Genomic DNA, 56,622 nt, shown 5'->3' on the forward strand with positions numbered 1-56,622 from the left:
GCCGCGCCGGTGCCTCGCGTAGTACGCCGCCACCTCACCGTTGAAGTCCGCCCTCACCTCGCCAGCCTGCCCGCGACACCAGACGCGACGCCAACCATTCTGCCCTCGGCAGAGACCGCCCCACCCTCGAACCATCCAGACGAGATCTTGGAAATTTTCCGTTTCGCGCTAACGGAAAATGTCCAAGATCTCGCATTCGCGTTTCAGCTGTCGGGACAGGAGAAGCCGCTCGGCCGGTCTATCCACGTCGCACTCGTATACGGGCCCTGTGTTCGGTGTCAGCCGGCCGAGGAACGGGTTACCGGCAGGTCGAAGTAGGCGTCCGGCCAGGGTTCGTCGCGGTAGCGGAAGTGCCACCACTCCCGGTCGTAGCCGACGAAGCCAGCGTCGGTCATCAGCTGCCGCAACTGCCGCCGGTTTTCCCGGGCGGCGGGAGCGATGCCCTGGGCGTCGATGTGCGACAGCGGGTCGAAGCAGTCGAAGCCGGTACCCATGTCGACGCTGTTGTCAGCGTGACGTCGAGCGGCGCAGGCCGCCATTGGCTGTGCCGGGCGAGATGGAGCTTGCTCGACTGCCGATAGGTCGACAAGCGTGACGTCGACGGTGCTGCCGCGGCTGTGCGAGCTGGGAGCACCGAGGTAGCCGCGGTCGACGAGTTCCGCCTTGGGCACCCGAGGGTAGAACGCGGCCTTCGTGAGGTCCTGGTCCGGCTGTCCGGCCCAGTGCAGGAAGTCGTCGGTGGCCCGCTGCGGGCGGTAGCAGTCGTACACCTTGAGGCTGCGGCTGGCGGCGATCGCCGTGTCCTGCACCCGGCGCAGCGCCTCGGCGGCGCGGGCGGTGAGCAGGCACAGCGGTTCCCGGTAGCCGTCGACGCGGCGGCCGACGAAGTTGTCTGCGGTGGCGTACCGGATGTCGGTGAGAATGCGATCGTCGACATCGGACAGCACGACGAAACCCGGCGACACCGATGGCGACGGTGGTGATGGTTTCGGCTCTGGTTCGTCGCCCCGTCCGCAGCCACCGGTCACCAGCGCCAGCGTCGCCGTCAGACCGAGGGCGAGGGTGCGCGGCGAGGTCACCTCACCGCCGGCCGGTGCGCGGCGCGGCGGTGCGGTGCCGCCCGCGACGGCGGCCAACCAGACCGCCCGCGAGCAGCGTCATCCCGATGGCGAGGCCGATCAGGGAGGCCGACCGCAGGCGACCGGCCAGGGTCGCCGCCTGCGAGGTCTCCGCGCCGGACGCGCCGCCGGGCAACGCCTGCGGGGGTACGGCGGCCGGTGGCGCCGAGCCGGTGGCCGCGCCCGGGCTCACCAGCACCCCCACCGAGGCCGCCGAAGGCAGCTCGAATCCCCAGTCGAGCAGGGCCGCGCCCTGTTGCCAGCCCCGCTTGTCGATCACGTCCGCGCCCAGCAACGTCACCACGAGCCGCCGTCCGTTCCGCTCGGCGATGCCGACGTAGGTGTGCCGGGCCAGATCGGTGTAGCCGGTCTTGCCGCCGAGGGCGCCGGGATAGTGGTAGAGCAGCTGGTTGTCGTTGTCGATGGTGAAGCCCTTGGCGCGTTGCCTCGGCTGGGCCGGGACGGTCGCCTCCCGGGTGGCCACGTAGCGCCGGAAACGTGCGTCGTCGAAGCAGGCCCGGGTGATCAGAGCCAGGTCGTACGCACTGGTGAACTGCCCGGGACCGTCCAGCCCGGAGGGGGTCGCCGCGTGCGTCTGGTACGCGCCGAGCCGTTTCGCCTGCTCGTTCATCGCCCGTACCCCGCCGGCCATGCCGTCCGCCCCGCCACCGAGGCGGGCCAGCGCGTTCGCCACCTCGTTCCCCGAGCGCAGCAGCAACCCGAGCCAGAGCGTCTCCACCCGGTACCGGCCGCCCGCCACCAGCCCCACCGCGGAACTTCCCGGTTCGATGTCGAGGTCACCGGCGGTGATGGTGACGACGTCGGCCGGATCGAGTCTCGGCAGCATGGTCGCGGCCAACAGCAGCTTCTGCACGCTGGCCGGGGTGGCGTACTCGTGCGGACCGCAGCCACCCAGCACGTCGCCGGTGTCCAGATCCGCCACCAGCCACGAGGTGGCGGCCACCTTCGGCGGCTTCGGCACGCCCGCCGGCACGACCAGACCGGAGGTGGCCAGCCGGGGACCGCCGACGGCCCGCTGCACCGGGTCCGGTGACGGCGCCGCCGCAGGTGTGGGGCCGGGAGCGGGCGGCGCTGGACGCGGACACCGCACCGGCGCCGCCGCCTGGGCGTCGGCGACCGGTACCAGTGGCGTCGTCAGCAGCGCGGCAGCCACCGCCACCGTAAGTGCGGAAACTCTCACAATCAGCGACACTATCGGGTGAATTCCGACCAGTCTCGCAAATCGACCACCACTGCGGCCCGGATCTTGGACCCGGGCAGCCCTCATGAGGGCGGTTTCGCACCAAGATCTGTTCGGCGCGGGCGTCGGGCGGCGAGGATTGCCAGGGCGATCGCGAGCGCTCCGACGGCGAGCGCCACGAACGTGCCCGCGCCCGGCCCGCCGGTGGCCGAGGCGGTGCCCGCCGCCTGGGCGGAGGCGGTGCCGACCCGCGGCTGGTCGAGCGGCGGTGCCACCTCGACCGGCCCGGTCACCGTAGGTGACGGTGCGGCATCCAGCTCTCCCGGCTCGACCAGCCGGCCGACGCTGGTCCGCCGGGGCAGCGCGAAGCCCCAGTCGAGCAGCGCGGCACCCTGCTCCCAGCCGCGTTGCGGCCGGGGCTCGGCGCCGAGCAGCGTGACGACCAGTCGGCGACCGTCCCGCTCGGCCGCGCCGACATAGGTGTGCCGCGCGTAATCGGTGAAGCCGGTCTTGCCGCCGAGAGCACCGGCATAGCGGTACACCAGTTGGTTCTCGTTCTGGATCTCGAAGCCCCTGCCCCGCACCGCCTTCTGCGCCGGGATGCGGGCGCGCTCCGTGAGCGCGTACCGCCGGAAGGTCGGATCGGCGAAGCAGACCCGGGCGATCAGGGCCAGGTCGTACGCGCTGGTGAACTGGCCGGGGGCGTCCAGCCCGGACGGGGTGACCGCGTGGGTCTGGTACGCGCCGAGCAGTCTGGCCTGCTCGTTCATGGCCCGCACCCCGCCGGTCACGCCCTCGGCGCCGCCGCCGAGGCGGGCCAACGCGTTCGCCGCCTCGTTGCCGGACTGCAGCAGCAGCCCCAGCCAGAGTGTCTCCACCCGGTAGCGACCGCCCGGCAGCAGCCCGACCGCCGAGCTGCCCGGTGCGATGTCCAGGTCTTCCCTGGTGACCGTGACGACCTGCGCCGGATCGAGCTTCGGCAGCATGGTCGCGGCGAGCAGCAGCTTCTGCACACTGGCCGGGGTGGCGTACTCGTGTGGACCGCAGCCACCCAGCACCTCGCCGGTGTCCAGATCCGCCACCAGCCACGAGGTCGCCGTCACCCTCGGCGGGGTCGGCATTCCCGGCGGCACCACCAGACCGGGAGTGTCCAACGCGGCTCCGCCGACCACCCGGTGCGCCGCGACGGATGGCGGTGGTGTCGGCCTCGGCGACCGGGCCACCTTCGGTGCCACCGCCTTCGGACAGGGCACGGTCGTCGGGGCCGACGTCGCGGGCGCCGACGGGGGTAGCGGTGGCGCGGCGGCGGCCGGCCGAGCGACCGAGGTGGACGATCCGGAACCGTCAGTGGTCACCGCAGCACCGGGAGTCACCGCCGTGGCCAGGGCGGCGACGGCGGCGCAACCGGTGGCCAGGTCCCGGACTCTCATGAACACGCAGACTAACGGCAGGATCGTCGGTGTCGCCCACCCCCGCCCGGCCGGCTCGGGTCGGACGTTGGCCGCGATCGTCGCCGCAGATCGTTGAACCGATCGCGCCCACCCCCCGTATCCACGACCGAACACATGAAACGCCCGGACCTGCGGCGGGAGCGCTCCCGCGCGGCTCGGTCCGATGTCACCCGCGAGGGTCCTCGGCATGCGGGGCGGGGCCGGCCGCCGCCGCCGAGCGTCTTTCCGGGCACCCCTTTGCGCACCAGCCGACGGGCCGACCCGTCGGGCGGTCAATCATGAGGAGAGAAGCATGGTCAGGCGTACGCAGCAGCACCGTAAGCACGCTGCCTTGAAGCTCGGTGGCGTCGGTGTGCTGGCGGTGGTGCTCCTGGGCGGTGGTCTGACGCTGGCCTCCGCCGACGACGCGGCCGAGCCGCAGACGGCGAACTGCCCGACGGTACGGGACAAGCTGTCCAACGTGCCCGCCGCCGCCGTCGCCGGAGTGGAGCAGGAACTGGCCAACCTCGACAAGCAGATCGCCGAGGCGAACGTCCGCCTCGCCCAGCAGGCCGCCAACCCCCAGGGCGGCCCCGCCTTCATCCAGAACGCCATCCTCGGGCCGCTGGCCAGCAAGCGGACCGCCGCCCTCGATCGCATCGGCATCAACATCTCCCGTGTCGGTGGTCAACGCCCCGACCTCGCCAGCCTCGCCACCTGCGGCCTGAACGCCGCAGGGGTGCCCAGCGCCGTCAACGCCAACGCGGGCAACGGCAACGCCGGAAACGCCGGAAACGGCAACGCCGGAAGTGGCAACGCGGGCAACGCCAACGCGGGCAACGGCAACGCCGGAAATGGCAACGCGGGCAACGGGAATGCGGGGGCCGGCGTGGCACAGCGGGTGAACTGCCCGACGGTGGCCGACCGGCTGCCGGCGGTGCCGGCTCAGGCCGCCGCGGAGGTACGGCGGGAACTCGCCAACCTGGAGAGCCAGATCGCCGACGCCAACGCCCGCCTCGCCCGGCAGGCGGCCAACCCTCAGGGCGGCCCGAACTTCGTGCGCAACGCCATCATCGGCCCGCTGGAGGACCGGCGCGTCGCGGCGATCAACCGCATCGCCACCGCGATCGGTCGGGTCGACGGCAACCGGCCCGCCGATCTGGTCAACCTGGCCAGGCCCTGCTCGGCGCGCTGACGACCTGATCGAATCGGGAGGAGCCAGCGTGGTGACACGAGTGGTCCGCCCTCGAACACCACATTGACCGAGCCTCCGCGGAAAGATCGCCTTCAGGCGGTGATGTCACTCAGACCGGAACATGTCGTCGTGACATCACCGCCTTCGGTCCAGGTGCCTGGCCGAGCGGTGTCAGCCGGCCAGCTGGCACAGATAGTCGTGCAGGATCGCCGAGGCGGCCAGCCGCCGCCGGCTGCGACGGTGCAGTTCCTGCTCGCGGCGGGCCAGCTCGGCCCGAACCCGCTGCGAGCTCCCGGTGGTCCGCATCTCGTCGAGCACCGCCGTGATGATCTCGAACGGGTACGCGCCCCGGCGCAGCAACGCCACCACCTGGGCGGCACGCTGCTCGGCCTCGTCGTACACCCGGTAGCCGGTGCCCGCCTCGCGGACCGGGCGCAGCAGGCCGCGCGCCTCCCACAGACGCAGTTGTGAGGTGCGGACCCCGACCAGATCGGCGACGACCCCGACGCGTACCGCCCGGCGGGGTACGGCGGTGGGCCGGCGTGGACTACCGACCACCGTCTCGAACGCGCCGAGCACCATCCGGATCTCGGCCCGTTCGCGGTCCAACTCGGCGTGTCCGGCGTCCAGCGACGCCAGCGCCGTCGGCAGGTCACCCCGGTGGACCGCCGTCATGATCTCCCGGGTACGCGTCCAGCCGTGCCCGTCGGCCACCGACCGGGCCACCGCCAGGGCCCGCGCGTGCGCGTCGGTGAAGATCCGGTAGCCGCTCGGGGTGCGCTCGACCGGAGGCAGCACGCCGAGGTCGACGTAGTTGCGGACCTGCTGTACGGAGACACCCGCCGTCGCGGCGAGATCCACCGCACGCAACCGTCCACTGCCCCGACGATCCACCACCGCCTCAGTCTAGCCTCCCATGTCGTTTGAGACTTCTCGTCATCTATCGGGCTGACCAGTGCCCAGTTTGCCGAGAAAGTCTCCACAAGCACTTGAATGAGACAATTGAACCCGGCCAGGCCATCGGAAGCCAGTTCCCGGGCGGGAGTCCGTCCACGATCTCGCGAAGGGTTCGCATGCAGCAGTCAGCAGGGTCCGCCGCCGACAGTCACGACGTCATCGAGGTACGCGGGGCGCGGGAGAACAACCTCGACGCCGTCTCGGTCGACATCCCCAAGCGCCGGCTCACCGTCTTCACCGGCGTGTCCGGTTCCGGCAAGTCCTCACTGGTCTTCGGCACCATCGCCGCCGAGTCCCAGCGGCTGATCAACGAGACCTACAGCGCCTTCCTCCAGTCGTTCATGCCCAACCTCTCCCGGCCCGACGTGGACTCGCTACGCAATCTCACCCCGGCCATCGTGGTCGACCAGGAGCGGATGGGCGCCAACTCGCGCTCCACCGTCGGCACCGCCACCGACGCGTACGCGATGCTGCGCATCGTGTTCAGCCGGCTGGGTGACCCGCACGTCGGCGGGGCCGGCGCCTTCAGCTTCAACCTGGCCGAGGGGATGTGCCCCACCTGTGAGGGCCTGGGCCGGGTCTCCGATCTCGACGTCAACGAACTGGTCGACGTGGAGAAGTCGCTCAACGACGGTGCGATCACCGTGCCGAACTTCGCCGTCGACACGTGGTACTGGCAGACCATCGTCGGCTCCGGCCTGTTCGACCCGGACGTCAAGCTCCAGGACTTCACGCCGCAGCAGTGGCAGGACCTCCTGCACAAGCCCGCCACGAAGATCAAGGTGGGCGGCACGAACCTGACCTACGAGGGTCTGTTCGTCAAGGTGCGCCGGCTCTACCTCGCCAAGGACCGGGAGTCCATGCAGCCGCACATCCGGGCCTTCGTCGACCGGGCGGTCACCTTCACCACCTGCGCCGACTGCGGAGGAACCCGGCTGAACGCGGCGGCGCTGTCCTCCCGCATCGCCGGCCGCAACATCGCCGAGTGCGCCGCGATGCAGATCAGCGACCTGGCCGGGTTCATCCGCCGCATCGACGACCCGTCGGTCGCCCCGTTGACCGGCAACCTTCGGGAGTTGCTGGACTCGCTGGTCGAGATCGGTCTGGGATATCTCAGCCTCGACCGGGAGTCGGCCACCCTCTCCGGTGGTGAGGCGCAGCGGGTCAAGATGGTCCGGCACCTCGGTTCCAGCCTCTCCGACATCACGTACGTGTTCGACGAACCCACTGTCGGCCTGCACCCGCACGACATCGCCCGGATGAACGACCTGCTGCTACGGCTGCGGGACAAGGGCAACACGGTGCTCGTGGTCGAGCACAAGCCGGAGACCATCGCGGTTGCCGACCATGTGGTCGATCTCGGTCCCGGTGCCGGTGCCGCCGGTGGCCGGATCTGCTACACCGGGGACGTGCCCGGCCTGCGCCGCTCCGACACGCTCACCGGTCGGCACCTGGACCACCGGGTACGGCTCCGGGAACCGGTCCGTACGCCTCGCGGGCACCTCGCGATCCGGCACGCCGATCTGCACAACCTGCGCGACGTCAGCGTGGACATCCCGCTCGGTGTGTTGACCGTGGTCACCGGCGTGGCCGGCTCCGGCAAGAGCTCCCTGGTGCACGGCTCACTGCACGGCCGCGACGGTGTGGTCGTCGTGGACCAGGCCCCGATCCGTGGCTCCCGGCGCAGCAACCCGGCCACCTACACCGGCCTGCTCGACCCGGTACGCACCGCCTTCGCCAAGGCCAACGGGGTCAAGGCCGCCCTGTTCAGCGCCAACTCCGAGGGCGCCTGCCCCACCTGCAAGGGCATCGGGCTGGTCTACACCGACCTGGCGATGATGGCCGGCGTCGCCTCCGTCTGCGAGCAGTGCGAGGGTCGCCGCTTCACCGACGAGGTGCTCACCTACCGGCTGCGCGGGCGCACCATCAGCGAGGTGCTCGGCATGTCGGTGGCCGAGGCCCGGGACTTCTTCCCCGGCGGACCGGCCCGGACCATCCTGGACCGGATGGCCGGCGTCGGGCTGAGTTACCTCACCCTCGGCCAGCCACTGACCACCCTCTCCGGCGGCGAGCGACAACGGCTCAAGCTGGCCATCCACATGGCCGACAAGGCCGGCACCTACGTGCTGGACGAGCCGACCACCGGACTGCACCTGGCCGACGTCGACCAGCTGCTCGCGCTGCTCGACCGGCTCGTCGACGCCGGCAACACGGTGATCGTCATCGAGCACCACCAGGCGGTGATGGCACACGCGGACTGGCTGATCGACCTCGGACCGGGTGCCGGTCACGACGGCGGTCGGATCGTGTTCACCGGCACCCCCGCCGACCTGGTGGCGCGCGGCGACACGCTCACCGCCCGCCACCTGCGGGACTACGTGGCCGGCTGAACGCCGCCGGAGCCGGTGGCGCCCGCCGACCGGCTCCGGCCCCCCGTCGCCCGACCGGGGTGCTCCTGCCGCGTCGACGCCGCGGAGCTACGCATCCCGCCGGCCCCACCACCACACCGCCGGTCGGGCTCGTCAGACCGCGGACAGCCGGCGCAGCCAGCGCCGTTGCCAGGGTGTCTCCACCGCGTCCGGCCGGTAGGCGGCGCGTACCCAGTCGACCGCGTCCTCGGCGGGCAACCCGTCGAGGACGGCCAGCGCCGCCAAGGCGGTGCCGGTCCGTCCCGTGCCACCCCGGCAGGCCACCTCCACCCGCTGGCCGGCGTACCCGCGACGCAGCGCCTCACCGAGCGCGTCCAGCGCGTCCGCCCGATCCAGCGGAACCCCGAAGTCCGGCCACCGGACCCGCCGGTACGCCCAACCGGGCACCGGCCCGGCAGCGAGCAGCAGGCTGAAGTCGGCCGGTGTCGCCGGGTCACCGATCCGGCGGCCCCGCATCCGGACCCCGCCGGGCAGTTCCACCACACCGGCCCCGTCCGCCCAGTCCGATCCGCGCACCACACCTCCTCGCCGGCAAACCGCGACGTCCGGCGACGCTGCGGCGTGTCGTCCGCACCGGGGCTGGCCGGAATCAGCGCCGGGGTTCCCGGTCGGTCCGTTCGTGGCCGTCCGACCAGACGCTGCGGTAGATGGTGCCCCGCCCGTCGGGATCCGGCACCCCGGTGGGCGTCGAGTCGGTCAGGCCGGCGCCGCTGTCGTTCGGCAGCAGTCCGCCGGCTCGACGCGAGCGGCGCAACCGGGTGACGACGAACCAGACGACACCCAACGCCGTGGCGGCGATGACCACGTTCTGCAGGATGCCGGCGTACCCCTCGACCAGGTGCCAGTTGTCGCCCAGCAGGTAACCGGCCATCACGAAGGTGGTGTTCCAGATCAGGCTGCCCAGCGTGGTGTAGACCGCGAAGGTGAGCAGCGGCATGCGTTCCACCCCGGCCGGAATGGAGATCATGCTCCGGAAGATCGGGATCATCCGTCCGAAGAAGACGGCCTTGACGCCGTGCCGCAGGAACCACTCCTCGGTCCGGTCGATGTCGCTGAGCTTCACCAGCGGCAGCCGCGCCGCGATGGCCCGCGTCCGCTCCCGGCCCAGCGCGGCGCCGACCCAGTAGAGCGCGAGGGCGCCGAGCAGCGAACCGAGTGTCGTCCAGAAGATGGCCCCGATGACGTTCATCCGCCCCTGCGCCGCGACGAACCCGGCGAGCGGCAGGATCACCTCGCTGGGAATCGGCGGGAACAGGTTCTCCAGCGCCACGGCCAGCCCCGCACCCGGGCCACCGAGCCGCTCCACCAGGTCGGTGACGAAACCGACCAGGCCGTCCTCGGGTGGTGCGGACTGGCCGACGACCGAGGGCGAGGCGTACCGGACATGCGTCATGTCCTACACGCTACGAACCGCACCTGAGAGTCGGCGCACCGGCGTCGACTTTCCGGAACTAGGCTGCGCGCATGCCCCGCCCTCCGCTGACCGTCGCCGTCGCCCAGCCCCCGTGCGTGTCGTACGACGTGGCGACGAACGTGGCGGCGCACGCCGCGATCGTCCGTGCCGCCGCGACCAGGGTGGTCGTCTTTCCGGAGCTGTCGCTCACCGGCTACGAACTCGACGCCGCGCCGGTCGACCCGGCGGATCCGCGGCTCGCGCCGCTGGTCGCCGCGTGTACGGCGGCAGGGACGGTAGCGCTGGTCGGCGCGCCGGTGGCCGGGGAGCACATCGCCACCCTCGCCGTGGACGGCACCGGGGTCCAGGTGGCGTACCGCAAGATGTGGCTCGGGGACGTCGAGGCCCGCCGCTTCCGCCCCGGACCGGCACCGGTCGTGCTGGACGTCGACGGCTGGCGGATCGGCCTGGCGATCTGCAAGGACACCGGGGTCGTGGCGCACGCGGAACAAACCTGCGCTGCCGGCGTCGACGTGTACGCCGCCTCGATCGTCGACGCCGCCGCCCAGGCGCACGTGCCGGATCAGCGGGCGCTGCGGATCAGCACCACCCACCGGGTCGCGGTCGCGGTCGCCAGCTTCGCCGGCGCCACCGGCGGCGGCTACACCGAGACGGCCGGACGATCGGCGATCTGGTCGTCGGACGGCTCGGTCCTCGCCCGCGCCGGGACCGCGCCGGGTGAGTTCGTCCAGGCGACCCTGACCTGACCGTCCGCACCGACCGGCTGCTGGCCGGTGCCGGACCGTTCAGCCCTGCGGCAGGGTTTGCTCGAACCGGTCCAGCACGTCGTCGACCCGATCGGCCAAGTCGGCGGGAAGCCGACCGCGGTCCACCTCGTCGTCGAGCCGTTCGCGCAGATCCTCCAGTCGCTTCTGCTGGTCCTTCGACCGGCTCCCGACCAGTTCGGTCAGCTCCTTACGCAACCGGTCGGCGGCCTTCCGCTCGATCTCGCCGGTGAGCTGCGCCTCGGTGAGCAGCGCGATGAGTTCGACCGCCGCCCCCCGCAGGCTCGCCGGCTCCGGTGGATCGGCCGGCGAGGTCTCGGCGGGTCGTGGTGCGGCCGGCGCGGCGGAGGTCGGCCGATCGGCCGAGGGTGTGGTGGGGGTGGCCGTCGGCTGCCCGTCGCCCCGGTCGCCGAGGACGAGCGCCGCGCCCAGGCCCAGCAGCAGGACAAGTGCGAACGTGACGAGCGCACCGGTGGGCGGGCCGGTGGGTCCGCGCCGGCCCGGCGGCCGTCCGGGTGCCGGCCGGCCGCGGGCCCGCAGTGGTCCACGGGACGCGGATCGTGGCGCGATGCCGGACACGACGGCCGGGCGGTCCGCCGGCTCGATCAAGGTCGGCGGATGGTGGCGCACCGGCCGGGTGGTTTCCTGCGGCTGCTGCCCGCCGCCGCTGACGACCGGCCCGTCGACCGTGGCCGGTGCCGCCGGACCGGAGGCGGCGGCACGCAACCGGGTGGCCAGTCGTCCGGCCGTGGGACGTCGTTCCGGATCAGGGTCGAGGCAGGCCAGCACCAGCTGGGCGAGATCCGCCGGCAGGCCCGGCACCCGTGGGAGTGCCACGGCCGGCCGGTCGGCATGCACCCGGACCGCGTCCGACCAGCTACGCACGGGCAGCGGCACGTCACCGGTGAGGGCGCGGTACAGCAGCGCGCCGAGGGCGTACACGTCGCTGGCCGGATGGGGCGGGGCGTTGCCCAACCTCTCCGGCGCCAGGTACGCGGGCGTACCCATCAGGGCGCCGCCGGCCGGTCGCCCACCGGGCGTGGGCGCCCCGGCGAGTGCGGCGATGCCGAAGTCGAGCACCTTGGCACCGTCGTCGGTGAGCATGACGTTGCCCGGCTTGACGTCGCAGTGCACCACGCCGAGGCGGTGCGCGGCAGCCAGCGCGCTGGCCACCTCGGCGGCCATCCGCAGGGCCGGCCGCCAGGGCAGCGGGCCGTCGGCCAGCCGGTCGGCGAGATTCCGCCCGTCGACCAGCTCCATCACCAGGTACGGCACGACGCTGCCGTCGGTCAGAGCCGCCTCGCCGTAGTCGTACACCTGGGTCACGTGCGGGTGAGCCAGGCGTGCCGCCGCACGGGCCTCCCGCCGGAGGGTGGCCCGCAGGTCCGGGTCGACGGCGAACGTCCCGGCGAGGACCTTCACCGCGACCGACCGGCCCAGGACCTCGTCGTCGGCGCGCCACACCTCGGACATTCCGCCGAGGCCGACGCGGTCGTGCAGCACGTAGCGGTCGTGCAACCGCAGGCTGGGGGTGAACGGCGACATGGGCCTCCAGTCTGCCTGCTGCACCGCCCGGCGCACCACCCGTCCTACGTACGGCAGGCGGGCGGGGCGGGCACCGGACGAGGCTGGATCTTCTCGGCGAGCCGGCGCAGCGCCCCGGCGGCGAACCGGCGGGTGACCACCAGCCGCTCCGGCCGGGGTACGTCGGGTCGGACCGGCGCGTCCGGGCGGGCGGACAGGACATGGCGGGTCACCGCGTCGACGGCCATGACGAAGCCGGTGGACTGTTCCATGGTCAACTCCTCGGCAGCGGTCCGGAGCTGCTCCGGACGACGAGCGTGGTGGGCAGCAGGATCTGGCCCGCGGCGGTGTCCACGGGCGGGTCGAGCAGCAGCGTGGCGGCGCTTCGGCCCTTCGCCTCGCCGGGTTGGCTGATGGTGGTCAGGCCGGCCGGGGCGGCCTCGGCGATGTCGTCGAAGCCGGTCACCGAGACACCCCGTCCCCACTCGCCGTCGGCCCGCAGGACGTCGAGTGCGCCGAGGGCGAGCACGTCGGAGCAGGCCAGCACCGCGGTGGGCGGCTCGGGCAGGTGCGTCAGCGCGCTGACCGCGGCGGCGCCCGCGGCTCGGGTGTTGTCGGTCGCGGTGAGCACGGTCAGGTCAGGCCAGGCGACCCCGGCCGCCGCGAAGGCGTCGGCGAAGCCAGCCAGTCGGTCCCGGGTGGTGGGATGCGGCACGTCGGCCACGTCGTCGACCAGCAGCGGCCCGGCAGGCGCGTCGGGCAGCACGTCGTGGCCGAGCAGGGCGACCTTCCGGTGGCCGAGGGCGGTCAGGTGCGTCGCGGCGGACCGGGCGGCGGACCGTTCGTCGATGCCCACCCAGAGGTCACCCGCCCGGGGACGCGAGGAGGTGGTGACGAAGGGCAGGCCACGGCCACGGATCGCGTCGAGAATGCCCTCCTCGTCGCCGGCGCAGTAGACGCAGAACCCGTCGACGGCGGCGTTCTCCACCGCCGTGCGCGCGCCGACGGCGTCGTCGGGCAGGGGTATCAGCAGCAGGTTGCTGTCGTAGCGCTCGGCCGCCTCGGCCACCCCGGTGAGGAACCGGACGGCGAAGGGGTCGGTGAACGCGTACGACAGCCGGGAGGTGAACAGCACCCCGATCGCGCCCACGAAGCCCCGCCGCAGCGACCGGGCGGTGGGGTCGGGCCCCGGGTAGCCCATCTCCCGCGCGGTCCCCAAAATGCGCTGACGCAGCTGTGCTGAGAGTTGGTCAGGACGGCAGTAGGCGTTGGAGACGGTGCTGCGCGAGACACCGACGGCCTCAGCCACGGCCCGCAAGGTCGGCTTCATCTCCCCACCCCCCTGCCCTCTGGATCGATCCAGCAACTGGATCGATCCAGACGCTACCCCCCACCCCCACCCCCGTCAATCCCCCACCACCCCGACCCCCAGGTTGATCATGAAGTTGTTGCTGTGGAAAGCGCTTGCCGTGGCGATACCTTCATGATCAACGCTTGGGTCCGCGCGCAACGCAGCGCACCCCCGGGCGGGCGGTGCGCGCGGGGGGTGGGGTGCGGGGTGGGGGTGTTAGCGGGGGGTGAGGTCGGCGATCATTCGTTCCAGGATCTCCGGGGTGCGCTCCGGTGGCTCGGCCTCGACGCAGAGCCGCTCCATGGCCACCGCGTAGAAGTCGAGATCCTCGCGCTTGTCCAGGTAGATGGCACTGGTCAACTGTTCGATGTACACGATGTCGGGCAGGTCCTGGTCACCGAAGCGCAGGATGGTGAAGGCGCCACCGGCGGCGGCGTGCCCACCGGCGGCGAACGGGATCACCTGCAGCCGGACGTTCGGCGTACGCGTCGCCTCGAGCAGCGCCTCCAGTTGACCGCGCATCACCTGCGGGCCACCGATCGGCCGGCGCAGCGCCGCCTCGTCGACGACCGCCCACAGGCGCGGTGGGCGGGGCCGGGCCAACAGTTCCTGGCGGCGCATCCGCAGATCCACCCGACGGTCGATCTCCTCGGGACCGGCCGTGCCGTGACCGAGCAGCACCACGGCGCGGGCGTACTCCCGGGTCTGCAACAGGCCCGGGACGAACTGGACCTCGTAGCTGCGGATGAGCGCGGCCGCGGCCTCCAGCCCGAGGTACGACTGGAACCACGACGGCAGGACGTCGCCGTACCGGTGCCACCAGCCCGGGTTGTTCGCGTCGCGGGCCAGTTTGAGCAGCGCGGCGCGCTCCTGCTCGGCGGTGACGCCGTAGAGCGTGAGCAGGTCGGCGACGTCGCGTTCCTTGAACCCGACCCGACCCAGCTCCATCCGACTGATCTTCGATTCGGAGGATCGGATCTCCCAGCCGGCGCTCTCCCGGGAGACACCCCGCGACTCCCGCAGGCGTCGAAGTTGAGCACCCAGCAGCATCCGCAGCACGGTCGGGCCGGCCGCCGGACCCTCCTCGGCGGAAACCATGGTCACCTACCGTCCTCCGCATGCCGTCAGTGGTCGAACCGGTGGACCGACTCGACCGACGTGTAAGCATGCCATGAACCGTCAGTGAGGTGAACCGCCCATCCCGTGCGGGACGAATCCCGTCGATGGGATGTGGGGTCAGCCGATCAGATGATCGAAGTCACCGTCCCGGGCGCCGAGCACGAACGCGGCGATCTCGTCCACCGTGTAGATCAGCGCGGGTCCGTCCGGGTGCCGGGAGTTGCGCAGGGCTATTCCCGCACCGCCGGGCAGCTCCGCCAGCTCGACACAGTTTCCACTGGGATTGCTGCGCCGGCTCTTCTGCCAGGCGAGGGGAGGCAAGTGGTCAACGGGTACACCGTTTGGCGGCTGCTGCATGAGGGGCTTCTGTTCTCTCCGATTGGCGCCGGTGCCGTGGGAGGAGCGGTAGCGGCTTGAGGGGCGGCGTCGGCTCGTTATGCACGTGCATCTGCTATTGCATCTGCAATGGACACCGGGGATGATAACGCACGTGCGTGCCGCCTACCTGCGCACGCTCTGTCCCGCGAACCTGACGACCATCAGGGGAAACGAGGTGTCTGGCAGCGTCCGCCACCAGGTGTCGGGCGTGTGTCGCGGAGAAGGGAGATGGTGGTGCCGGATCCGCTGACCGTCGCGTCCGGCATCTGCGCCGCAGGAGCGCTGCTCTCCTCCTGGCAGTTGGGACGCCGGGCCGTGCGGGCCGAGGCGGAGATCGGACGTCTCCAGGCCGAACTCACCGCGGAACGGCACGCCGCCAGCCACGACCCGCTGACCGGCCTACCGAACCGACGGGCCTTCTACCGCCTCGCCGCGACGCTGCTCACCGACCGCTCCGGCTGCCATCTGATCGCCGTGGTCCTCGATCTCGACGACTTCAAGCAGATCAACGACCGGTACGGGCACGCCGCGGGAGATCAGGTACTGGTCAGCGTCGCCCAGCGACTGGCCACTTTCGCCGGTGACAACCTGGTGGCCCGCCTCGGCGGTGACGAGTTCGCCGGACTGCTGGCCAGCCCGACCCTCGACCGGCGGTGGATCGACCACGCCACCCGGCGGCTGTACGACATGCTCGCCGCGCCGATCCCGATGGGTGCCGTCACCCTCCGGGTGACCGCCTCGGTCGGTCTGGCACCCGTGCTGGACAGCCAGCTCACCGAGGCGCTCAACCGCGCCGACGCGGCGATGTACGAGGCCAAGGCGCTCGGCAGCGGCCGACCGGGCCGGGCGCTGCGCGACACCGCGTACCTCGCCGAGTGCTGACATCAACCCGCACCACGCGTCGCCGCCCCTCAGGTGGGTACTCCGCCGTAACCAGGCTGGTACGGCGGAGGGAAGATCATGGCAGACATTCGGGCGTTGATCCTCAACTGCACCCTGAAACGCTCCCCCACCCGGTCCAGCTCCGAGGTGCTGGGCCGAGAGGTGCTCGACGCCCTCGGCGAGCAGGGGGTCACCGGCGAGCTGATCCGGGTCGTGGACCACGACGTCCGCTTCGGTGTCTCCACCGACGAGGGCGATGGCGACGCCTGGCCGCAGATCCGGGCGAAACTGCTGGCCGCGCAGATCTTCGTGATCGCCACACCGATCTGGCTCGGGCAACCGTCGAGCGTCTGCAAGATGGTCCTGGAACGCCTCGACGCCGAGCTCAGCGAGACCGACGACCAGGGGCGGCTGCTGACCTACGGCAAGGTGGCCGCGGTGGCGGTCGTCGGCAACGAGGACGGTGCCCACCACACGATCGGGCAGGTGCAGCAGGCACTCAACGAGGTCGGCTTCACCTGCGCGGCGGCCGGCGCGACGTACTGGGTCGGCGAGGCACTGCACAAGACCGACTACATCGACGCGCGTCCGAAGCCGGACACCACCGGCCGGGCGACGAAGGCGTTGGCGCTCAACAGCGCCCACCTGGCGCGGCTGCTCGCCGAACAGCCGTACCCGCCGCCGGACGCCCGCGACGCCGCGGTCGAGCCGGCCCAGCGGTCCGGCTGAGGCCACCGGCCCGACCCGGTCCAGCAGGCCGGCCGGGGCTGCGGACCGGGCGAGCCGGACGGTCAGCGCCAGCCGTACCCGGCGCGCAGGGCCTGGCCCACCCGATCGAACCGGGCCCGGTCCAGCACCGCGCCCTCCCGCCGGATGCTGTCCTCCCGCATGGTCAGCACCCGGTCCAGGCGCACCCAGCTCGGCCGCCGGTCACGGTCCCAGTCGCCCGGCCCGAGGGCCAGCCAGTGCCGGTCGCCATGGCGGTCCTGCTGGCTGGAGAGCATCAGCCCGAACAGGGTCCGGCTGTGCCGGCCCACCACCAGCACCGGCCGGTCCTTGCCCTGCCGGGGGTCGTCCTCGTAGGGCACCCAGGTCCAGACGATCTCCCCCGGGTCGGCCTGTCCGTCTGGCTCCGGGGCGTACGACAACTCGCGGCGCTGCAACGCGCTGACCTGACGCCGTCGCGCGAGCTTCGCCGGGGTGGGCCCGGCCGCGCGCGGCCTCGGGATCACCGCACCGACACGGGACGCCACACTCCTGAACAGACCTGCCACGGCGGCAGCCTATCCGCTGTCACCGGTGCCCCGGCCGGCAGGGACCGTGCGCTTCCTGGCCCCAGAACGGGGCTGCCTCACCCGACGACCGGGTCGGTACCACCGTCGGCGGTGGCCAGTCGCGCCACCATCTCCTGGAACTCGCCGACGGTCACCGTCTCGCGCAGGGTGGCGAAGACGGCCGCCGCCCCGGCAGCCGCCGTGCTCTCGTCGACTCCGGCCCGCTCGCCGACCCGGCGCAGGAAGTCCGCGGGCCCGCCCGGCGCCAGCGCGTCGGTCAACTCGGTCGGTAGGTACCCGGTCGGGTCGGGCGGCTGCGCGCCGGTCATCCGCTCCACGACGGTATCCAGAACCGCCCGCGCGACGTCGGCCGCGGGTTCGGGCGCCAGCCCGGAGCGACGTGACACCGCGGCGACGAACAGCGGAAACCGCACGGCGCCCTCCTGTCGTCGGCGCCGTGCTGGATACCCCCGCCGGCACTGGGCAAACGCCCGTCCGGCGCGGCCGGGGGCCGCCCGGCCCGGGTCGGACCCGTACGGTGCCCGGGCGGGCCCGTCGGGGACCGACCACGAGCGAGGCCGGCGGGACGAGCGCCGCCCGGAGGTCTCTCGGCCGACGGCGCGGCTCGCCGGCACACGTCGCGCCCCCGTTCGCCACCACGTGTGCCGGCCCGAAAGACCACGCTGGCAACCCTCCGGGCCGGTCAGTCGGCCGCCGGGTTGCCAGGCGAATGTCATCGTACGCGGACAGTAAGGAGTCCTGTCAATGCTGGATTCCGGATCCAGTCGTTGTGTAAATATGGTGTTCCGCCGTTCGAGGAGCCTCCATGCCTGAGGAGCCGGACCACCTCGGCGAGACCTTCGCCGAGCGTCTCGACTGGCTGTTCCGCACCACCCCGGATCCGACCGGCAAGCCGTACAGCGTCCGCCGCGTCGCCGTCGAACTGACCCGGCGCGGCTGCCGGATATCGCACACCCACCTCAACAACCTGCGCCAGGGCCGGGCACCGGACCCACGACGGTCCGTGGTGGAGGCGATAGCCGCCTTCTTCGGTCGTCCGCCCTCGTTCTTCACCGGTCGGCCGGCCGACCGGGGGCCGCTCGACGACGACCTCGTCCTCCTGCTGGCCGACCCGTACGTCCGGCAGGTGGCCCGACGGCTGGTCGACGCCCGCCTGTCGCCGGAGGGCCACGCCGTCGTGGTGGCGGTGATCGAGCAGGTCCGCCGGCTGGAGGTCGCCGCCGGCAGTCGGCGCCGCGACACCGCGCGCCTGACCGGAAGCTGAGCGTCGCCGCCACTCACGCGTCGGAGCACGCCACCGGGCCCTCGGCCGCGCGGTCGCCGGTGCCGCGCCCGGTCCGCCGATCGGCGCCCTGCTCCTCGCGTCGCTCCGCTGGGTCGACCGGCGGACCCGCACGGGTGTCCGCCTCCGAGGCCGGCAGCCGCGCCTCCCGCCAGCGCGCGGCGCGTGCCCGGTCCATCGTGTAGCACAGCTCCCGGGGCGCCTCCGGCCGCCCGGGCACCCGATCGAACGGGAATCCTCGGCCGGCGTAGTCGTAGTGGGCCTTCAACAGCCGGGTCAGCCCCGCCATCGCACCAACGATCTTCTTGCGCGGCCGACCGGTCGTCTCGGCCAGCTCCCCCACCGTGAACAGCCGCTCCGGCTCGGAGGCGAGCGCGTCGAGCACCGCGGCGACCGTCCGGTGGGTGGCGCTGCGCCCCTGGCTGAGCCGGCGCAGGTCCGCCACCGTCCAGTCCGACTCGGGCGGACGGGACACCGGGTCGACCCGCCGTCGGGGCACCGGCGCCACCCGCTGGCGCGCGTCGAGGTCGGCCAGCAACCGGGCCACGTGCGGGACGTACGCCAGCGGGACCGCCACCAGGACCATCCCCTCGGTAGGCGTCCCCGGCACACCCGCCGACGGCAGGTAGGGCGGCAGCGCCGGCACGTTCACGACGTGGACGGCGTTGCCGTGGCCTGGGCGGGCACGAACCGGTAGCCCAGGCCGCGTACGGTCACGATCATCGGTGCCCGGTCCCCGTCCAGCGCCAACCGTCGACGCAGTCGCTTGATGTGCACTGTCAGGGTGTTCGAGGTGTCGTCGGAGATGCCTCCCCAGACGGCGGCGAGCAGTTGCTCGCGGGTGACCGTCCGTTCCGCGTGGCTCATGAAGAAGTACAACAGGCGGAACTCCTTCAACGGCAGGGCCACCGTCCGGCCGTCCAGGCTCACCTCGAACGTCGCCGGGTCCACCCGCAGCCCACCCAGCTCGATCGGCGGATCGAGGGCGCCGGAGGTCTCCGGACGGATGGCCCGCAGGATGGGTAGCACCTCCTCGGCCCGGTAGGGACGCCGGACACAGGCCGTGGCACCGGCCTTGAGCGCGGCGGCGGCCACCCCACCGTCCTCGTCGCCCACCCCGACCACCGTGGGGATGCCAGCCCGGCCGGCGAGCAGGCGCACCAGCTCGGTGCAGCTCATCGTGGACAGACCGGCGGCGACCACGGCCGCGTCCGGTTGCAGCGCCCCGGCGGCCAGCAGCGCCTCGGCGGCGTGCGCGAAGTGGTGGCCGCGTACCCGGTGGTCGGCCAGCTGGGCGACCAACGCGGCACCGACGCTCTCCTCGTCGTCCACCACGAGCAGCACGAAACGCCCGTCGGATCGATGGTCACCCCTGGTGGCCTCGACGAGATTGTTCATCGCACACCGGCTCCGGTTCAGTTCAGGCCCACCGCGACACCCTCGGGCGCGCCGGGCGATCCCCCGCACTACAGGTCGACGACGGTCGGCCGGACACGGCTGGGCGTCACGACGAGCCAGCCGGGCCCGGTGGGTCACCCTTGACCAACGGCGACCCACCGTCGACCGTCGCGTTCGGCCTCAGCCGAAGCGACCGGTGATGTAGTCCTCCGTACGCTTGTCGGCGGGGTTGGTGAACAGCTTGCCGGTCTGGCTGAACTCGACAAGCCGCCCGTGCCGCTCCTGCGCCTCGTCCACCTCGGCGGTGAAGAACGCGGTGTAGTGGCTGACCCGGGCCGCCTGCTGCATGTTGTGGGTGACGATGACGATGGTGTAGTCGTTCGTCAGCTCGAAGATCAGGTCCTCGATCTTCGCCGTGGCGATCGGGTCGAGGGCCGAGCAGGGCTCGTCCATCAGGATCACCTCGGGCTTGACGGCGATCGTCCGGGCGATGCAGAGCCGCTGCTGCTGGCCGCCGGAGAGCGCCAGGGCGCTCTTGCGCAGCTTGTCCTTGACCTCGTCCCAGAGCGCGGCCTTGGTCAGCGCCTCCTCGACGTGGTCGTCGAGCCGGCCCTTGATGCCGTTGATCCGCAGCCCGTACGCGACGTTGTCGTAGATGGACTTGGGGAACGGGTTGGGCTTCTGGAACACCATGCCGATGCGGCGGCGCACCTGGATCGGGTCGATGTCCTTGGCGTACAGGTCCTGGCCGTGGAACAGGACGTCGCCGCTGACCCGGGCACCCGGGATCGGGTCGTTCATCCGGTTGAGCGCCCGCAGCACGGTGGACTTGCCGCAGCCGGACGGCCCGATCATCGCGGTGACCTGGTTCTGCTGGATCGGCATCGTGGTGCCGCGCACCGCCTCGTAGCTGCCGTAGTAGACGCTCACGTCGCGCAACTGCATCACCGACGAGTTGGCGGAGTCCGCACCGGAGACGGTGGTGCCGGGAGCGTGCACCGCCACGGACGGGCGGGTGGTGAGGTTGGTGTCGTTGCTGGCCATGTCAGCGCTCCTTGATGGCGAACCGGCTGGAGATGAATCGGGCGATGATCGTGAAGCCGAGCACGATCACGATGAGCGTCAGCGCCGCACCCCAGGCCCGGTTCTGGGCGGCCTCGAACGGCTGGCTGGCGTTGCGGAAGATCTGTGCCGGCAGTGCCGTGTTGGAACCGTCGAAGAGGTTCCAGTTCGGCGAGAAGACGATGCCGGTCACGATGATGATCGGGGCGGTCTCGCCGGCCGCGCGGGCGACGGCCAGCAGCGAACCGCTGGTGATCCCGGAGATCGCCGCCGGCAGCACCACGGTCAGCGTGGTCTTCCACTTGCGGGCACCGAGCGCCATGCTGGCCTGCCGAAGCTCGTCGGGGACCAGCCGGAGCATCTCCTCGCTGCTGCGGATGACCACCGGCAACATCAGGCAGGCCAGCGCCAACGCGCCGGCGAAACCGGTCTGCTCGCCGACCAGCAGCACCCAGGAGATGTAGATGAACAGCCCCATCACGATCGACGGCACGCCGGTCATCACGTCGGCCATCAACCGGATGATCCGGGCCAGCGGCCGCTGCTTGCCGTACTCGTTGAGGTAGATCGCGCCGAAGACGCCGAGCGGGATCGCCATCAGGGCGGCCATCCCGGTGATGAGCAGCGTGCCGACGATCGCCGGGCCCATGCCCCCGCCGTCGCGGCGGTAGGAGTTGGGGATGTCCTCGTTCAGGAACGACAGGCTCATCACCCCACCGCCCTTGGCGATGACGGTGTAGGTCACCAGCGCCAGCGGGATCACGGCGAGCAGCACGGCGACCCAGATGGCCGCCGTGGCGAGATGGTTGGTGAACCGGCGGCGGCCGGAGAGCGCGGCCCGGGTCAGGTCGGGCCCACCGGCGGCCGGGCGGGCGGCGGGTGGTGCGGTGAGAGTCACGCGACGCTTCCCTTCATCCGGGCCTCGGCCCGACGGACGACCACCTGGGCGAGCAGGTTGACCAGCACCGTCATCGCGAACAGCACCACGCCGAGACCGATCAGCGCGGCGGTGAACGTGCCGGTGGACTCGCCGAACTGCTGCACGATCACGGCGGCCATCGAGTTGCCGGGGGCGAACAGGTTGGCGGTGATGTTTGTGGCACCGCCGATGACCAGGGCGACCGCGATCGTCTCGCCCATCGCCCGGCCCAGGCCGAGCATCACCGCGCCGACCACCCCACCGAAGCTGTGCGGGAAGACCGCGCCCCGGATCATCTCCCAACGGGTGGCGCCCAGGGCGAGGGCGGCGTCCTTGTCGGCGCGCGGCACCGTGCTGAACACCTCGCGGGTGATCGACGTGATGATCGGCGTGACCATGATCGCCAGGATCAGGCCGGCGGTCATGAAGTTGCGGCCGCTGGCCACCGGCCCGAAGAGCCGACCGAGCAGCGGAATGCCGCCGAGGAGGTCGTGCATCCACTGGTAGATCGGGACCAGGGCGGGTGCGACGACCAGGATGCCCCAGAGGCCGAAGACCACCGACGGTACGGCGGCCAGCAGGTCGATCACGGTCACCGCCGGGCCGCGCAACCGGCGCGGCGCCAGCTCGGTCAGGAACAGCGCGATGCCGACCGAGACCGGCACCGCGAACAGCAGCGCGATGAGCGACGAGACCGCGGTGCCGTACGCGAACGACAGCGCGCCGAAGATGGCGTCGCCGGTGGCCGGGTTCGGGTCCCAGACCCGTTCGGTGATGAAGCGCAGGCCCATCGCGTCGAACGCGGGCCAGGCCTCCCGGACCGTGGTGATCAGGATCAGCCCGAGGATGGCCAGCACCAGCAGTCCGGTGCCGAGCGTCCACCAGGAGAAGACGCGGTCGCCGAGGGCGCTGCTGCCGCGCTGGGTCAACGTCGGCTTGGCGGCGGGGGGATTGTTCGTCAAGGTCATCTTCACTCCAGCTCAGGTACCCCGCTAGGGACGGGATCGACGTGATCCCGTCCCCAGCTGGAACGCCCTAGCGATCTTGATTGTGATCAGCCCTGGATCTTCTCGACCTGGGCCAGCGCCTTCTCCTTGAGCGAGGCCGGCAGCGGTGCGAAGTCGACCTCCTCGGCCAGTTCCTGGCCGTCGTTGAGCAGGTAGGTGAGGAAGCCCTTGACCAGCGCGGCCTTGTTCGCGTCGTCGTAGGAGGTCTTGACGATGATGAAGGTCGGCGCGGTGATCGGGTACGCGGCGGCACCGGCGGCGTTGAGCGGGTTGTAGCTCAGGTCCTCGGCGATCTCGGCACCCTCCAGGCCGGCGGTGGTGCCCTCCAGCGACGGCTCGACGAACTGGCCGTCCTTGTTCTTGATGGCGGCGTACTTCAGACCGGTGGCCTTCGCGTCGCTCAGGTCGACGTACCCGACGGCGCCGTTGGTCTGCTTGACGATCTGGGCGACACCGGTGTTCTTCTCGCCACCCTGGGTGCTGGCCGGCCAGGCCACCGTGTCACCGCTGCCCAGCTTCCAGGTGCCCGCGGCGGCGGCGTCGAGGTACTTGGTGAAGTTGCTGGTGGTGCCGGAGCCGTCCGAGCGGTGCGCCACCACGATCGGGGTGCTGGGCAGCTCGACACCCGGGTTGTCGGCCTTGACGGCCGCGTCGTCCCAGGTCTTGATGTCGGTCTGGAAGATCTTGGCGAGCGTCTCCGGGCTGAGCTGGAGCTTGTCGACGCCCTCGAGGTTGTAGGAAACCGTGATCGGCGCCGCCACCGTCGGCACGTACATGAACGAGCCGGCGGCCACGCCGTCGGTGTCCTTCACCAGGCTGTCGGTGCCGGCGAAGTCGACCAGACCCTCACCGAACTGCTTCTTGCCGGTGCCAGAGCCGGTCGCGTTGTAGGTGACCGTCACGTCGGGGGCCTCGGCCTTGAAGGCTTCGACGACCTCTTGGTAGTAAGCGTCCGGGAAGCTGGCGCCGGAAGCCTTCAACTCGCCGGACAGGTCGGCGTAGGCGCTGTCGCCGCCGCTGCCGCCCGGCTCCGAGCTGTTGTCGTTGCTACCACAGCCGGTAAGCGCGAGCGCGGCAAGCGCGACGCCGACAAGGACGCGCCGCGAAAGCACGTTGCGGTTCACCAGGTAAGCCTCTCTATCGGGGTGCATCAGCCCGTCCGGGCCGTACGCGGATCAAGTTAGGAGGCGCAGGTAGCCGGACTCCCGGACCCAGGTGAACGAAAAATGAACTTGCCGGCTCGGTGGTGGCCAACTGGGAGCCGGGATGTGACGTTGCGGGCGCGCCGTACCGGATGTCCGGAATTCGCGGGCCTCGGCTACTGACCTCTGCCGGCCTCGTCAGAGGCGGATGGTGCCGGTCACCAGGTACACGACCTGCCGGGCGACGTTCACCGCGTGGTCGGCGTAGCGCTCGTAGTAGCGGCCGAGCAGGGCTAGGTCGATCGCGGACTCCACCCCGTACGGCCAGCCGGAGACCAGCAGCGACAGCAGGCGTTCCTGGGCGGCGTCGACCTCGTCGTCGTCCAGCCCGAGCTGCATCGCGTCGAGCCGGTCCCGGGTGGCCAGCACGACCGCGCTCTTGTCCGCAACCCGTGCCGCCGCCTCGGCCAGCGCCGTCATCACCGGCATCGCCGGCTCCGGCACCACCCCGACCGGATGCCGGCGCAGCGCGACCTTCGCGACGTGCACCGCCAGGTCACCCATCCGCTCCAGGGCACCGGCGATCCGCAGCGCGCACACCACCAGGCGCAGATCCGAGGCCACCGGCTGGTGCCGCACCAGCACCTCGGGAATCATCGCCTCCACCTCGGCCCGCCGGGCGTCCAGCACCGCGTCCTCGGCGAGCACGGTCTCGGCGGCGCCCCGATCCACCTCCAGCAGGGCGGTGCTGGCCCGCCGGATCGCCGCGCTGGCGTCCCGGCTCATCACCGCCAGCACCCCGGTCAGCCGGTCGAGCTGCTCGTCGTAGCTGTCCCGGCTCATCGCGTGTCCCTTCCGTCCAGCCGGGTCACCCGTTTCGGCGGCACCCGGAACCGGCGCGGCGGCCGGCCGACCCTGGACAGCAACCTACCCGCCCCCGGGCGACGCCACCTCCCACGGCACCCGGAAGGCGGCACCGGACGGGTCACGCCGCACAGGTCAGTCGGCCAGCACGTCCAGCAGCAGGGCGGCCGTCCAACTGAACGCCGGTGAGCCCAGGCCGGCACCGGTGTCCGGGTGGAAGTACTCGTGGCAACCGGCCGCCGAGACCAGGTCGATCATCGAGGTGCGCAGTCCGGCCGCCAGCCGGTCGTGTCCGTGCCGCAGCAGTCCACGCCGGACCAGCCAGGTGATGTTCGCCCAGCTCGGGCCGCGCCAGTAGCGCAGCGGCTCGAAGTCGCCGGCGGTGCGGTCGTGGCTCGGCAGCGGCCGGGCCATCCCGGCGGCGAGACCGAAGCGGGCCGAGCGGGCCTCGGCGAGCACCGCCTCGACCTGCCGCACCGGCAGGTCGGGCAGGATCAACGGGGTCAGGCCGAGCACCGTTCGGGCCGGCGTCAGCCGGCCGGTACGCAGGTCACGCGGGTGGAAGGTGCCGCTGCCCGGGTCGTACAGGCGGGCCACCACGGCCTCGGTGATGGCGACCGCCCGTTCCCGGTGCGGGCCCGGGTCGACGCCGATCACCTCGGCGATCCCGGCGAGCGCCGACTCCGAGGCACCCATGGCCGCGTTGAACAGCGGACATTCCACCAGGAACGGATGTCGGTCGGCCAGGCCGTCGTCACGGTAGCCGTCGGCACGGTACGCGGTGACGATGGTGACGTACCGCGCGTAGTCCAGGTCGGTGGGCCGGTGCGCGGGATCGGCGTGCACGGTGTCGCGCCGCCGGTACGCGCGCATCACCGCCGCCTCCGCCGCCACCGCCGACATCGGCTCGTCCCAGGCGGGGCTGTTGTCCAGTCCGGACTCCCACGGGTGCACGATGCTGGCCAGCCCGGCACCACCGACGTCGCGGCAGCTGGCCAGGTACCGCTGCTGCGCCACCAGGTGCGGATAGAGCCGACGCAACGCCGCCCGGCTCTCCTGCGTCGGCACCCGACGGTAGGCGTGCCAGGCGGCCAGCGCGTGCACGGGCGGCTGCACCAGGCCGGACGTGGCCACCGGCGGCGTCCCCTCGACGGCCGCCGACGACCAGAATCCCGGCCCGGGAAAGTAGGCGCCGCCGGACACGGCCGGGTTGAACACGATGTGCGGCACCCGGCCGTCGCGCCACTGGGCACGGAACAGACTGGTCAGCTCCGACCAGGCGCGCTCGGGACGGACCCGCGCCCAGCCGATCGCGATGAACGCGGAATCCCAGCTCCACTGGTGCGGGTACAGGGTGCGGGACGGCACCGTGTGTCCGCCCGCCCAGTTGCCGTCGAGGGTGTCGCGGGCCAACGCCCACAGCAGGCCGTCTTCGCCTGCGGCATCAGCACTGGCAGCCGGTCCCGGTCCGGCCGACGGAGCAGTTCGGTTCACCATGAGTCACAACATGGTAGCGGTGCGCCCGACGCTACGCTAGGACGACCGCAGCGCAGGTCGCGGTACATGGGGGTGAATCAGGACGGCGAGACGACGAGGCGAGGGTGCCCGATGAGACAGCCACGATCCGGTCCAGCGGATACGCAGAGTGAGAGCTACACCCAGCGGCTGCGGCGACTCAGCGGAGCGCGCTGGAAGCGGTGGCTTGACGTGCAGGCGCCCTACCGGTGGAACCTGCGGCGGCTGAAGTTGGGTCGGACCCTCGACGTCGGCTCGGGCCTCGGCCGCAACCTGGTCAACCTCGGACCGGGCGCGGTCGGGGTGGACCACAACCCCACCTCGGTGGCCCACTCCCGGGCCTTGGGGCTGGAGGCGTACACCGCCGCGGAATTCTTCCGGTCCAAGTACGCCCGGCCGGACACGTTCGACTCACTACTCGCCGCGCACCTGCTCGAACACCTGCCGGTTGAGCAGGCACGCGAGGTGGTCGCCGGCTACCTGCCGTTCGTCCGTTCGGGTGGCCGGGCGGTGTTCATCACCCCACAGGAGCGGGGCTACCGCAGCGACGCCTCGCACGTCCGCTTCGTGGGCTTCGACGAGACGGCGCAGACCTGCCGGGATCTCGGTCTGACCGTGCTGCGCCAATATTCCTTCCCGTTCCACCGCGCCGCCGGCACGGTGTTCACCTACAACGAGTTCGTCACCGTCGCCAGGCTTCCGTGAGCCTGCCCAGTTACGGTGCAGACATGACCAACAGGACCCGATGGGCCACCGACACCGGTCCCGAGCACTCCCAGTGGTACGTCAACCGGTTCCGGCAGTTGGCGGCCGAAGGGGCGGATCTGGCCGGTGAGGCCCGGCTGCTCGACACGCTGGTGCCGCCGGCGTCCCGGATCCTCGACGCCGGCTGCGGCACCGGTCGGGTCGGCGCCGAGCTGGCCGCACGCGGCCACACCGTGGTCGGGGTGGACGCGGACCCGGTCCTGATCGACGCCGCCCGCGCCGACCACCCCGCGCCCCGCTGGCTCGTCGCCGATCTCGCCGAACTTGATCTCGCGACGGCCGGTGCGGGCGAGCCGTTCGACGCGGCGGTGCTGGCCGGCAACGTGATGGCGTTCGTCGCCGCCGGCACCGAACGCCAGGTGCTCAGCCGGGTCGCCGCACACCTACGCCCGGACGGCGTGGTCGCGGTCGGATTCGGCACCGACCGGGGGTATCCGCTCACCGATTTCGACGCCGACGCGGTCGGCGCCGGACTGCGCCTGGAACACCGCTTCGCCACCTGGGACCTGCGTCCGTGGCGCGACGACGCGGACTTCGCCGTCACCATCCTGCGCCGTCCGACCTGACCCCCTCAGGGACGCCCGAACCGGCTGATATTGACGTGGAAGCGTCCCGAGGCTCACCGTAGCCTGGACCGATGCCCCCACAGCTCCCCCACGCCGAGCCGGGCACGCCGGACACGAGGGGGCCGCTGCGGTACATCTGGTGGCTGGTCCGCTGCCAGCCGTGGCGGGTGTTGCGCGGCGGTCTGATCGGCACGGCCTGGATGCTCGGGCTGTCGCTGCGGCCGTACCTCGTCGCCCGCGCCATCGACGACGGGCTACGCGCCGCCGACCACCGGACGCTGCTGTGGTGGGTGGCCGCGATCGTCGTCGCCGGGATAGGGCTGGCGTACCTGGGCATCATGCGGCACCGCACGATGACGTTCGTCCGGGAGGACGCCTCGGCCCGGTCCGCCGCCGTCCTGCTGCGCCACCTCTCCCGGATCGGCGCCGTGCTGCCCCGCAGGCTCGCCGCCGGTGATGTCGCCACGGTGGGCGGTGCCGACATCACCAACACCTCGGCGGTGCTGACGATGACCGGGCCGGGCGTCGGAGCGGTCCTCGCGTACGTCTTCGTCGCTTTTCTCCTGTGGTCGGTGTCGCCGTCGCTCGCGGTGTTCGTGCTGCTCGGCGTGCCGACGGTGGTTTTGCTCGTCGCTCCGCTGCTGCGCCGCCTCGAACGGGTCGAGTCGGTCTACCGCCACCAGCAGGGCCTGCTCACCACCCGCGCCGCCGACATCGTGGCCGGGCTACGCGTGCTCGCCGGAGTCGGCGGTCGAGGGCTGTTCGCCCGCCGGTACGCGGCCCGCTCGCAGCGGCTGCTGGCCGAGGGGTACCGGGTGGGTGCGGTGAACAGTTGGATCGAGTCGCTGACGATCGTCGTACCGGGGGTGTTCCTGGCCGCCGTGGTGTGGCTGGCGGCCCGGATGGCCTCGGCCGGTGACATCACCATCGGGCAGATGGTGGCCGTCTACGGGTACGTGGCGGTCCTCATCGTGCCGGTGTGGTTCCTGCTCGAAGGCGGTCACCAGGTGATCCGCGGGCGGGTCGCCGCCCGCCGGATCGTCGCGCTGCTCAACCTGCGGCCGGACGCCGCCGGCCCGACGTCGCCGGGTGGCGGGACACGTCAGGCACCGGAGCGCCCCGCCGACCTGCACGATCCCGCGTCCGGGCTGACCGTACCCGCCGGAGCGCTGCTGGCCGTCGCCGCCGACGACCCGGCCGAGGCCAGCGCGTTGGCCGACCGGCTCGGGCGGTTCGTCGCCCGCGACGTGACCTGGGGTGGGGTACCGCTGACCAGCATCGCGCTGGACGAGGTGCGGGCCCGGATCCTCGTCGCCGACCACGACTCCTATCTCTTCGCCGGCACGCTGCGCGAGATCCTGCGCGTCCGGGCGGATCTCGGCGACGCCGAGCTGCGCGCGGCGCTGCGTACGGCGTCGGCGGAGGATCTTCTCGACGCCCACCCGGACGGGCTGGAGATGCCGGTCGGTACCCGGGCCCGGACGCTCTCCGGCGGCCAGCGGCAACGGGTACGCCTGGCCCGCGCCCTGCTCGCCGAGCCGGACGTGCTGATTCTCATCGACCCGACCTCCGCTGTGGACGCGCACACCGAGGCGCGCATCGGGCAGCGGCTCCGGGCGGCGCGGGCCGGACGCACCACCGTCGTGTTGACCACCTCGCCACTGCTGCTCGGTCGCGCCGACCTGGTCGCGCACCTGCGCGACGGCCGGATCGTCGCCGTCGGCGCCCACGTCGATCTGCTCGAACAGGATCCGAGCTACCGGGCCCTGGTTTCCCGGGACAGCGAACCCGCCGACGTGGACGGATCACTGCGGTGAGCGGACTGCCCGTCGCGGACCGTCAGGTCGTCCGCCGCGCCGCGCTGAACCTCATCGCCGCGGACCGCCGCGCGGTCGCCGTCGTCCTGGTTCTGCACGGTGCCGCCGCGATCGCCGGACTCGCCCCGCCGTGGCTGCTGGGCCGGATCGTCGACGAGGTCACGGCCGGTTCCGGCGCCGCCGCGGTGGACCGGCTGGCCCTCGCGATCGGCGGCTGCGCGCTGGCTCACGGGCTGCTCGCCCGCTACGCCCAGTACGTCGGCCACCGGTTCGGTGAGCGGTCCGTCGCCCGGCTCCGTGAGGGATTCGTCACGCGGGCGCTGGACCTGCCCATCTCCGTCATCGAACGGGCCGGCACCGGCGAACTCGCCACCCGCAGCTCGGTGGACGTGACGACCGTCGGGACGACCGTGCGGGACGTGATGCCGGTCATGGTCATCGCCGCGACGCAGCTGTCGCTGCTCTTCGGCGCGATCTTCCTGCTGCATCCGCTGCTCGGCCTGGTCGCCCTGACCGGCCTGCCGACCATCGTCGCGGTCACCCGCTGGTATCTGCGGCGGGCAAGGCCGGCCTACCTGGCCGAGGGGGCCGCGACCGCCGAGTTGACCGAGGCGCTGACCACCACCGCGGAGGGCGCCCGCACCGTCGAGGCGCTCCGCCTCGGTGCCGACCGCATCGGGTACGGCAGGCAGCGCATCGGCCAGGTGTGGGCCACCCGCCGAGCGACCCTGGCCCTGCGATCCGTCTTCTTTCCGGTGGTGGAGGCGAGCTACGCGCTGCCGATCGCGGTGGTCCTGCTGTTCGGAGGCTTCCTGCTGGACCGTGGCATGGTGACACTCGGCGAGGTGGTCGCGGCGGCGCTCTACCTGCAACAGGCGATCGAGCCGCTGGACCGGCTGCTGCTCTGGATGGAACAGGCCCAACGCGGGCTCGCCTCGTTCGCCCGGGTACTCGGTGTCGGTCAGCAAAGTGAGCCCGCCGCCACCCCGGTCGCCACCGGACCACCGCGACCGCGGGTTCCGGCGTCCGCCCGCCCCGGTCGGCTGGTCGTACGCGGCGCCCGGTTCTCGTACGCCGACGGCCCCGACGTGCTGCACAGGATCGACCTGGTGGTCAACCCTGGCGAACGCCTCGCCATCGTGGGCCCTTCGGGCGCGGGAAAGTCCACTCTCGCCCGGCTGCTCGCCGGGATCGACGAGCCACGAGAGGGCGTGGTCAGCCTCGACGGCGTCCCGGTCACGCACCTCGACCCGGCCGAGCGGCGTCGCCGGATCGCCCTGGTCACCCAGGAGCATCACGTCTTCATCGGTACGCTGCGCGACAACCTCGCCTTCGCCGCGCCGGACGCGTCCGACGAGCAGATGCGCGCCGCCCTGGGCGCGGTGAGCGCCGACTGGTACGCCGGCCTGCCCGACGGACTCGACACGCAACTCGGCGACGGTGCCCGCGACCTCGGTGCCGCCGACGCCCAACAGCTCGCGCTGGCGCGCCTGGTGCTCGCCGACCCGCACACCCTGATCCTCGACGAGGCTACGGCCGCGCTCGACCCGACGACCGCCCGACGCACCGAGCGAGCCCTCGCCGCCGTGGTCAACGGGCGTACCGTCATCGCCATCGCGCACCGGCTCAACACCGCGCACGACGCCGACCGGGTGGCCGTGCTGGAGGACGGCCGGATCACCGAACTCGGCAGCCACGACGAGCTCGTCCGCACCGGTGGCGCCTACGCCGCGCTCTGGCACTCCTGGCACGGCTGAGCCCGTCCCGCACGGCCGCAGGGGGCTGCGGAGGACTATTCATGTTGGATAGTGTCTGCCTCGTTACGAAACGTGACTGACCAGCGACCCGTACGGTGGACCGGAAGGACGGCATGGCCAGCATCGAGCAAGTGAAGGCCGAGCTCGCCCAGGCAGCCGAGCAGTGCAACGCGACGACGAACCAGATCCGGTCCGCCATCGACGGGACCGAACAGGTGATCTCTCGGCTGCGCGCGGTCGCGGCCGGCACCGGTCATCCCGCCATCGCGGAGGCGATCAATCGGGCTGAGCAGAGCAAGCAGCGACTGGTCGAGGCGGCGACGGTGCTCCAGGGCAGCACGCAGGCGGCCCGGCAGTACATCAGCTTGCTCGGGTGACCCGTGAGCATCGGCGAGGTCAAGGCCGCACTCGATGAGGCGCACCACCTGCTCGACCAGGGCAAGGCCACGATCGAAGGGGTCCGCGCGGCCCTGGACGAGGTATCCGGGCTGGTGCTCGCCACCCTGCACGACAGCCGACGGGCCGAGGCGGAACAGGCCCGCAAGGCGATCGCTGACGCCATCCGCGAGGTGACGTTGACCCTGCGAGTCATAACCGCGGCCCAGGAGAACGGCAGCGCGTACCGGAAGCTGCTGGGGTGAGCGGCCCGCTCGCTCAGGTCATCGCCCAGCTCCGATCCGCGGTCGACCAACTGGACGGCCTCGCGGTGCAGGCGACCCGCGCCGCCACGGATGTCGCCGGGGCGAACACCCGATACGCGATGGCCGGCAAGGGCTCCGACCATCCGACCCTCCGCGCGGCGGTGAGCCACAGCCGCAACGGTGTGGACAAGGCGCACCGACTCGCCCGGCTGAGCAGCGAGGCCGCCCGGAATGTCACCGCGTACCTGAACGCCATCGCCCCGGGCTCGATGCCGCAAGCAACCACCGCCCCGTCGGGGCCACCCTCCGGCGAGGACCTCGTGTCCGACAGCGACCGCCGCGACCTGGATCGCGCGAAGCTGAGAGGGTTCATCAATCGGCCCGCGCGGAGAGCCGATGACGTACAGGATCACGTGACGACGGCCGCCGATACCATCGAGAAGTCGATCAGCGTGTTACGTGATCGAAGCGGCCCCCACGGGACACACTCGACCGGAACGGCAACCCCAACTGTGTCGCCCGGTCCGGCTCGGCCAAAGATCGATGCTGCGGAGGCAGCGGGAAACATCGCGGTGCTCGGCATCCTCCTGGGTGTAGCGGTACATCGGACCGCGACGGTGATCGGCGAACGATTAGTGAGGTTCAGAAGACGTGGACGTAAACCCGTTGACCGACCTGATTCGGGCTCTGGCCAGGGCTGACTGGGACGCAGCTGACGCTGTGGTGGCGGGCATCAGGCAGCACGGTTTGCCCGGCGGCCTCCGGGTGATCGAAGCCGCGTTCGCCATCGCGGTCCACCGACACCTAGGCGCCGATGCCACCCCGTCTGACGTAGCCGCTTTCGTGTCATCTGCTCGCGCCCAGTACCAGCAGGGCGACACTCCACCTGCGCTTGAGATTGAGGGCGTCATCCGGGCTGCTGTCGGTGAACCAGAGCTGATCGAGAATATGGCTCCAGACGAAGTGCTTGGTGTGGAAATCTTCGTCTTGGGGCAGATACTCCTGGAGTCGGACTTGACCCCGGCCGAGCTGGATGAGTTCGTAGCCGAGGCCGAGCAGCTCGCTGCCGATTACTCGTCGTAGCTGGATGTCGCCTGAGCAGACGCCAGCAAGATGCGTGGCGGGGTCACGCGGAGACGAGTTCCCTGGCGTCCAGACAGAAGCGACGGACGGCGGGGGTACGACGGTAGGGAGCGAGGGCGCCGACCAGATTGCGTACGTGTTTGGTGCACCGGGCGGAGGTGACCTGACCGGTGAGCGTCCGGACGGCCTGCTCGCCCAGAGCAAGTGCCTTGTCGAGGTCAGGTTGCGGCTGTCGCACGTAGGTGGTGGCGAGCAGAGCGTTGCGCAGGGCGGCCTCCCGGCTGTACTCGCTGCTCTGTAGCCGCAGCGCTGCTCGCAGGTGCTCTCGTGCGCGGGACCAGTGTTCGAGCTTGACATAGCAGTATCCGGCCTGGGCGTGAGCCTGCGCCTCGTTGATCCAGTAGGACCAGTCCGGGTCGCCGTACTCCGACGGGCTGTCCGCCAACCGGTCGAAGGCGCTGTCGAGCGCCCGACGGGTGTCGGTCACCGACTGATTGTTGGCGTACGCCTCCGCAGCCCTCAGGTCGAGAATCGTCGACACCTTCGGGCTCGATTCCGGATAACTCGCTCGCGCGGTCTCGGCGAGAGTGACGGCCTGACGGAGTTGACCGAGGTCTTTGGCCTGGCAGGACATGAACCCGAGGATGTTTGCTCCGAGGCCGCGGTCGCCGGCCGTATGGGCCTGGTAAAGCCCGGCGATCCAAAATCGCTGGGCCTGGCTGTGATGGCCACCGTCGAACGAGAGCCAACCAGCAAGCCGCAGCAGTTCCCCAGCGGTGGAGTGGAGGCGTCGGCCCACGCTGTCGGTGTAGCTGCGGTCGCGCAGCACATCGACCACCGTGCTCAGATGCTGGCGGACCATGCCGAGGGTCTGGCCGCTGCCGAGGTGATCGTCCATGCGACGGAGGCTGGCGGTCACCGTGTCCAGGTGGTCGACAACCTCGCCGGAGATCGGTCGGCCTCTGGACGACGCCACTGCTCGCGGAGGCTGGGAGATCAGCCACTCGTGCGCGGGTGAGGTCAGTGCGGAACCGAGCAGAGTGAGAAACATCCGTCGGTGCATCATCCCCTCAGGTTCGTTCACCACCTCGGCGGCCCGCAAGGCCCCGGCCGGGGACCACGGCAGTTCCAGACCGGCCGAAGCGGGTACCGCCTCGAAACCGTCGTCGGGCCAACCCAGCTCATCGCGAGTGATCGTCCGGTGCAACTGCTCGGACAGCAGGGCGGCGATCAGCGAGGGCCAGGGGTTACGGGGTGCGTCGCCCTTCTTCCACTTGTACGGAGTCTTGACATGCAACCGCTCCGTGCGGCCATGCCGTTCGGCGCACTCATTCAGACGTCGGGCGAGTTGTTCAGGCTGCCAGCCCACCTCGGCCAGCAGCCGGGTGATCGTCTCTCCGCTGGATACCACGGCCCACCCCTCACCTGCGACGGTCGTCACACGGAGAGTAATGGAGAGGTGTGGGCGAAAGCGCCCTCGCCACCGGTCCGCACCGGTAGGCACCACGCGCACCTCCTCACATGGCTGTCGCGACCGGCTGAACTGACCACATGAGATTGGCGATGATGGTGCTCTGTGGCGTACTGCTGGGGTTTCTCGCCGGGCTGTTCGCGTTCCAGGTGAAGGCGCGGTGGTGTCCGCGCTGCGGAGCGTCCACGGATGCCATCGGTCCGGCGGCGCGACGATGACCGGCGGTGGCCGGCAGGAGCTGCCGATCGGGCGGCGCATCGCGCAGCTACGGGTCCGCCGTGGGATGAGTCAGCAGGTCTTCGCCGACCGGATCGGCAAGTCGAAAAGCTGGGTCGACAAGGTCGAACGGGGTGCCCGCCGGCTCGACCGGCTGTCGGTGATCGAGACGGTCGCCGGGGCGCTCGGGGTCGCCACCGGCGTGCTGGTCGGCCGGGACGGCCCGCGGCCGACGGTCACCGAGATGAGCGTCGCCGTGGAACGGGTGCGCGAAGCCCTGGCCCGGTACGAACCGGCCACCGCCGGCGTCACCTCGGCGGGCCTTGACCGGCAGTTCGGGTACGCGCTCGCGGCGTACCGGCACGCCCAGTATCCCCAGCTGCTGCGGATCCTGCCCGACCTGCTCGCCGACGCGCGACACGCCTCCGGCGTCGGCATGCCGGTGTCCGCCGGCGACCTGCTGGTACGGGTGTACCGGTTGGCCGCGCAGGTCCTGGTCAAACTCGGTGAACCCGACCTGGCCTGGCTCGCCGCCGACCGCGCGATGACCGCTGCCGGGGACGACGCACGGCGTACCGCGATCGCGGTGGTCGGCCTGGCGCAGGCGCTGCGTGCCGCGCGGCGCGGCCGCCTGGCGCTGGCCGTCACCCGTACCGCCCTACATCGGCTCGACCCGACGCCCTCCCCCACCAGCCCACCGGAAGACGTCGCCCGCGCCGGCATCCTGCTCGTCGAAGCCGCCCTCTCCGCCGCCACCTGCGGCGACGCCACCACCGCCGGCACCCTCACCGACCAGGCCGCCCGCCTCGCACACCGGCACGGCCGCCATGGTGGGTTCGGGCCGACTGTGGTTGACCTCGCCCGCGCCCTGATCGCCACCGGCCTCGGTGACAACGGCCTCGCCATCGCCACCCACACATTCGCCGTCAGCACCGATGCCTGGCATCGGCTGCCCGCCGAACACCGCGCCGGTCACCTGATCGACATCACCCGAGCCCACCTTGCCCTTGGCGACCCTCAGGCGGCTGGACGCGCCCTGATCGCCGCCGACCGCATCGCCCCCGCTGAGACCCGCGTGCGGCCCGCCGGACGCGCCGCGCTCACCGCCGTGCTACGCGCGGGCAGCTCCCCAGCCGACGTCACCCGGCTCGCCACGCTGGTCGGCCTGACCCGACAGCCGTGACCCGCCAGGAAATCGACCGGCCCGACGAAGGAGGCATGGTGCACGAACAGCCATACAGCGATCTCATCCGGGCCATGGCCCGGGCCGACTGGGACACCGCCGAGGCACTGTGCGACGAGATCCGCCGCAGCGGCAATGCCGGCACCCCCTACGTCATCGGAGCCGCGTTCGCCCTAGCCGTCAACCGGTGTTTCGCGCCCGATGCGACACCCACCGACGTCGCCGCCTGGGTGTCGACAGTCCGCGCCCGTTACCAGGACGGAGACACCCCGCCGGCCCTCGAAACGGAAGGTCTCATCCGCGCTGCGCTCGGCGAAGCGGAGCTGGTCGACACCATGCGCGCCGAAACCGTGCTCGACGCCGAGATCTTCGTCCTCATCCACATACTCCTCGACAAGAACCTGACCGACGCCGAACTGGACGAGTTCCTCGCCGAGGCGGAGGAAGTCGCGGCCGAGTACCAGTAGGCAGCCGCCAGCCTGGGAGGCAGCACCCTGGAACCTCGCCGTGGGAGCATCATCGGCATGATTGTCTGGATCAACGGTGCCTTCGGCGTCGGCAAGACGACCACGGCGGGCCTGCTCGTGGAGCGTCTCCCGGATGCCAAGGTGTTCGACCCCGAGTACGTCGGTTACCTGCTTACCCAGTTCGTCGACTCACCGACCGGGGACTTCCAGGATCTTCCACTGTGGCGTCACCTCGTCGTCGAGACGATGAGCGGCCTCGCCCGGGAATATCCGCACCCCTGGATCGCGCCGATGAGCCTTATCAATCCCGCGTACCGGGAGCAGATTCTCGACGGTATCCGTGCAGACGGCGTCGAGTTGCACGAGGTCGTGCTCACGCTGCCCGAGGAGCAGTTGCGCGCCCGCATCGATGCCGACCAGGTGGATGTCGCCGCCCGGCAGTGGCGACACGATCATGTTGCCCGGGCGCTCACCACCTTCGCCGCCGTGACCGGCGCTCAGCTCGTCGACGCGTCCCAGCCGCCCGACCAGGTGGCCGACGCCATCACCATGAGCATCCGGTCAGTGCCCAGGCGCTGACCCCGCTTCGGCTACCGACGCAGATTTCGCAGTGGGTACATCTGTTGTCGCTCCGGCGACAACAGATGTACCCACCTCGGTTCGACGGTCACGCGGAGGGATCGGCGGGGCCGGTCGACCGGTCAACGGGCGACGTCGTAGACCAGCTTCTGGATGCCGTTGGCGTAGGACTCGCTCTCGACCAGCTTGAGGTTCTGCTTGTCCCGGTCGGTGTCGCTGAACAGCCGCTTGCCCGCGCCGAGCAGCACCGGGAAGACCAGCAGGTGGTAACGGTCGATCAGGCCGGCGTCGGAGAGGTTGCGGTTCAGCGTGGCGCTGCCGTGGATGCTGATCGGCCCGCCCTCGGTCTGCTTGAGGGCGGCGACGTCGTCGAGCGACCGGAGGATGACGATCTCCCCCCAGTTGGTCACCAGATCCTGCTCCTTGAGGCTGGTCGACACGACGTACTTCGGCATCGCGTTGTAGCCGGCGAACTCTTCGGTCATCTTCGGCCACACCGGCGCGAACGCCTGGTAGCTGACCCGGCCCATCATCATCGCGGTGGCCTCGTCCTGCTCCCGGCCCTTGATCTCGTAGGCGGCCTCGTCGAACTCGATGTCGTTGAAGGTCCAGCCCGAGTTGCGGTAGCCCGGTTCTCCACCGGGTGCCTCGACGACGCCGTCGAGCGAGACGAACGCGGTGGCGATGAGGGTACGCATCAGGTTGCTCCTTGCTGGTTGTCTGACGTGCTGTCGTCAGTGCGACGAGCGGGCGTCGCCGGATTCGACAGCCCACGCCGAGAAATGTCCTATCACTTTCGCGGCGCGCGTCCGAGCACCTCAGGCGGGGGCGGCGCGGCGGCGGGCCGCGTCCGGATCGAGCGGCGCACCGGCCGGTACGAGGCTGACCACCCCCGCGGGCAGCCGGACGGGTCGGACGTCCGCGTAGCCGAGCATGCCGGTCACCTCGGGGCCGGTGAGCGCGTACCGCCGACCGAGATCGGTCACCACGGAGATCGCGCCGCCGCTGGCGCCCGGTGCGGCGACCGATTCGACGAGCGCGCCCCGACCCGGCTCCACGAACACGTGGTCGGCGGTCGTCGGCTCGGTCGACCGGTCCGGTGCCCGGGCCGGCACGGGCAGTGCCACCCCCAGCCGCAGCTCGACCGACCCGCTGTCATCGCCGACCCGCGCGCAGACCGTCGACGGGTTCGGCGTGGTCAGCCGGGGCGGGGCCGCCGGTGGCGCGTCGGGCCCGACGGGTACGAGGTCGGGCAGTTGCGGCAGGGCGGCGAACCGGCCGAGGCTGATCTGCTCCGGCTCCCGCTGACCGGTCCGCGCGAGCAGCAGACCGGCCTGTAGCTCGGTGATGCCGGCGAGCCCGTCGCGGAGCACCACCGCGTACTGCCGGCCGCCGCCGGAGTTGCGGACCACCAGCACGTCACCGACCCGGGCCCCGGTCACCCGGGCGGACTGCCGGCCCAGGCCCGGCGGGCTCAGCGGAGTCAGATCGGGACCGGCAGGCACCGAGTTGAGCAGGGCGGCGGCCACCGGGACGGACCGGGAGCGGGTGGTGGCGAGCGCGGCCAGCACCCGCTCGGTGTCCCGGATCAGGTGTCGACGCTGCTGCCAGAGCAGGTGCAGCCCGCCGTCGGCGTCACGCAGCAGCAGTGCGTCCCGGCCCAGCGGTCGGCCGCCGGTACCGCCGGCACCCACCAGCAGCACCGACCGGGTTGCCGCTTCGGGCCCGGTCGGTGACACCGAGCAGACCGTCCACCCGGCGGTGGCCAGCCGGCCCGCCGGAGGCAGCGAGTCGGGTGCGTCGCGGATGCCCAACGGCAGCCCTCTCGGCACCCCGTCGATCGACCGGCGGGACACCAGTACGGTCTTCGGCCGCTGCGCGCCGATGATGAGCAGCGCGGAGGCGTAGTTGAGCACCGGGTGCAGCCGCTCCTCCCGGTAGACGAACCGGGCGCCCGACTCCCTCTCGACGATCACCACGCCCGCGTCGCGCCAGGTCCCACCGCCGCCGGTGAACAGGCCGTACAGGGCCGTGGCACCCAGCCCGACAGCCGCCACCAGGACGCTCGCCAGCGCGGCTCCGGCGAGCCGGCGCGTCGGGGACAGCGCCGGATCGCCGTCCCGGGTCACCAACGCGGCCACCGTCCGCGCCACGGCGAACTGGTACGAGTGCAGCTGGTCCTGCCGCGACGGCAACGTTTCCCCCTCCGGCGAGACGATCGGCGCACAGGATATGCGCTGCGTCGATGTCCCGGGGACCGGGCGTCACGCGACGGATGGTCGCTCACCGGTCGGTAGCATTCCGGCGGTGAGCGTACGTTTCGAGGAACTGGCCTGGCGGGCGACACCGATCGGCGAGATCAGTCTGCGCCGACGTCGCGATCCTCGGCTCGACCTGGACGTGTACGAGGTCAAGCTCGACGACGAGTTTCTGATGTCGAGCCTGTTCACCGCCGGGGAGATCGAGCTGGCCCGGTTGGGGTTGGCGGCGCTGGCCGGCGACCGCCTCGACGTGGTCGTCGGTGGGTTGGGGCTGGGCTACACCGCCCGCACCGCGCTGGCGGACGACCGGGTCGCCGCCCTGTTGGTGGTGGAGGCGGTCGAGGACGTCATCGACTGGCACCGGCGCGGCCTGCTGCCCTTCGCCGCCGGACTGGCCACGGACCCGCGTACCCGGCTGGTGCGGGCCGACTTCTTCGCCCAGGTGGCCGGTCCGCACGGCCTCGACCCCGACGACGCGGGGCGTCGCTTCCACGCGGTGCTGCTGGACGTCGACCACTCCCCCCGCCACCCGCTGCACCCGAGCCACGCCGCCTTCTACCGGCCGGACGGGTTGCGCCGGCTGACGCGGCTGCTGCATCCCGGCGGGGTGTTCGCCCTCTGGTCGGACGACCCACCGGACCCGGACTTCGAGGCCACCCTGGCCGCGGTCTTCCCCACCCACCGCAGCCACGTGGTGCGGTTCGCCAACCCGCTGACCGGCGGCGAGTCGGCCAACACCGTCTATCTGGGGCAGCTGCCCGGCTGAGCCGGGGCGGGTACCCACGCGGACGGCATGATCCGGGTGGGAGCGGGTAGCCGGTCCGGCAACCGCGCCCGGACCGGCCGGGCGGCCGGGTGGGAGGTGGAGATGCGTGCCCTGCTCTGGGTCGTCGGCGTGGTCGCCGGGGTGCTGGTCCTACTGGGGCTGCTCCTCGAAGCGGTCCGTTGGCTGGTGATCATCGGCGTCATCGCGCTCGCCGCGGTGATCGTGCTGGCCTTCGTGCGGGGCCGCCGGTCCGCCCACAACTACCCCAACCGCCGCTGAGTGCCTCTCGTCCCGGCCGCGGCGGTCAACTCGTCGTCGTAGCGGGCGAGGGCTCGTCCGTCGGCGGAGTACGCGATCAGCCGGCCGTGGGCCATGGTGGCCGAACGGAATGAGAACGTCCGCACACCGGGATAGGCGGCCAGCAGCGGGATGGTCCGGGGTGGGCCGCCCGGGGCGGAGTGGTAGTCCAGCCGCGCCACCTGGTCGGAGACCACACCGTTGACGCGCACCTTGGTCTTCTCGCTGCGGGTGCCGAAGGTGACCGGGGCGCCGGTGCCGTAGCGGGCGCACTCCACCTGCCCCCGGCAGACGAAGAAGTACCGCGGATTGACCACGTCCGGCAGGCCGTACGCCTTGAAGGTGGGGTCGGCTCCGGCGGGCAACGGCTGCACGGCGAAGAACGCCAGTGCCCCGAGGGACGCGACGGCCACCCGCAGCCAGCCTCGCCGGAGAGACCGAGCGGGCTGGGTGCGGTTGGCGGTCAGCGCGACCGCGCCGAATCCCGCCACACAGAGCGCGACCGCGCCCACGGCGCGGGCGTTCTCGAAGAGGAACTGCACGCCGGGTCGCATCGACACCGGAGCCAGCACCGCACCCAGCGACAGCACCATGCTGGCCAGCAGCAGGGCGCCGGCGACCTTCCGGGTCACGCCGACGGAACCCACCAGCAGCATCGCGGCCAGCACCGTCCAGACCTGGTGATGGGTCCAGGAGACCGGCGACGCGGCCACGGTGGCGCAGCCGACCAGCACCGCCGCGTGCCCCGGACGCCCCAGCCGGGACAGCCCCCGCGCCCGCAGCACCGCCAGGGCGCAGATGACGAGCACCAGGGCGAACCAGACCAGCGGCAGGGCTCCCGGGTCCAGGCCGAGACGAAGCAACATCCCGTGCACCGACTGGTTGCCCAAGGACGCCAGGTTGCCGATCCGGGAGGTCTGGGTGACCGTGCCCGCCCAGTAGGTCAGGCTCTCGGCGGGCAGGATGGCCAGGGCGAGCGCCCCACAAGCGACGAAGGCGCCCAGCGCTCGGCCGGCGTCGCGGTACCGGCCGCAGACCAGGAAGTAGAGCACGAACAGCAGCGGGGTCAGTTTGATCGCCGCCGCCACGCCGACCAGCAGGCCGCGCGTCCGCGACGGTGGTGCCATCCCGTCGAGCAGCGCCATCAGCACGATGAAGATGCTCACCTGACCGAAGCGCAGGTTGCTCTGCACGGGAGCGGCGACCATCAGCACCACCGCGACCGCCGCGATGCTGACCGCCGCCGACGTCGTCGCCCGGCCCTCGGTCGCACCGGGCAACGGTATGGCGGTGCGGCCGGCGGCGAGCGCGCGACCGACCGGGACGGCGAGGGCGATCACGGCGGCGCAGGTCGCCGCCAGCCAGAACGCTTCGACCACACCCAGCGGCACGGTCGTGATCGGCCAGAGCACGAGCGCCGCGAAGGGCGGGTAGGTGAACGGCCCCCCGTTCGGCGCCACGTACCCGTAGAGCGGTCGCCCGGCGCGCAGGTCGGTCAACGCTCCGTGATAGATGTGCAGGTCGGACAGGCGGTCCGGGCGTCGCAGCACCAGGGCGACGGAGACCAGCGCCGCGACCGCGAATCCGACCCACAGCAGCGCCGCTCGACGATCCCGCATGCACAGAGAATAGATCTCCCCGGACCGCTGGGCGTGCGGCCGTTCGCCGCTCGGCGCGGCTCCGCCACCGCTCAGCGCGGCTGCCGCGCCACGCCTTGTGACGCCCACCCGCCGACGAAGACAATCATCGATGTTCTGAGAGCCGGACGAGGTAGGGCACCGGGCAGCCCTCGATCGGAACACCACCATGTCCCCTTCCGTCCGGAGGACCCGTTCCATGAGAAGAGCGTTCCGACTGTGGTCTGCCGTCCTGGCGACCATCGTCCTGACCGCGTTCGCCGCGCTGTCGCTGCCGACATCGGCCTCGGCCGCGACGCTGACCGAGGTGACGAACTTCGGCACCAACCCGAGCAACCTGCGGATGTACCTCTACGTACCGGACCGGGTCGCGCCACGGCCGGGTCTGCTGGTGGTGGTCCACTACTGCACCGGCAGCGGGCCCGCGATGTACTCGGGCACCCAGTACGCCCGCCTGGCCGACCAGTACGGCTACATCGTGATCTACCCGTCGGTGACCCGCAGCAGCCAGTGCTTCGACGTCTACTCGCAGCAGGCGTTGCGGCGCGGTGGCGGCAGCGACCCGGTCGGCATCATGTCGATGGTGGACCACGTCCGGAACCGCTATCCGGTGGACCCGGCCCGGATCGCCGCGACGGGCACCTCGTCCGGCGCGATGATGACGAACGTCCTGCTCGGGCTCTACCCGGACGTGTTCCGCGCCGGTGCGGCGTTCGCCGGCGTGCCGTTCGGCTGCTTCGCGACCACCGGCGGCTCGGAATGGAACAGCGAGTGCGCCAACGGGCAGATCAACCGCACTCCGCAGCAGTGGGGGGACCTGGTGCGCAACGCCTACCCCGGCTACACCGGACCCCGGCCGCGGATGCAGATCTGGCACGGCACCAACGACGAGATCCTGCGCTACCCCAACTTCGGCGAGCAGATCGAGCAGTGGACCAACCTGCACGGGCTGAGCCAGACCCCGACCTTCACCGACAGTCCGCAGTCCGGCTACACCCGGACCCGGTACGGCGGTTCCGGCGGTACCGCACCGGTCGAGGCGATCAGCATGCAGGGCGTGTCGCACAACCTGCCGGTCGACGCCGCGCAGGCCATCCGGTTCCTCGGACTCGACACCGCGTCCCCCACCCCGACGCCGACGCTCACTCCCACCCCAACCCCCACCCCCACCCCCACTCCCACGCCGACGCCGACGCCGACGCCGACGGTCACTCCCACGCCGACGCCGACGCCCACCACGCCGCCGCCAGGCACGGGCTGCCGGGTCGGGTACGCGGTGAACGCCTGGAACACTGGGCTGACCACGTCGGTGACCATCACCAACACCGGCGTCACGGCGGTCAACGGCTGGAACCTGTCGTTCACCCTGCCCGGCGGGCAGACCATCACGAACGGCTGGAACGCGACCTACTCGCCGACGTCCGGGGCGGTGACCGCCCGCAACGTCTCCTACAACGGGACCATCGCCCCCAACGGCTCGGTCACCATCGGCTTCCAGGCCAACCACAGCGGCAACACCGCCAGCCCGTCCTCGTTCACCCTCAACGGCACCACCTGCGCGGTCGGCTGACCGTCGCACCCGGCCCGGTGTCCGTACGGCTACCGCCGTACGGACACCGGCGTCGCCACCGCCCGTTTGGCTTGAGGCAAACCGGAAGATATATTCCTGTCGATATCAGGAAAGCGCTTGCTCTGCGTCGTTCACCACTCCGGCACGCGCTCCGCCACCACACCCGTCCCCGGAGGAACCCGCATGCTGTTCAGGACAGGAAGACGAACCCCTCGGCGCTGGCTGGTCGTCGTCAGCACGATGGCGCTGCTCGGCGTCGGCGTGCTGGTGGCCCCGCCGAGCGCCCAGGCCGCGACGGTCGACCCCAACGCCACCTATGTGTTCGTCAACCGGCACAGCGGCAAGGCGATGGACGTGTGGAACTGGTCCACCGCCGACAACGCCCCGGTCAACCAGTACGCCCGCAACGACGCCGCCGTCCAGCAGTGGCGGTTCGTCGACGTGGGGAGCGGCTACTACCAGGTCCGCTCCGTACACAGCGGCAAGGTCCTCGAACTGCCGAACGCCACCGACGGTGTCCAACTCGTGCAGAACACCGCGGCCAGCGGCAACACCCGCCAGCACTTCCGACTCGCCGACTCCGCCGGCGGGTACGTCCGGTTCGTCAACCGGCACTCCAACAAGGTCCTCGACGTGTGGGGCTGGTCCACCGCCGACGGCGGCATGATCTCCCAGTACCAGGACCACGACGGCGCCAACCAGCAGTGGCAGCTGGTCACCCTGGGCGGCGGAAACGGCACCGGGTGCGGCAGCGGCTCGTTCCAGGCCGAGGCGGTGCTCAACGGCGGCACCTGGACCGCCCGCAACGGCGGCAGCACCGTCTACTCCGGCAGCAGCATGCAGGCCGCCGTGCAGGCGGCGGTGAACAGTCTCAGCGCCGGCCGGACCAGCAAGCAGCGGGTGGTGGTACGCGGCTCCGGCTCGATCAGCGCCGGCTCGCGCATCTCCCTGCCCAGCTACACGACGATCGACGTCTGCGGCACGATAAACGTGACCGGTTCCGGCTCCGGTGACCAGGCGCCGATCTACTCGCGCGGCACCACCCAGGTCGAGGTGCAGAACCTCACCGTCACCGGCACGCCGCTCTACGGCATCTTCATGCGCAACGTGACGAACGTGATCCTCGGCCAGATCGACCTGCGCGTCTCCAGCGGGCTGGGGGTACGGATCGACAACCGGGGCGACACCAGCCAGTGGACGCGCAACGTGCGCATCGACAACGTGTACGTCTCCGGCACCAGCACGCACGGCGTGGAGACGTACGGCGTGGACGGGCTGACCGTCGGCACCGTGACCGCCCGTAACGTCGGCGGTTCCGGCCTGCTGCTCAACGAGACCATCAACGCCACCGTGACCACGGTCGACGCGGAGAACGCCGGCACCGGCACCGGCTACGCGGCGTTCCGCACCGCCAACCGCGCCGGCCGGATCGGCTCCGGCTACCCGATCAACATCCGGGTCGGCACCGTACGGGCACGCGGCGGCGGCCGGGGCATCTTCTGCGTCTCCGAATCCGGCGGCGTGGCGGTCAACCGGGTCGACATCGCCAACACCGGCAACAACGCGATCCTGATCGAGAACTGCTACGGCGTGGACATCGCGGCCGGCGGCGGCACCATCAGCGGCGGCGGAGAGGTCCGGCTGGCGGCGCGGACGGAGTTCCCCGGCAACCGGGACATCACCCTGCGGAACTTCACCCTGGTCAACAGCCGGATCCTGGAGAGCCCCTGCACGACCAACCTGACCATCAGCAACGTCAACCTCAGCAATTCGAGCATCAGCCGCTGCTGACCGTGCCGGGGCCGCCCGGATGTCCCCGGGCGGCCCCGGCCACGTCGGCCCGGCAGGCAACCACCCGGCGCGCGGGTAGGCCGGGAACGTCCGGCGACCGAACGGCACCCTCGGGCACCCCGGCCGGCGCCGGTTGACAGATCATGGGGGCGATCCCAGACTGGCTCGCGTCGATCCGTCGGCCGCCGGTGAGGAGCCTGGATGAAGATCGCCGATGCCCGGGTCATCGTCACCTGTCCCGGCCGCAACTTCGTCACGTTGAAGATCGTGACGGACGACGGAGTGACCGGGGTCGGCGACGCCACGCTCGCCGGCCGGGAACTCGCGGTCGCGAGCTACCTGACCGAGCACGTCGTGCCGCTGTTGATCGGCCGGGAGGCCGACCGGATCGAGGACACCTGGCAGTACCTGTACCGGGGGGCGTACTGGCGACGTGGCCCGGTGACGATGAGCGCCATCGCGGCGGTGGACACCGCGCTCTGGGACATCAAGGGCAAGGTGGCCGGGCTGCCCGTCTACCAACTGCTGGGCGGCCGCAGTCGCGACGGGGTCGCCGTCTACGGCCACGCGAACGCGCCCACCGTGGACGGGCTCCTCGCCGAGCTGGCCCGCCACCTCGATCTCGGGTACCGCGCCATCCGGGTGCAGTGCGGCGTGCCCGGGCTGACCGACACCTACGGGGTGGGACAGGACAAGCCGGCGGGCACGGCCGTCCCGGCCGAGACCGTGTGGAGCAGCGAACGGTATCTCCACCACGTGCCGTCGGTCTTCGCCCAGGTTCGCAGCGAGTTCGGGCCGGAGGTGAAGTTGCTGCACGACGTGCACCACCGGCTCACTCCGATCGAGGCCGCGCGGCTGGGCAAGTCCCTGGAGCTGTACGCGCTGACCTGGCTGGAGGATCCGGTGCCGGCGGAGTTGCAGGAGGGCTACCGGCTGATCCGTCAGCACACCACCACGCCGATCGCCGTCGGCGAGGTGTTCAACACCGTCTGGGACTGCCAGCAGCTCATCACCGAGCAGCTCATCGACTACGTACGGGCCACCGTCGTGCACGCGGGAGGCATCACTCACCTGCGCCGCATCTTCGACCTCGCCCACCTGTACCACGTACGCAGCGGGTCGCACGGCACCACCACCATGTCCCCGGTGTGCCTGGCCGCGGCCCTGCACCTCGACGTCAGCATCCCCAACTTCGGTCTGCAGGAGTACCTGCCGTACACCGAGGCGACCGACGCGGTCTTCCCGCACTCGTACCGCTTCGCCGACGGCTGCCTGCACCCGTCGGAGGAGCCGGGGCTCGGCGTCGACATCGACGAGGAGTCGGCCGCGCGGCACCCGTACCGGCCGGCTTCACTGCCGGTCAACCGGTTGGAGGACGGCACCCTGCACAACTGGTGACGTGGCGCTCGGCCTGCACCGCTGAGCCAGGCGGCACCCGGCGCGCCCGGGCCCGGCGCGGACAGGTCCGCGCCGGGCCCGGGTGTGGTGCTGACGGATCAGCTCCCGGAGCAGGCGAGGCTACCGGATGGCCCGGTGCCGGTGCCCTGGAAGCCGAAGCTGGCGGTGCCGCCGGCGGCGACGTTGCCGTTGTAGCTGACGTTGCGGAACGTCACATTGCCACTGGTGCCGCTGGGGTTGGCGTTCCAGGTGTTGGTCAACGAGCTGCCGCCCGGAAGTCCGATGGTCACCGCCCAGCCGTTCAAACTGCTGGAACCCGCGGTGACCCGGATCTGAGCGACGAAGCCACCGTTCCACTGGTCCAGCGACGCCACCGATGCGGTGCATCCGGATCCACCGGGCGGCGGGCTGCTCGGCGGGGGGCTGCTCGGCGGCGGGCTGCTCGGCGGCGGAGTCGTGGTCGGCGGCGGGGTGGTGGGCGGCGGGGTGGTCCCGCCCGCGTTCAGGGCTTCGAGCGTCGCGTTGTACGCCTGCTTCTTGTTCCCGTTGTTGTCGAACAGCAGCGGGGTGCCGTACGAGCGCCACGAGTCGCTGTCCCGGATGCCCCACACGGTGATGCCGTTGCACCGCGGGACCGCGAGGCAGTCCTGGACCACCCGACGGTACGTGTCCGCCTGCTGGGTGCCGGAGCCTTCGATGTCCAGCTCGGTGATCTGCACGTCCACGCCGAGCGCGGCGAAGCTGGACAGCGTGGTGCGGTAGTTGCTGTTGTACGCCGACTGCGCGTTGAAGTGGGACTGGAACCCGACGCAGTCGATCGGCACGCCGCGCTGCTTGAAGTCCTGCACCATCCGGTAGACGGCCTGGGTCTTGGCCCAGGTCCAGTTGTCGGTGTTGTAGTCGTTGTAGCAGAGCTTGGCGCCCGGGTCGGCGGCCCGCGCGGCCCGGAACGCGGCCTCGATCCAGTCGTTGCCGGTGCGCTGCAGGTTCGAGTCCCGCCGCGCGCCGTTGTTGCCGTCGTCGAACGCCTCGTTCACCACGTCCCACGAGTCGATCTTGCCGCGGTAGTAGGTCGCGACCTGCGTGACGTGGTTGAGCATCGCGTTGCGCAGCGCGGTGCCCGACATGTTCTGCATCCAGCCGGGCTGCTGCGAGTGCCAGGCCAGGGTGTGGCCCCGCACCTTCCAGCCCCGGGACAGGGCGTGGTTGACGATCCGATCGGCGTTGGTGTAGGTGAATCGACCCTGCTGCGGCTCGAGCGCGTCGATCTTCATCTCGTTCTCGGCCGTGACCGAGTTGAACTCGCGGTTGAGAATGCCGACATAGGTCGAGTCGGACAGCTTGTTCGCCGCCACCGCGGCACCGAAGTACCGCCCGGACTGGGCCGCGGCCGCACCGAGGGTGGACTCGGCGGCCTGGGCGCTGGAGGTCGCCACCACCACGCTGGTGGCGACGAGGGCGAGACCGACTGCGGCCGAGACCAGCGCGGCGCGCGGTCGCAGTCGGGTTGCCGGCCGCCCGCTGGCGCGGGCGTGGGCGTTGTTCATGGCGTGAGCCTTTCGACGAAGCCGTGCTGATGAATAGCCGGCCCCGACTACTGCCCAGCACGATGGCTCTCCGTCGCCGACGCGGTCGCCCGGATGCCGCGTCGGCCGGTGCACTCAGCCCGCCATCGTGAGTAGATCGAGGCTGTTGTATCGAAAACCTTATCGAAACAGCTCCGAAAGCTCAACGCGCCCCGGAACTCTTTGACCGTTCGTCCCGGTCGCTATCCGAAACCGCTGCCGTCGGCGCGCCACAGGTGGAGGTGTCACGCCGGTGAGATCTGGGCCCCCGAAACTTTCGGCCTGGCCAACCGGTCCGCGGTGGCACCGAGCGTATCGGTCAGCCAGCGCAGCTGCCGCCGGGTGTGGGTGGCCTCCCCGTGCTCGTGTCCGTTGAACGGATAGACATGCATCACGCGCTCGGGCCGCGGGCCGAACGCGGTGGCGCCGTAGTGGTTGTAGGCGGCGAACCCGGTGCTCGGGGGGCACACCATGTCCCGCAGCCCGATGCCGAAGTGGACCGGCGCGTGGGCCCGACGGGCGAAGCTGACCCCGTCGACGTAGGACAACGTGCGACGTACCGCCGGCTCCGCGTCGCGGTTGACCGCGAGGTAGTTGGCGATCTCGCCGTACGCCCCCACCTCGGTGATCTCGAGGGCCCGCTGCGGGTGACAGAGGAACGGCGCGGTGGTGAGCACCGCGGCCAGTTCGACGTCGAGCCCGGCGACGGCAAGGGCCAGTCCGCCGCCCTGGCTGTTGCCCGCCGCCACCACGCCGTGCGGGTCGACCCCCGGAAGGGCGCGCGCCGCCTCGACCGCGCGCGCCGCGTCGGTGATGAGCCGGCGGTAGTAGTAGCCCTCCCGGGTCATGATGCCGCGGGTCAGCGGCGACGGCCCCCCGGGTGCCTCGCCGTGCGGGTCCGGGGTGTCCCCCGCGCCGTACCGGCCGGACTGCCCCCGGGCGTCCATGAGCAGGTGGGCGTAGCCGGCGGCCGGCCAGATCAGGCGTTCGTGCGGCAGCCCCCGGCCACGCCCGTAGCCGACGTACTCCACGATCACCGGCAGCGCCTCGTCCACCCCGGCCGGGCGGTTGTACCAGGCCCGTACCGGGTCGCCGCCGAACCCGGCGAAGGTGACGTCCCAGCTGTCCACCAGGCGCAGGTCCGTCGGCTCAGGCCGCACGTCGAGCAGCACCGGCGACTGCGCCGCCGCGTCGAGGGTCGAGCGCCAGAACTCGTCGAAGTCGGCGGGCTCGGCCACGGCCGGCGCGTACTGCCGTAACTGGTCCAGTGGAAGGTCGAACAGGGGCATGGCTCCTCGCAGCGGGCTCGGTCACGAATGCGGTGGCGGTGCGGTGCTTTCCCGGATCACCAGCTCGGCGACCAGGTCTATCCGGCTGGTGGGCAGGGCGTTGCCGCGGGCGAGATCGAGCAGCATCTGGGCGGCGGTGCCGGCCATGTCGCGCAGAGGCTGGTTGACCGTGGTCAGGGCCGGACCGACCCAGGCCGAGAGCGGAAGGTTGTCGTAGCCGACCACCGACACGTCACCCGGCACGTCCAGGCCGAGCTGCCGAGCCGCCCGCAACACCCCGAGCGCCTGCAGGTCGGAGCCGGCGAAGATCGCCGACGGCCGGTCCGACCGGCTGAGCAACTCGATGCCGTGGGTGTAGCCGGCGTCGAGGTGGAAGTTGCCGTGCCGGATCAGGGTGGCATCGATCGGAACGCCGAGTTCCTCGTGGGCGCAACGGAAGCCGGCGGTGCGGGCCCGGGCGCAGAGCACGTCGCGCGGACCGGAGATGACCGCGATCCGGCGGTGCCCGAGATCCAACAGGTGCCGGGTGGCGATCAGCCCGCCGTTCCAGTTGTTGGAGCCGACGGTGGGCACGGAGGCCACGCTGGCGCTGTCGGTGTCGATGACGACCACGGGGATCGACTGGCGCTGCAACTGTTGCCGCTGCGGATCGGTGAGGTTGCACATCACCAGCAGCACTCCCAGGGGACGCCGGGCGACCACCGCGTCGACCCAGGACTGCGGCGGTCGGCGGGCGGCACTGAGCTGCGACAACATCACGTTCACCCCGGTCAGGGCGGCTACCGCCTCCACCCCCCTGATGATCTCCAGAGCCCAGTCGGAGCCGAACTCGTGGAAGACCAGGTCGATCTGGCCCTCGCCGGGGGCGCGGCGGGCGCGTCGACGGTAGCGGTGTCGCTGCAGGCTGGCCTCGACCCGCGCGCGGGTCACGGCGGCGACGTCCGACCGTCCGTTGAGGACCTTGGAGACCGTCGCCGAGGAGACACCGACCTCCCGGGCGATGGTCGCGATGGTGGCGGAGCCCAGCGCTGCCGACGACCGCTTCTCTGCCATCCGATCCTCTGCAACGAATCCGAAAATTTCGGAGACTGTAACACGCCGCGAGCCACCAGAGGGTGACCCGAGTCGATGCCAGCCACTCGCGGCGATGAATTCCGGCAATCGCTTACCAGCACGACAGGTGTGGTCTGGCCAGTCTTTCCGCAACCCTTGACACACCCTGTTGACGCCCTTAGGTTCCCCGACACAGGTATCCGACTGGTTTCCGAAAATTTCGATAATCGCCGTGTTCCACGGCGGTCGGCGTGGCCTGCCGGGACACCTCCCGGCCCCGGCCGGAGGGGTTCGCATGACAAGTCAGCTGCCCGTCGACGACCGATTGGCGTCCACTCACGCCGATCGGTGGCGTGATCCGACGTTACGACCGGACGAACGGGCCGACGCGCTCATCCCGCTGATGTCGCTCGAGGAGAAGCTCGCCCAGTTGGTCGGGCTGTGGGTCGGCGCGGACGCGTCCGGTGAGGGCGTCGCTCCCCATCAGACCGACATGGTCGAGCACACCCCACCGTGGTCGGAGGCGATCCGGCACGGACTGGGGCAGTTGACCCGGCCGTTCGGGACGGCGCCGGTCGACCCGGTCCTCGGCGCGCGGTCCCTGGCCGCGTCCCAGGCGCAGATCGTCGCGGCGAGCCGGTTCGGGATTCCGGCGCAGGTGCACGAGGAGTGCCTCACCGGCTTCGCCGCCTGGCGGGCGACCGTCTACCCGACGCCGCTGAGCTGGGGCGCGGCCTTCGACCCGGAGCTGGTCGAGGAGATGGCCGGGCTGATCGGCCGGTCCATGCGGGCGGCCGGTGTCCATCAGGGGCTCGCCCCGGTGCTGGACGTCACCCGTGACTACCGCTGGGGGCGCACCGAGGAGACGATCGGCGAGGACCCCTACCTGGTCGGCACGGTCGGCGCGGCGTACGTGCGCGGATTGGAACGGGCCGGTGTGGTCGCGACGTTGAAACACTTCGCCGGCTACTCGGCGTCGCGGGGCGGCCGGAACCTGGCACCGACGGCGATGGGCCGCCGGGAACTGGCGGACGTGATCCTCCCGCCCTTCGAGATGGCCCTGCGACTGGGCGGGGCGCGATCGGTGATGAACTCGTACGCCGAGATCGATGGGGTGCCGGCGGCGGCCGACGTGGAGCTGCTCACCCGGACGTTGCGTGAGCAGTGGGGTTTCGACGGCGTGCTGGTCGCCGACTACTTCGCCGTCCGGTTCCTGCAGACCCTGCACGGCGTCGCCGCCGACGCCGCGGCGGCGGCCCGGCTGGCGCTGCGGGCGGGCATCGACGTGGAGCTGCCCACCGTGGACGCCTACGGCGCGCCGCTGGCGGCGGCGGTGCGCTCCGGTGAGGTCAGCGAGGCGCTCGTCGACCGGGCCCTGCGGCGGGTGCTGATCCAGAAGATCGAGCTGGGCCTGCTCGACGAGAGCTGGCGGGAGTTGCCGGCGGACGTCGAGGCGCTGCGCTTCGACGACGAGGCCAGCCAGGCCGTCGCCCTGCGACTGGCCCGCCAGTCCGTCGTGCTGCTCCGCAACCAGGACGGGCTGCTGCCCCTCGCCGCCGACCAGCGGGTCGCGCTGGTCGGGCCGGTCGCCGACGACGCGATGGCGATGCTCGGCTGCTACACCTTCCCGCTGCACGTCGGGGTGCACCACCCCGAGCACGGCACGGGCGTCGAGATCCCGTCCCTGCGCGAGGAACTTCAACGGCGGTGTCCGCAGCTGACCCACGTACCGGGTACCGACATCACCGGCGACGACACCTCAGGCATCGCGGCGGCGGTCCAGGCGGCCACCGACGCCGACGTCTGCGTCCTGGCCGTCGGCGACCGGGCCGGCATGTTCGGCCGGGGCACCTCCGGCGAGGGTTGCGACGCGGTCGACCTCCAGCTACCCGGGGTGCAGGCCGAACTGGTACGCGCGGTGCTGGCCACCGGCACCCCGGTCGTCCTGGTGGTCCTCTCCGGCCGGCCGTACGCCCTCGGCGACGCGGTGGACCGGGCCGGCGCCATCGTGCAGGCGTTCTTCCCGGGTCAGCTCGGCGGTCAGGCGGTGGCCGAGATCCTCACCGGCGAGGTGGACCCGTCCGGGAGGCTGCCGGTCAGCGTGCCCCGGCACGCCGGCGGGCTGCCCGGCACCTACCTCACGCCCATCCTGGGCCGACGTTCCAAGGTGTCGTCGGTGGACCCGACGCCGGCGTTCCCGTTCGGCCACGGTCTCAGCTACACCACCTTCGAGTGGAGCGACGCCGCGGTCGGCGACGCGCCGGGCGGCGACACCGGGGAACCGACGACCTGGCCGGTCGACGGGGAGGTGACCGTCGGGGTCACCGTCCGCAACACCGGTGCCCGGGCCGGCACCGAGGTGGTCCAGCTCTACCTGCACGATCCGGTGGCGCAGACCACCCGGCCCGTGGTGCGCCTGATCGGGTACGCGCGGGTGCCGGTGGAGCCCGGCGGGGCGGCGCGGGTCAGCTTCGCGGTCCCCGCCGATGTCACCTCGTTCACCGGCCTGCACGGCCGGCGCGTGGTCGAGCCCGGTGAGGTGCACCTGCGGCTCAGCCGCTCCAGCGGCGACGTGGTGGCCAGCCTGGCGCTGCGGCTGGCGGGCGACGAACGCGAGGTCGGCCACCACCGGGAGCTGCTGTCCCGGGTACGCGTCGAACCGGTCGCCGGGCCGACGGCGGGGAGTCGGCCATGAGCAGCGTGACCACCCTGACCCCGTCGCCGCCCAGCCCCGACGCGACGACACCGGAACCGCCGCCACGCGTCGCCCGGCAGACCTGGCGGCGGGCGCTGCGGCGGGACTGGCAGTTGTACTCGCTGGCGATCCTGCCGCTGCTGTTCTTCCTGATCTTCCGGTACCTGCCGATGCTGGGCAACATCATCGCCTTCCGGCGCTTCCAGCCCGGCGGCAACATCTTCGGTGAGTACTGGGTCGGGCTGCGGTACTTCAAGATGTTCCTGAACGATCCGACGTTCTGGAACGTCTTCACCAACACGCTGGTCCTGGGCGCGCTGACCCTGCTGTTCTGCTTCCCGCTGCCGATCGTGCTGGCGCTGCTGCTCAACGAGGTACGGGCCCGCAAGCTCAAGCGGTTCGTGCAGTCGGTGTCCTACCTGCCGCACTTCCTGTCCATCGTGATCGTGGCGGCCATCGTCATGCAGCTGTTGTCCATGGACGGCACGGTCAACCAGCTGGTCCGCGCCGGTGGCGGTGAGGCCATTCCGTTCCTGCAGCGGCCCGAGTGGTTCCGCACCATCTACGTCTCCTCGGAGGTCTGGCAGACCGTCGGCTGGGGCACGATCCTCTACCTGGCGGCGCTCACCACCATCGACGACGACCTCTACGAGGCGGCCCGTATCGACGGGGCCAACCGGTGGCGGCAGACCTGGCACGTCACGCTGCCGGGCATCCGGCCGACGATGGTGACGCTGCTGATCCTCAACATCGGCGCCTTCATGGCGGTCGGCTTCGAGAAGATCCTGTTGCTGTACAACCCGTTGACCTATCCGACCGCGGACGTGATCTCGACGTATCTGTTCCGGATGGGCTTCCAGTCCAGCAACTTCAGCTACGCCGCCGCGATCGGGCTGTTCGAGGCGGTGATCGGGTTGATCCTGGTCGTCTCGGCGAACCTGATCGCCCGCCGCACGGTGGGGACGAGCCTGTGGTGACCGTCGACACCGCCGAGCGGCCCACCGGGTCCGCGAGCCGTCCCCGTCGCCGCGGCATCCAGGAGACCCGGGGCTACCGGGTGTTCCGGGTGGTCAACGGGATCATCCTGACCCTCGTGGTGGTGGTGACGCTCTATCCGTTCGTCAACATCGTGGCCCGCTCGTTGAGCGACGAGGCGTACATCATCGCCGGCCAGGTGAACCTCGTGCCGCGCGGGTTCACCCTGGACACCTACCAGCTGCTGATGTCCGACCCGTTGTTCTGGACGAACTACCGCAACACCGTGTTCTACACGGTCACCGCCACGGTCATCTCGATCGTGATGACCACCTGCTACGCGTACGTGCTGTCGAAGAAGCAGCTCAAGGGACGCGGCGCGCTTGTCGGCATCGCGGTCTTCACCATGTTCTTCACCGGCGGCCTGATCCCCAACTACGTCCTGGTCACCAGCCTGGGCCTGAAGAACAGCGTCTGGGCCATCGCGCTGCCCAACGCGATAAACGTGTTCAACCTGCTGGTGATGAAGGCGTTCTTCGAGAGCCTGCCGACGGAGTTGGAGGAGGCCGCCGCCGTCGACGGGCTCAACACGTACGGCATCCTGCTGCGGATCGTGCTGCCGCTGTCGAAGGCCATCGTCGCCACGATGGTGCTCTTCTACGCGGTGGCCTTCTGGAACTCCTGGTTCGCGGCCTTCCTCTACATGGACCGGCAGGAGCTGTGGCCGGTCACCGTGTACCTGCGCAACCTGATCGCCGGTGCCACCGGCGCGGAGAACGTCGGGGCGATCACCGAGGCGAACGAGGTACAGGCCGAGGCGACGCTCAAGGCCGTGACCATCGTGCTCACCACCCTGCCGATCCTCCTGGTATATCCCTTCGTCCAGCGGTACTTCGTCCGGGGCATCATGCTCGGCGCGGTCAAGGGCTGACCAGTAGCGAACACCCCTCCCACCACCGAGTTGAAAGGATCCCGCCATGTTCCGCAGATCGTGGCGTCACGCTGCGGCGGCTGCCGCCGTGCTGCTGGCCCTCGGCAGCGTCACCGCCTGTGGCGACGACTCGTCCGACAGCGAGGACCTGTCGGAGAACCGGGCCGGCGCGATGGAGAACTACGCCGTCGGTACCCAGTTCAAGGCCACCGAGCCGCTGTCCTTCTCCGTCCTCTACAACAACCACCCGAACTACCCGCTGAAGGAGGACTGGCTGTTCTGGACGGAGTTGAAGTCCCGGACGAACGTCAGCCTCGAGAAGGTCGCGGTGCCGCTGAGCGACTACAACCAGAAGCGCAGCCTGCTCATCGGTGCCGGCGACGCTCCCCTGCTGATCCCGAAGACCTATCCGCCGGACGTGCACGCGTACGTCTCCTCGGGGGCGATCCTGCCGGTCAGCGACTACCTCGATCTGATGCCGAACTTCAAGGACAAGATCGAGAAGTGGAACCTGAAGCCTGAGATCGACACGCTGCGCCAGCAGGACGGCAAGTTCTACCTGCTGCCCGGCCTGCATGAGAAGCCCTGGCACGAGTACTCGCTCGCGGTCCGCACCGACATCCTCGAAGAGCTGAACCTCCAGGTCCCGAAGACCTGGGACGAGGTCTACACCATGCTCAAGGCGATGAAGGCGGCGTACCCGGACGTCTACCCGTTCTCCGACCGGTTCAGCCAGCCCAACCCGGCCGGCAACCTGCTCAACATGCTGGCCGCGTCGTACGGTCTGGCCGGCGCGGGCTGGAACTTCCAGCACGTCAGCTGGAACGACCAGGCGCAGCAGTTCGAGTACACCGGCGCCACCGAGCAGTACAAGCAGATGCTGCAGTACCTCAACAAGCTGGTGTCGGAGAAGCTGCTCGACCCGGAGAGCTTCACCCAGACCGACGACCTGGCCCGGCAGAAGCTCGCCAACAGCAAGTCCTTCGTGATCAGCAGCAACGCTCAGACGTTGGTGAACGACTACCGGCCGGACCTGGCCGCGACCAACCCGAAGGCGAAGATCACCAAGATCCCGCTGCCGATCGGCCCGGCCGGTGAGATCAACCCGGCCAGCCGGCTGGAGAACGGCATGATGATCTCCTCGAAGGCCCGCGACAGCAAGAACTTCGTGGCCATGATGCAGTTCGTCGACTGGCTCTGGTACGCCGACGAGGGGCAGGAGTTCGCCAAGTGGGGCGTCGAGGGCACCACCTTCGTCAAGGACGCCAGCGGCAAGAAGACCCTCTCTCCGGACGTCGACATGGTCGGGCTCAACCCCGGCGCGCCCAAGCACCTGCAGAAGGACTTCGGCTTCGGCAACGGCGTGTTCGCCTACGGCGGCAAGCCCGAGCTGGTGCAGGCGTTCTTCTCGCCCGAGGAGCAGGAGTTCCAGCAGGTGATGAACGCCCGGGCGCCGAAGTCGCCGCCGCCGCCGTACCCGCTGAACGACGAGGAGCGCGAGCAGGTTTCGCTCTGGGAGACCCCGCTGAAGGACCACGTCTACCAGGCCACGCTCCAGTTCGTGCTCGGGCAGCGTGACTTCGCCGAGTGGGACGCCTACGTG

At 71.1% G+C, this 56,622-nt stretch carries 55 protein-coding genes (2 of these 55 cut by a window edge); 26 read left to right on the forward strand and 29 right to left on the reverse strand.

Going from position 1 to position 56,622, the window contains the following annotated elements; translation table 11 throughout:
- The 4 genes from O7605_RS27290 to O7605_RS27305 all read right to left on the reverse strand — a co-directional run.
- Positions 1-57 carry the 5' end (the start) of a class I SAM-dependent methyltransferase gene (locus O7605_RS27290; RefSeq protein ID WP_269741824.1) on the reverse strand. The gene continues 732 nt to the left of window position 1, outside the view, so only the first 57 of its 789 coding nucleotides appear in the window; its start codon is at positions 55-57; its stop codon lies off the left edge, out of view.
- Positions 58-278: 221 nt separating this feature from the next.
- Entirely contained in the window at positions 279-1,136 is an 858-nt protein-coding gene (locus tag O7605_RS27295) for a M15 family metallopeptidase (RefSeq protein ID WP_269741825.1), read from the reverse strand.
- The gene (locus O7605_RS27300; RefSeq protein WP_269741826.1) at positions 1,081-2,319 is read right to left on the reverse strand and encodes a D-alanyl-D-alanine carboxypeptidase family protein; all 1,239 of its coding nucleotides are present in this window, start codon (positions 2,317-2,319) and stop codon (positions 1,081-1,083) included. The genes O7605_RS27295 and O7605_RS27300 overlap by 56 nt, the downstream gene beginning before the upstream one ends.
- Positions 2,320-2,402: 83 nt before the next feature.
- Positions 2,403-3,749, reverse strand: coding sequence for a D-alanyl-D-alanine carboxypeptidase family protein (locus O7605_RS27305; RefSeq protein WP_269741827.1), 1,347 nt, complete (start codon positions 3,747-3,749; stop codon positions 2,403-2,405).
- A gap of 313 nt (positions 3,750-4,062) precedes the next feature.
- On the opposite strand from O7605_RS27305, the gene O7605_RS27310 reads away from it, so the two are divergent.
- Positions 4,063-4,944, forward strand: a complete 882-nt coding sequence (locus O7605_RS27310; RefSeq protein ID WP_269741828.1) for a hypothetical protein — start codon at positions 4,063-4,065, stop codon at positions 4,942-4,944.
- A 171-nt stretch (positions 4,945-5,115) separates the two neighbouring features.
- Here O7605_RS27310 and O7605_RS27315 read toward each other — a convergent pair whose 3' ends face one another.
- Entirely contained in the window at positions 5,116-5,841 is a 726-nt protein-coding gene (locus tag O7605_RS27315; RefSeq protein WP_269741829.1) for a MerR family DNA-binding transcriptional regulator, read from the reverse strand.
- Between the two features lie 176 nt (positions 5,842-6,017).
- Between O7605_RS27315 and O7605_RS27320 the strand changes: the two genes are divergently transcribed.
- Positions 6,018-8,291 carry an excinuclease ABC subunit UvrA gene (locus O7605_RS27320; protein ID WP_269741830.1) on the forward strand — a complete coding sequence of 758 codons (2,274 nt, stop codon included), beginning with the start codon at positions 6,018-6,020 and terminating at the stop codon, positions 8,289-8,291.
- A gap of 132 nt (positions 8,292-8,423) precedes the next feature.
- On the opposite strand, the gene O7605_RS27325 is transcribed toward O7605_RS27320, so the two are convergent.
- Together O7605_RS27325 and O7605_RS27330 are read right to left on the reverse strand one after the other, a co-directional pair.
- Positions 8,424-8,786, reverse strand: a complete 363-nt coding sequence (locus O7605_RS27325; protein WP_443084009.1) for a protein-tyrosine phosphatase family protein — start codon at positions 8,784-8,786, stop codon at positions 8,424-8,426.
- A gap of 133 nt (positions 8,787-8,919) precedes the next feature.
- Positions 8,920-9,723, reverse strand: a complete 804-nt coding sequence (locus tag O7605_RS27330; RefSeq protein WP_269741832.1) for a DedA family protein — start codon at positions 9,721-9,723, stop codon at positions 8,920-8,922.
- A 71-nt stretch (positions 9,724-9,794) separates the two neighbouring features.
- Here O7605_RS27330 and O7605_RS27335 point away from each other — a divergent pair, with 71 nt between their 5' ends.
- Complete coding sequence (locus O7605_RS27335; RefSeq protein ID WP_269741833.1) at positions 9,795-10,490, forward strand: carbon-nitrogen hydrolase family protein; 696 nt, start codon at positions 9,795-9,797, stop codon at positions 10,488-10,490.
- A 39-nt stretch (positions 10,491-10,529) separates the two neighbouring features.
- On the opposite strand, the gene O7605_RS27340 is transcribed toward O7605_RS27335, so the two are convergent.
- From O7605_RS27340 to O7605_RS27360, 5 genes are all read right to left on the reverse strand, one after another.
- Positions 10,530-12,053 (reverse strand): serine/threonine-protein kinase, encoded by a 1,524-nt coding sequence (locus tag O7605_RS27340; RefSeq protein WP_269741834.1) that lies wholly within the window; start codon positions 12,051-12,053, stop codon positions 10,530-10,532.
- Positions 12,054-12,097: 44 nt separating this feature from the next.
- Positions 12,098-12,304 carry a hypothetical protein gene (locus O7605_RS27345; RefSeq protein ID WP_269741835.1) on the reverse strand — a complete coding sequence of 69 codons (207 nt, stop codon included), beginning with the start codon at positions 12,302-12,304 and terminating at the stop codon, positions 12,098-12,100.
- Between the two features lie 2 nt (positions 12,305-12,306).
- Positions 12,307-13,362 carry a LacI family DNA-binding transcriptional regulator gene (locus O7605_RS27350; protein ID WP_269741836.1) on the reverse strand — a complete coding sequence of 352 codons (1,056 nt, stop codon included), beginning with the start codon at positions 13,360-13,362 and terminating at the stop codon, positions 12,307-12,309.
- 237 nt (positions 13,363-13,599) lie between these two features.
- Complete coding sequence (locus tag O7605_RS27355) at positions 13,600-14,481, reverse strand: helix-turn-helix domain-containing protein (RefSeq protein ID WP_443084010.1); 882 nt, start codon at positions 14,479-14,481, stop codon at positions 13,600-13,602.
- A gap of 138 nt (positions 14,482-14,619) precedes the next feature.
- Complete coding sequence (locus tag O7605_RS27360; RefSeq protein ID WP_164449783.1) at positions 14,620-14,859, reverse strand: DUF397 domain-containing protein; 240 nt, start codon at positions 14,857-14,859, stop codon at positions 14,620-14,622.
- Positions 14,860-15,114: 255 nt separating this feature from the next.
- Between O7605_RS27360 and O7605_RS27365 the strand changes: the two genes are divergently transcribed.
- Positions 15,115-15,762 carry a GGDEF domain-containing protein gene (locus tag O7605_RS27365; protein WP_269741838.1) on the forward strand — a complete coding sequence of 216 codons (648 nt, stop codon included), beginning with the start codon at positions 15,115-15,117 and terminating at the stop codon, positions 15,760-15,762.
- Between the two features lie 78 nt (positions 15,763-15,840).
- Positions 15,841-16,491 (forward strand): flavodoxin family protein, encoded by a 651-nt coding sequence (locus O7605_RS27370; RefSeq protein WP_269741839.1) that lies wholly within the window; start codon positions 15,841-15,843, stop codon positions 16,489-16,491.
- A 62-nt stretch (positions 16,492-16,553) separates the two neighbouring features.
- Here the strand turns inward: O7605_RS27370 and O7605_RS27375 are convergent, their stop codons facing one another.
- Both O7605_RS27375 and O7605_RS27380 read right to left on the reverse strand, forming a co-directional pair.
- Positions 16,554-17,036 carry a type II toxin-antitoxin system PemK/MazF family toxin gene (locus tag O7605_RS27375; protein WP_269741840.1) on the reverse strand — a complete coding sequence of 161 codons (483 nt, stop codon included), beginning with the start codon at positions 17,034-17,036 and terminating at the stop codon, positions 16,554-16,556.
- A 77-nt stretch (positions 17,037-17,113) separates the two neighbouring features.
- Entirely contained in the window at positions 17,114-17,470 is a 357-nt protein-coding gene (locus tag O7605_RS27380) for a DUF2267 domain-containing protein (protein ID WP_269741841.1), read from the reverse strand.
- Positions 17,471-17,862: 392 nt separating this feature from the next.
- On the opposite strand from O7605_RS27380, the gene O7605_RS27385 reads away from it, so the two are divergent.
- Positions 17,863-18,321, forward strand: a complete 459-nt coding sequence (locus tag O7605_RS27385) for a hypothetical protein (RefSeq protein ID WP_269741842.1) — start codon at positions 17,863-17,865, stop codon at positions 18,319-18,321.
- Between the two features lie 13 nt (positions 18,322-18,334).
- On the opposite strand, the gene O7605_RS27390 is transcribed toward O7605_RS27385, so the two are convergent.
- From O7605_RS27390 to O7605_RS27425, 8 genes are all read right to left on the reverse strand, one after another.
- Complete coding sequence (locus O7605_RS27390; RefSeq protein WP_269741843.1) at positions 18,335-18,991, reverse strand: hypothetical protein; 657 nt, start codon at positions 18,989-18,991, stop codon at positions 18,335-18,337.
- The gene (locus O7605_RS27395; protein ID WP_269741844.1) at positions 18,988-19,737 is read right to left on the reverse strand and encodes a winged helix-turn-helix transcriptional regulator; all 750 of its coding nucleotides are present in this window, start codon (positions 19,735-19,737) and stop codon (positions 18,988-18,990) included. The genes O7605_RS27390 and O7605_RS27395 overlap by 4 nt, the downstream gene beginning before the upstream one ends.
- A 180-nt stretch (positions 19,738-19,917) precedes the next feature.
- A complete protein-coding gene (pstB, locus tag O7605_RS27400) occupies positions 19,918-20,781 on the reverse strand; it encodes a phosphate ABC transporter ATP-binding protein PstB (protein WP_210825820.1) in 864 nt (287 codons plus the stop codon).
- Between the two features lies 1 nt (position 20,782).
- A complete protein-coding gene (gene pstA, locus O7605_RS27405; RefSeq protein ID WP_269741845.1) occupies positions 20,783-21,697 on the reverse strand; it encodes a phosphate ABC transporter permease PstA in 915 nt (304 codons plus the stop codon).
- Positions 21,694-22,686, reverse strand: coding sequence for a phosphate ABC transporter permease subunit PstC (gene pstC / locus O7605_RS27410; protein ID WP_269741846.1), 993 nt, complete (start codon positions 22,684-22,686; stop codon positions 21,694-21,696). Before pstC ends, pstA begins: the two co-directional genes overlap by 4 nt.
- A gap of 86 nt (positions 22,687-22,772) precedes the next feature.
- On the reverse strand, positions 22,773-23,849 hold the full coding sequence (gene pstS, locus O7605_RS27415) for a phosphate ABC transporter substrate-binding protein PstS (RefSeq protein ID WP_269741847.1): 1,077 nt from the start codon (positions 23,847-23,849) through the stop codon (positions 22,773-22,775).
- A gap of 216 nt (positions 23,850-24,065) precedes the next feature.
- On the reverse strand, positions 24,066-24,710 hold the full coding sequence (gene phoU, locus O7605_RS27420; protein WP_269741848.1) for a phosphate signaling complex protein PhoU: 645 nt from the start codon (positions 24,708-24,710) through the stop codon (positions 24,066-24,068).
- 156 nt (positions 24,711-24,866) lie between these two features.
- Complete coding sequence (locus O7605_RS27425) at positions 24,867-26,228, reverse strand: MGH1-like glycoside hydrolase domain-containing protein (RefSeq protein WP_269741849.1); 1,362 nt, start codon at positions 26,226-26,228, stop codon at positions 24,867-24,869.
- Positions 26,229-26,339: 111 nt separating this feature from the next.
- Here O7605_RS27425 and O7605_RS27430 point away from each other — a divergent pair, with 111 nt between their 5' ends.
- The 8 genes from O7605_RS27430 (at position 26,340) to O7605_RS27465 (ending at position 32,875) form a co-directional block, all read left to right on the forward strand.
- Complete coding sequence (locus tag O7605_RS27430) at positions 26,340-26,951, forward strand: methyltransferase type 11 (protein ID WP_269741850.1); 612 nt, start codon at positions 26,340-26,342, stop codon at positions 26,949-26,951.
- A gap of 23 nt (positions 26,952-26,974) precedes the next feature.
- The gene (locus O7605_RS27435) at positions 26,975-27,577 is read left to right on the forward strand and encodes a class I SAM-dependent methyltransferase (protein ID WP_269741851.1); all 603 of its coding nucleotides are present in this window, start codon (positions 26,975-26,977) and stop codon (positions 27,575-27,577) included.
- Positions 27,578-27,648: 71 nt separating this feature from the next.
- Positions 27,649-29,394, forward strand: a complete 1,746-nt coding sequence (locus O7605_RS27440) for an ABC transporter ATP-binding protein (RefSeq protein WP_269741852.1) — start codon at positions 27,649-27,651, stop codon at positions 29,392-29,394.
- Positions 29,391-31,151 carry an ABC transporter ATP-binding protein gene (locus O7605_RS27445; protein ID WP_269741853.1) on the forward strand — a complete coding sequence of 587 codons (1,761 nt, stop codon included), beginning with the start codon at positions 29,391-29,393 and terminating at the stop codon, positions 31,149-31,151. The genes O7605_RS27440 and O7605_RS27445 overlap by 4 nt, the downstream gene beginning before the upstream one ends.
- Before the next feature lie 113 nt (positions 31,152-31,264).
- On the forward strand, positions 31,265-31,528 hold the full coding sequence (locus O7605_RS27450) for a hypothetical protein (protein ID WP_269741854.1): 264 nt from the start codon (positions 31,265-31,267) through the stop codon (positions 31,526-31,528).
- A gap of 3 nt (positions 31,529-31,531) precedes the next feature.
- Complete coding sequence (locus tag O7605_RS27455; RefSeq protein WP_269741855.1) at positions 31,532-31,792, forward strand: hypothetical protein; 261 nt, start codon at positions 31,532-31,534, stop codon at positions 31,790-31,792.
- Positions 31,789-32,493, forward strand: a complete 705-nt coding sequence (locus O7605_RS27460; protein ID WP_269741856.1) for a hypothetical protein — start codon at positions 31,789-31,791, stop codon at positions 32,491-32,493. Before O7605_RS27455 ends, O7605_RS27460 begins: the two co-directional genes overlap by 4 nt.
- Positions 32,459-32,875: a hypothetical protein gene (locus O7605_RS27465; protein WP_269741857.1), complete on the forward strand. Its 417-nt coding sequence runs from the start codon at positions 32,459-32,461 to the stop codon at positions 32,873-32,875. The genes O7605_RS27460 and O7605_RS27465 overlap by 35 nt, the downstream gene beginning before the upstream one ends.
- A gap of 43 nt (positions 32,876-32,918) precedes the next feature.
- Here O7605_RS27465 and O7605_RS27470 read toward each other — a convergent pair whose 3' ends face one another.
- Positions 32,919-34,286 (reverse strand): hypothetical protein, encoded by a 1,368-nt coding sequence (locus tag O7605_RS27470; protein WP_269741858.1) that lies wholly within the window; start codon positions 34,284-34,286, stop codon positions 32,919-32,921.
- Between the two features lie 274 nt (positions 34,287-34,560).
- Between O7605_RS27470 and O7605_RS27475 the strand changes: the two genes are divergently transcribed.
- The 3 genes from O7605_RS27475 to O7605_RS27485 are packed head-to-tail and all read left to right on the forward strand — an operon-like array spanning position 34,561 to position 36,791.
- Positions 34,561-35,745, forward strand: a complete 1,185-nt coding sequence (locus O7605_RS27475) for a helix-turn-helix domain-containing protein (protein ID WP_443084011.1) — start codon at positions 34,561-34,563, stop codon at positions 35,743-35,745.
- Positions 35,746-35,783: 38 nt separating this feature from the next.
- Complete coding sequence (locus O7605_RS27480; RefSeq protein ID WP_269741860.1) at positions 35,784-36,212, forward strand: hypothetical protein; 429 nt, start codon at positions 35,784-35,786, stop codon at positions 36,210-36,212.
- A 57-nt stretch (positions 36,213-36,269) separates the two neighbouring features.
- Entirely contained in the window at positions 36,270-36,791 is a 522-nt protein-coding gene (locus O7605_RS27485; protein WP_269741861.1) for an AAA family ATPase, read from the forward strand.
- Between the two features lie 122 nt (positions 36,792-36,913).
- Here the strand turns inward: O7605_RS27485 and O7605_RS27490 are convergent, their stop codons facing one another.
- Positions 36,914-37,489, reverse strand: a complete 576-nt coding sequence (locus O7605_RS27490) for a dihydrofolate reductase family protein (protein ID WP_269741862.1) — start codon at positions 37,487-37,489, stop codon at positions 36,914-36,916.
- 120 nt (positions 37,490-37,609) lie between these two features.
- Complete coding sequence (eccB, locus tag O7605_RS27495) at positions 37,610-38,986, reverse strand: type VII secretion protein EccB (RefSeq protein ID WP_269741863.1); 1,377 nt, start codon at positions 38,984-38,986, stop codon at positions 37,610-37,612.
- Positions 38,987-39,098: 112 nt separating this feature from the next.
- On the opposite strand from eccB, the gene O7605_RS27500 reads away from it, so the two are divergent.
- On the forward strand, positions 39,099-39,818 hold the full coding sequence (locus tag O7605_RS27500; RefSeq protein ID WP_269741864.1) for a spermidine synthase: 720 nt from the start codon (positions 39,099-39,101) through the stop codon (positions 39,816-39,818).
- 27 nt (positions 39,819-39,845) lie between these two features.
- Entirely contained in the window at positions 39,846-40,097 is a 252-nt protein-coding gene (locus tag O7605_RS27505; RefSeq protein ID WP_269742798.1) for a hypothetical protein, read from the forward strand.
- On the opposite strand, the gene O7605_RS27510 is transcribed toward O7605_RS27505, so the two are convergent.
- Positions 40,079-41,734, reverse strand: coding sequence for a glycosyltransferase 87 family protein (locus O7605_RS27510; RefSeq protein ID WP_269741865.1), 1,656 nt, complete (start codon positions 41,732-41,734; stop codon positions 40,079-40,081). The two genes, O7605_RS27505 and O7605_RS27510, sit on opposite strands and share 19 nt — an antisense overlap.
- Before the next feature lie 217 nt (positions 41,735-41,951).
- Between O7605_RS27510 and O7605_RS27515 the strand changes: the two genes are divergently transcribed.
- From O7605_RS27515 to manD, 3 genes are all read left to right on the forward strand, one after another.
- A complete protein-coding gene (locus tag O7605_RS27515) occupies positions 41,952-43,322 on the forward strand; it encodes an extracellular catalytic domain type 1 short-chain-length polyhydroxyalkanoate depolymerase (protein WP_269741866.1) in 1,371 nt (456 codons plus the stop codon).
- Between the two features lie 183 nt (positions 43,323-43,505).
- Positions 43,506-45,113 carry an RICIN domain-containing protein gene (locus O7605_RS27520; protein WP_269741867.1) on the forward strand — a complete coding sequence of 536 codons (1,608 nt, stop codon included), beginning with the start codon at positions 43,506-43,508 and terminating at the stop codon, positions 45,111-45,113.
- Between the two features lie 201 nt (positions 45,114-45,314).
- Positions 45,315-46,511, forward strand: coding sequence for a D-mannonate dehydratase ManD (manD, locus tag O7605_RS27525; protein WP_269741868.1), 1,197 nt, complete (start codon positions 45,315-45,317; stop codon positions 46,509-46,511).
- 98 nt (positions 46,512-46,609) lie between these two features.
- Here the strand turns inward: manD and O7605_RS27530 are convergent, their stop codons facing one another.
- The 3 genes from O7605_RS27530 to O7605_RS27540 all read right to left on the reverse strand — a co-directional run bounded on the left by O7605_RS27530 (position 46,610) and on the right by O7605_RS27540 (position 50,418).
- Positions 46,610-48,058, reverse strand: a complete 1,449-nt coding sequence (locus tag O7605_RS27530) for an endo-1,4-beta-xylanase (RefSeq protein WP_269741869.1) — start codon at positions 48,056-48,058, stop codon at positions 46,610-46,612.
- 263 nt (positions 48,059-48,321) lie between these two features.
- The gene (locus tag O7605_RS27535; RefSeq protein ID WP_269741870.1) at positions 48,322-49,365 is read right to left on the reverse strand and encodes an acetylxylan esterase; all 1,044 of its coding nucleotides are present in this window, start codon (positions 49,363-49,365) and stop codon (positions 48,322-48,324) included.
- Positions 49,366-49,386: 21 nt separating this feature from the next.
- Entirely contained in the window at positions 49,387-50,418 is a 1,032-nt protein-coding gene (locus O7605_RS27540; RefSeq protein ID WP_269741871.1) for a LacI family DNA-binding transcriptional regulator, read from the reverse strand.
- Positions 50,419-50,713: 295 nt separating this feature from the next.
- Between O7605_RS27540 and O7605_RS27545 the strand changes: the two genes are divergently transcribed.
- The 4 genes in view from O7605_RS27545 to O7605_RS27560 are tightly spaced (at most 46 nt apart) and all read left to right on the forward strand, a layout consistent with a single transcriptional unit that may run on beyond the window.
- On the forward strand, positions 50,714-53,113 hold the full coding sequence (locus O7605_RS27545; RefSeq protein ID WP_269741872.1) for a glycoside hydrolase family 3 N-terminal domain-containing protein: 2,400 nt from the start codon (positions 50,714-50,716) through the stop codon (positions 53,111-53,113).
- Positions 53,110-54,090: an ABC transporter permease gene (locus O7605_RS27550; protein WP_269741873.1), complete on the forward strand. Its 981-nt coding sequence runs from the start codon at positions 53,110-53,112 to the stop codon at positions 54,088-54,090. The genes O7605_RS27545 and O7605_RS27550 overlap by 4 nt, the downstream gene beginning before the upstream one ends.
- Positions 54,087-55,019: a carbohydrate ABC transporter permease gene (locus O7605_RS27555; RefSeq protein ID WP_269741874.1), complete on the forward strand. Its 933-nt coding sequence runs from the start codon at positions 54,087-54,089 to the stop codon at positions 55,017-55,019. Before O7605_RS27550 ends, O7605_RS27555 begins: the two co-directional genes overlap by 4 nt.
- Positions 55,020-55,065: 46 nt before the next feature.
- Positions 55,066-56,622 carry the 5' portion of an ABC transporter substrate-binding protein gene (locus O7605_RS27560; protein WP_269741875.1) on the forward strand. Its footprint extends 81 nt past the window's final position, so only the first 1,557 of its 1,638 coding nucleotides appear in the window; its start codon is at positions 55,066-55,068; its stop codon lies beyond the right edge, outside the window.

The organism is Verrucosispora sp. WMMA2121 (assembly GCF_027460185.1).
In the GTDB taxonomy this organism is placed as follows: Bacteria; Actinomycetota; Actinomycetes; order Mycobacteriales; family Micromonosporaceae; genus Micromonospora; species Micromonospora palythoicola.

Coding starts and splice junctions, on each gene's coding strand:
- O7605_RS27305 (WP_269741827.1), bottom strand. CDS start 3,749: ATGAGAGTCCGGGACCTGGCCACCGGTTGCGCCGCCGTCGCCGCCCTG.
- O7605_RS27310 (WP_269741828.1), top strand. CDS start 4,063: ATGGTCAGGCGTACGCAGCAGCACCGTAAGCACGCTGCCTTGAAGCTC.
- O7605_RS27320 (WP_269741830.1), top strand. CDS start 6,018: ATGCAGCAGTCAGCAGGGTCCGCCGCCGACAGTCACGACGTCATCGAG.
- O7605_RS27325 (WP_443084009.1), bottom strand. CDS start 8,786: ATGCGGGGCCGCCGGATCGGTGACCCGGCGACACCGGCCGACTTCAGC.
- O7605_RS27330 (WP_269741832.1), bottom strand. CDS start 9,723: ATGACGCATGTCCGGTACGCCTCGCCCTCGGTCGTCGGCCAGTCCGCA.
- O7605_RS27335 (WP_269741833.1), top strand. CDS start 9,795: ATGCCCCGCCCTCCGCTGACCGTCGCCGTCGCCCAGCCCCCGTGCGTG.
- O7605_RS27340 (WP_269741834.1), bottom strand. CDS start 12,053: ATGTCGCCGTTCACCCCCAGCCTGCGGTTGCACGACCGCTACGTGCTG.
- O7605_RS27345 (WP_269741835.1), bottom strand. CDS start 12,304: ATGGAACAGTCCACCGGCTTCGTCATGGCCGTCGACGCGGTGACCCGC.
- O7605_RS27350 (WP_269741836.1), bottom strand. CDS start 13,362: ATGAAGCCGACCTTGCGGGCCGTGGCTGAGGCCGTCGGTGTCTCGCGC.
- O7605_RS27355 (WP_443084010.1), bottom strand. CDS start 14,481: ATGGTTTCCGCCGAGGAGGGTCCGGCGGCCGGCCCGACCGTGCTGCGG.
- O7605_RS27360 (WP_164449783.1), bottom strand. CDS start 14,859: ATGCAGCAGCCGCCAAACGGTGTACCCGTTGACCACTTGCCTCCCCTC.
- O7605_RS27370 (WP_269741839.1), top strand. CDS start 15,841: ATGGCAGACATTCGGGCGTTGATCCTCAACTGCACCCTGAAACGCTCC.
- O7605_RS27385 (WP_269741842.1), top strand. CDS start 17,863: ATGCCTGAGGAGCCGGACCACCTCGGCGAGACCTTCGCCGAGCGTCTC.
- O7605_RS27395 (WP_269741844.1), bottom strand. CDS start 19,737: ATGAACAATCTCGTCGAGGCCACCAGGGGTGACCATCGATCCGACGGG.
- pstB (WP_210825820.1), bottom strand. CDS start 20,781: ATGGCCAGCAACGACACCAACCTCACCACCCGCCCGTCCGTGGCGGTG.
- pstC (WP_269741846.1), bottom strand. CDS start 22,686: ATGACCTTGACGAACAATCCCCCCGCCGCCAAGCCGACGTTGACCCAG.
- phoU (WP_269741848.1), bottom strand. CDS start 24,710: ATGAGCCGGGACAGCTACGACGAGCAGCTCGACCGGCTGACCGGGGTG.
- O7605_RS27425 (WP_269741849.1), bottom strand. CDS start 26,228: ATGGTGAACCGAACTGCTCCGTCGGCCGGACCGGGACCGGCTGCCAGT.
- O7605_RS27430 (WP_269741850.1), top strand. CDS start 26,340: ATGAGACAGCCACGATCCGGTCCAGCGGATACGCAGAGTGAGAGCTAC.
- O7605_RS27435 (WP_269741851.1), top strand. CDS start 26,975: ATGACCAACAGGACCCGATGGGCCACCGACACCGGTCCCGAGCACTCC.
- O7605_RS27440 (WP_269741852.1), top strand. CDS start 27,649: ATGCCCCCACAGCTCCCCCACGCCGAGCCGGGCACGCCGGACACGAGG.
- O7605_RS27450 (WP_269741854.1), top strand. CDS start 31,265: ATGGCCAGCATCGAGCAAGTGAAGGCCGAGCTCGCCCAGGCAGCCGAG.
- O7605_RS27475 (WP_443084011.1), top strand. CDS start 34,561: ATGACCGGCGGTGGCCGGCAGGAGCTGCCGATCGGGCGGCGCATCGCG.
- O7605_RS27485 (WP_269741861.1), top strand. CDS start 36,270: ATGATTGTCTGGATCAACGGTGCCTTCGGCGTCGGCAAGACGACCACG.
- O7605_RS27490 (WP_269741862.1), bottom strand. CDS start 37,489: ATGCGTACCCTCATCGCCACCGCGTTCGTCTCGCTCGACGGCGTCGTC.
- O7605_RS27505 (WP_269742798.1), top strand. CDS start 39,846: ATGATCCGGGTGGGAGCGGGTAGCCGGTCCGGCAACCGCGCCCGGACC.
- O7605_RS27510 (WP_269741865.1), bottom strand. CDS start 41,734: ATGCGGGATCGTCGAGCGGCGCTGCTGTGGGTCGGATTCGCGGTCGCG.
- O7605_RS27515 (WP_269741866.1), top strand. CDS start 41,952: ATGAGAAGAGCGTTCCGACTGTGGTCTGCCGTCCTGGCGACCATCGTC.
- O7605_RS27520 (WP_269741867.1), top strand. CDS start 43,506: ATGCTGTTCAGGACAGGAAGACGAACCCCTCGGCGCTGGCTGGTCGTC.
- manD (WP_269741868.1), top strand. CDS start 45,315: ATGAAGATCGCCGATGCCCGGGTCATCGTCACCTGTCCCGGCCGCAAC.
- O7605_RS27530 (WP_269741869.1), bottom strand. CDS start 48,058: ATGAACAACGCCCACGCCCGCGCCAGCGGGCGGCCGGCAACCCGACTG.
- O7605_RS27535 (WP_269741870.1), bottom strand. CDS start 49,365: ATGCCCCTGTTCGACCTTCCACTGGACCAGTTACGGCAGTACGCGCCG.
- O7605_RS27540 (WP_269741871.1), bottom strand. CDS start 50,418: ATGGCAGAGAAGCGGTCGTCGGCAGCGCTGGGCTCCGCCACCATCGCG.
- O7605_RS27545 (WP_269741872.1), top strand. CDS start 50,714: ATGACAAGTCAGCTGCCCGTCGACGACCGATTGGCGTCCACTCACGCC.
- O7605_RS27550 (WP_269741873.1), top strand. CDS start 53,110: ATGAGCAGCGTGACCACCCTGACCCCGTCGCCGCCCAGCCCCGACGCG.